This is a genomic window from Niveispirillum sp. BGYR6 (genome assembly GCF_027568365.1).
Lineage (GTDB): Bacteria > Pseudomonadota > Alphaproteobacteria > Azospirillales > Azospirillaceae > Niveispirillum.
The window spans coordinates 230,687-288,357 of record NZ_JANLNL010000006.1 but is presented as its reverse complement, the minus strand read 5'-3'; the positions used below and the strand labels follow the sequence as shown (position 1 = coordinate 288,357).

Sequence of the window (57,671 nt, the reverse complement as noted above, 5' to 3'; positions counted from 1 at the left end):
GGGCGACGTGCTGGCGGTGATGATCGACAATGAGCCGGCCTTGTTCCCGCTGGCCTGGGCGGCGCAGCGCACGGGGCTGTATTTGACCAGCATCTCCACCAAATCCAGCGTCGCGGACCTCGCCTATATCTTGGGCGATTGCGGCGCCAAGGTTCTGGTCGTGTCTGACAGGCTGGCCCCGGTCGCGGCGGCGGCAGTCGAGGCCTTGCCGCAGGTGCAGGCCTTTGCGCTTACCGGTACGGCCGACCTGCCATCCTGGGGGGAGGCCTGCGCTGCCCTGCCCGTGACCCCCGTCAAGGATGAAAGTCCGGGCACGGAAATGCTCTATTCATCGGGCACCACCGGACGGCCCAAAGGCGTGAAGCCGACGCTGCCCGCCGGTGCCATTGACCAGCCCACGCCGCTGGTCAGCATGGGACGCGCCCTTTATGGCATGGGCGCGGATATGGTGTATCTCTCCACCTCGCCGCTCTACCATGCTGCGCCCCTGCGCTGGGCAATGAGTGTTCACCGGTTCGGCGGCACCGTGGTGATCATGGAGAGGTTCGATGCAGAGGAAGCGCTTGCCCTGATCGAGCGATACCGCATCACCCATTCCACCTGGGTACCGACGCATTTCGTGCGGCTGCTGCGCCTGCCGGAGGAGGTGCGGGCGCGGTATGATCATTCCTCAATGCGGGCCGCGATCCACGCGGCCGCCCCCTGTCCCGTGCCGGTCAAGCAGGCGATGATCGATTGGTGGGGGGCTGTCATCTACGAATATTATTCAGGGACCGAGACATGTGGCATCACTGCCCTGTCGGCCCATGAATGGCTGGCAAAGCCAGGCTCTGTCGGCAAGGCGATCCTGGGGACGGTGAAGATCGTCGATGATGACGGCAATGAACTGCCCGTCGGGCAAGTTGGTAACGTCTATTTCGCCGACGGTCCCCGGTTCGAATATCACAATGATCCGGTCAAGACTGCCGCTGCCTATAATCATCGCGGCTGGGCGACGCTGGGCGATATCGGGCGGCTGGACGAGGATGGCTATCTCTACCTGACAGACCGCAAGAATTTCATGATCATTTCCGGCGGGGTGAATATCTATCCCCAGGAGATCGAAAACTGCCTGATCGAACATCCATCCGTTGCCGATTGCGCCGTGTTCGGCATGCCGGACCTGGAAATGGGGCAGGTGGTGGTGGCCGTGGTGCAGCCATCGGAAGGGACGGCGGATGAAAAGGCGTCGGCTGCAACTCTGTCGGCCTTCCTGCGGGAACGGCTGGGCGGGGTCAAAGTGCCCCGCATCTTCCATTTCCGCCCAATCCTTCCGCGTGAACCGACGGGTAAATTACTGAAGCACAAGCTTGTCCGCGAATATCTGGACATGGCCGAAAAGGCGGGGGTGTGAGATGACCGCACAGAACGACGCAGTTATCATTGTCGGGGCCGGTCAGGCCGGGGCACAGGCGGCGCAATCGCTGCGCCAGGGCGGCTATGCGGGGCCGATCACCATGGTGGGGGAGGAAGCTTTCCTTCCCTATGAACGTCCGCCGCTGTCCAAGGATTATCTGGCCGGCAAGCGCGATGCGGAAAGACTGTTCCTGCGCAAGGCCGATTTCTGGACATCACGCGGGGTGGAGGTGCTGACCGGCCGGCGGGTGGTCGCGGTGGATCGTCCGGCTGGTGCCGTCATGCTGGATAATGGCGCCTGTCTGTCCTATGGGCATCTGGTCTGGACAGCGGGGGGGCGTCCGCGCCGGTTAACCTGTGACGGATGCGGGCTGGAAGGCATCCATTACATTCGCTCCATCGCCGATATCGATCGGCTGAAGGCGGAAGTGGATGGTGGGGCACGTCGTGTCGTTGTGATTGGCGGCGGCTATATCGGGTTGGAGATGGCGGCCGTCCTGCGCCTGTCCGGCCATGCGGTCACGGTGCTGGAGGCCCAGGATCGTCTGCTGGCCCGCGTCACATCCCCGCCGGTTTCAAGCTACTTCCTGGCGATGCACCGGGCGCGCGGTGTCGATGTTCATCTTAGTGCATCAGTCGCCGGCCTGGAAGAGGCCGGGGGCCGGGTTTGTGCCGTGCGGCTGGCCGGGGGCGAGGTATTTCCCACCGATCTGGTGATTGTTGGCATCGGCATCGTGCCGAACGTGCAGCCGCTCGCCGATGCCGGTCTGCACTGTCCTGACGGGGTTGCCGTTGACGAATACTGCCGGACGGATGACCCACGCATCCTGGCTGCTGGAGATTGCGCCCTTCACCATAACAGCTTTGCGGACCGACCGATCCGCCTTGAATCCGTACAGAACGCCATCGACCAGTCCAAGACCTTGGCCGCGACGATCCTGGGAAATCCGGTACCCTATCGGGCCGTCCCCTGGTTCTGGTCCCACCAGTATGAGGTCAAGATCCAATCGGTGGGATTGTCCGGCGGCCACGACCGTATGCTGCTGCGCGGGCGTCCGGAGGATGGTGCCTTCTCGGTTGCTTATCTCCGGGATGAAAGGCTTATCGCGCTCGACTGCATCGGTGTCACGCGCGATTTCATCCAGGGTAAGGCCATTGTTGCGGCGGGGGGAAGGGTAGACCCTGTCAGGCTTCCGGACCCAGCGACGGAGTTGAGGGACGCTGTGATCGATTAGGCCCTGTTGACAAAGGTCTTTCCAAACGTTCTGTGACGTGATTCAACGCTGACCTTTACCGGAGGTCAGTTGATGCGCGGTGACGCTACAGACGCGGAGTGGAAGATCATCGGTTCGCTGTTGCCGGCCGAACGGGGTCGGGGCTGCCGCCCCGCCCATGACAATCGTCGTTTCCTGAACGGGATGCTTTACGTTCTCCGGGTTGGCTGTCCATGGCGCGATATGCACGAGCGATATGGCAAATGGAACTCGGTCTATGTGCGGTTCCGACGGTGGGCGGAGCAAGGCGTGTGGGACGCCTTGCTCCAGACACTGGTCGATCTCGGCTTGACCGACGACTGGCAGCATATGATCGACAGCACCACCATCCGGGGGCACAGTCAGGCCGCCGGCGCAAAAGGGGGACTCATAAGGACGGCTTTGGTTGAAGCCGCGGCGGCTTTACGAGCAAAATCCACGCCCGTGCGGACGGTCAAGGACGTCCTCTCGGCTTTATCCTGACCGGAGGAAACGCGTCCGATTATGAGGCCGTCCCAGACCTGTTTGACCTGGATGTTCCCAAACCCAAGCTGATGTTGGCTGACAAGGGCTATGACGGTGACGACGTCAGGCAGAACCTGCTCATCCACGGCATCCTACCCGTTATCCCCTCAAGGGCGAACAGGCGTGAGCCCATCCCGCATGACGTCGAAAGCTACAAAGACCGAAATCTGGTCGAGCGCATGTTCAATCGCCTCAAGCAGTTCAGGCGTATTGCTACCAGATACGACAAAACCGCCATGTCATTTCTCGCCTTCCTTAACATCGCCGCCGCAAAACTATGGTTGCCATCTTTTGTCAACAGGACCTAGGGGGGCAGGTCATAGGCACCCCACAACATGCAAACCAAGCTGCGGTGGGTATGACCCACCGCAGCTTGGCATAACACTGACTCAGCGGATGTTTCAGAAGACGTTGACGACAACGATGGTCAGCAATGCCATGACCAGCCGGGACGTCGCATAGCCCGTTGCATAACCGACGACGGGCACATTGCTCTTGGACATTTCCTGCAACGCCCCCAGTGCGGCCGTGGTGGAGCGGGCACCCGCAACAGCACCGAGCATGATGCCGGGGTGGAACTTGAACACATAATGCCCCAGCAGGACGCCGACGATGATCGGCACCAGCGTGACCAGGGTACCGGCCAGGAACAGGGCAAAGCCGTAATTCTGGATACCACCGACGAAGCCCAGAGCGGCGTTGAGACCGATACAGGCGATGAAACCGTTCAGGCCGACATTGTTGAACACCCAGATGGCCGGGCCGGGAATATGCCCGAAGGTGCGCATGGTTGAGCGGAGATAACCGGAGATGATACCGGCGACGATAGCGCCGACAGCCGTGCCCAGCGACAGCGGGATGCCGCCAATGCGCAGGGTGAACGCACCGATCAGTGAGCCCAGTACGATACCGAAAGCCATGAAGGCCATGTCCGAACCTTCGACCGGACGGTCGGCATAACCCAGTTCCTTGGCAATCTTGGCCACGTCAGCCTTGGCACCCAGGATGGTCAGCACGTCACCGCGCTGGACCTTGATGTTTTCGTTCATGCTCATGACAACGTCAGAGCGGGTATATCGGGTCAGGAAGACGCCGCGACCGGGTTCGCCAAACAGGCTATGGATCAACTCGCCCAGCGTCTTGCCGGCATAGGCCTTGTTGGTGACGACAAGATCAAGCAACTCGGTCGAGAAGTCCAGCAGCGGGACATCCTTCAACTCGGGGCCGAATTCATGGGCATAGGCCAGCAGGGCCGACAGGCTGCCGGAAACGGCCAGGATAGCGTTCTCGGTGAGGATTGTATCACGCTGGCAATCGATGATCACACCGCCTTCCACCGACCGCATCCGGCGGATGAAGATCTCGTTACCGAACATCTTCTCCACCTGTTCAACCGTCTTGCCGATCAGTGCCTCGCTGACCAGACGGACGGCGCGGGCGGAATATTCACGATAGGCCGTGGTGCCAACCTTCTTGCCGCCATGGGCCGCTTCATATTCCTGGCAAACCTTGGCCAGATCGAAGCCCAGCAGCTTGGGCGCGAAATTGGCCAGCGCATAGGCTGAACCGATGGTGCCGAAGGGATAGGTGACGGCATAGGCAACCGGCAGCAGCGCCAGCGATGCCTTCAGATCGACATCCGGCAGGCCCGACTGGTTGATCAGATCGGTGGCCACACCCAGCACCGTCGAATTGGTGTAGCCGCCGGAAAGCAGGCCGGCCGTCAGGGCTCCATTATAGCCCAGCAGCTTGCCCAGCGCGATCGCCGTGCCGGTACCGACCAGGCAGATGATGATCGCAAAGACAACCTGCGGCAGACCATCACTGCGCAGCGCACGGATGAATTGCGGCCCGACCGAATAGCCAACCGAGAACAGGAACATGGCAAAGAAGGTGGATTGCAGGACGCCGGGCAGCTTGATCCCGACCTGTCCGACCAGCAGGCCGGCCAGAAGCGTGCTGGTCACAACCCCAAGATTGAACTTGCCCATCTTGAAATTGCCGATCCAGAATCCGATGCCAATGGTCAGGAATAGGGCGATCTCCGGGTATTTTTGCAGTGTTTCGACGAAGTAGTGCATGACAAGATCTTTCCCGTTACCCGGCCGGGATGCTGATCGCGTCCCGGCCGGGGAAATGGCACCTCGGATCAGTAGGCCGGGTTGTAGAGCAGGCTCTCAATCCACGACCGGATCTCGGCAGGGCGCTCAACGGTGGCCAGACCGGCGTTGAACATGTATTCGACGATGCGGGTGGCGGTGGTGATCTCCGTTTCCAGGATATGATCCTGGCTGGGGAACAACATGCCCTTGGCCTGCATGGAGGGGCCGACCTGATCGGCCGTCGCATGGGCGGCCACGATGAAGCATTCGTCATTCAGGCGGGTCGGGCGGGCGGCATAGGTGGCAAGGCCGATGGCCGGATAGATGTAGAAATTATTGGCCTGGCCCGGGCGGTATGTCTTGCCTTCATAAGTCACTTCATCGAACTGCACGCCGGCGGCAAACAAGGCCTTGCCCTTGGACCAGGTATAGGCTTCCTCGGCCGTGCACTCGGCCTTGTGGGTCGGGTTGGAAAGGGCGAAGATGATCGGCCGTTCGTTCAACCGTGCCATGGCCTCGATCACCTCCTTGGTGAAGGCGCGGGCCTTGGTGGAAACACCGATCAGGATCGTCGGCTTGAACTGTTCGATCACCTCGACGAAATTCTTCGAGGGCTTCTCGTTCTGCGCCCACAGCTTCTGGGTTTCGGTCAGATCGGGGCGGGAGGATTCGATCAGGCCATTGACATCGAACAGGCGAACCCGCTTGCGCGCCTCATCGGCGGAAAGACCCAGCGTCTGCAATTCAGCAGCCACCAGCTTGGCGATGCCCAGACCGGCGGAGCCGGCCCCCAGGAACAGAATGCGCTGGTTGGCCAGCTTGCCGCCCGTCTGCTTCAGCCCGGCGGCGATCCCGGCCAGCGCAACCGAGGCTGTACCCTGGATATCGTCATTATAGCAGAGGATCTTGTCCTTATAGCGGTCCAGCATCCGGATGGCGTCGGTGCCCTTCCAATCCTCGAAATGGACGCAGCAGCCGGGGAACACTTCGGCGACGGCCTGCACAAATTCTTCCGTCAGTTCGTCCAGCTCAGCCTCTGTTACCGGGGCTTCGCGGGTGCCCAGATAATAGGGATCAGCGCGCAGATGCTCGTTCGTGGTGCCGATATCGAACAGGACGGGCAGCAGAACCTGCGGCGGAACGGCGGCGCAGGCAGTATAGAGCTGCAGCTTGCCGATCGGGATGCCCATGCCGTTGGCGCCGATATCGCCCAGGCCCAGAATACGCCCGCCGGTGGAGACGCAGACGAAGCGGATATCCTTTTCCGGCCAGTTGCGCAGCACCTGTGCCATCCGGCCCTTCATGTGGCGGGTGATATACATGCCGCGCGGACGGCGATAGAGATTGCCAAAGGCCTCGCAGGCATCCGCCACCGTGGGATCGTACAGGATGGGGATGAAGCGCTTGGGGTCCGACATGACGGTCTTGTAGAAGACCGTCTCGTTGCGGGCCTCCAGGTCCATCAGATAGCTGTATTGATCCAGATCTTCCTTCACATGGTCCAGGTGATCGAGAACCCGTTCGACCTGACGGTCCAAGGTTTCAATCGCGTGCGGCAGCAGACCTTCAAGACCATGTTGACGACGTTCATCACGGGTATAGGCCGTACCCTTGTTGCGGACCGGGTCATGCAGAAGATTAAGCCCGCTCAGGTTGCCCTTGGAGGCTTTTTCGACTTTGGTAACAATGTTGCTGGACATCTCGGTCTTCCTTCTCGGTGATCGCATCAGGCCGGTTGCCTTCAAGCAGTGCCCGGTCGGGTACCTGCATCGCAACGGGCGTGCCAAGCGAGGGGATGCGATTTAAATATTTGATATTATTAACTTATTTCTGTTTTCTACCCCACTTGGGCCCGCGCGATTCTCGGGAAACCGAAGAAGGGTTCGTGGGGCCGTACGGTCCACCGAACAAGCCGCCGTCAGCACGGGCCGTGAGAGGAAAAAATACGTTCGTAGGCAGGTAAGCCGCCCATTTTCCGGCCGTGATGGAGCGACGCTGAACCGTCTGCGACAGCCTGCCGCAGCAGCAGGCCGGTATAAGCGAAAAAGAAAAAGCCGCGCTGCGGATCAAGGCAGCGCGGCTTGTGTGCCACGTGGCACGGGCCAGCGGTCGCTGGCCTCCACCCCGCCTGAAGGGCAACCTTCAGGCGGGGTGGTATTACAGAGGGAGATGAGGCAGAAGACGTTCAGGCTTCGCGGACGCGAATCTCATACTTGCGGATCTTGTCAAACAAGGTGGTCTTGGCAATCGCCATGGCTTCCGCCGTCCGGGAGATATTGCCGTCATTACGCTTCAGCTCTTCCATGATGAGCCCGCGTTCAAAATGTTCGACGGCGGTTGACAGGGGCATACTCTCATTGCTCGCGTCATGGCCAGGGGCGCTCTTCAGGCCCAGCACATAGCGCTCTGCCTGGTTGCGCAATTCGCGCACATTGCCCGGCCAGTTATGCGCCATCAGTTCCCGAATGACGCCATCACGGATGAGCGGCGGCGTGCGGTTGAGACGCAAGGCGGCCTGACTGACGAAATAATCGAAAAGCAGCGGAATATCCTCCCGGCGATTGCGCAGGGCCGGCAGGTCGATGGTGACGATATTCAGGCGGAAATGCAGATCGCTGCGGAACTTTCCCTGTTCGGAAAGTTCCAGCAGGTCGGCCTTGGTGGCAGCGATGACACGGAAATCCACCGGGATCAGCTTGTTGGAGCCCAGGCGTTCAACCACGCGTTCCTGCAGCACACGCAGGAATTTCACCTGCATGGACATGGGCATGGACTCGATCTCATCCAGGAACAGGGTGCCGCCATTGGCATATTCGATCTTGCCGATCCGCTGCTTGGTCGCCCCGGAAAAGGCACCGGCCTCGTGCCCGAAAATCTCGCTTTCAAACAGCGTTTCCGGCAGTCCCCCGCAATTCAGGGCCACAAAGGGACCGGTGCGGCCGGAAAGATCATGCAGACAGCGGGCAATCAGCTCCTTGCCGGTGCCCGTTTCCCCCAGGATCATCACTTCCGAAGGGACAGCGCCGACAGCCTCAACCAGCTCCCGCAGTTCCACAACGGCGGGGGAACGGCCGACGATCCGGCTTTCCAGGCTGCCCTTTGTGGCAAGCTGCCGGCGCAGGGAGCGGGTTTCCATCACCAGCCGGCGCTTCTCCAGCGCCCGTTGCACAACGCCGACAAATTGCTGGGAGGCAAAGGGCTTCTGGATGAAATCATAGGCGCCGTCGCGCATGGCCTGCACGGCTGTCGCCACATCCCCATGACCGGTAATCATGATCACCGGCAGGTCTGGATCGGCCTCGGTCAGTTTGGAGAGATAGGAGATGCCATCCATGCCCGGCAGACGGATATCAGAGACAATGACGCCTGGATAATTCTTCGGGATGGTCCGCTTCGCCGTTTCGACGCTTTCAACGCCGATGGCCTTGATGCCCTCCAACCTCAGCGCCTGCAGGCAGCCCAGGCGCACATCCTCGTCATCCTCGATGACGATGACCTGGCTCTCATTCATGGGGAAACTCCTTGGTCGGGGCGGCCGGCAGCACAATGCGGAACATGGCCCCGCCGCAATCGCGGTTTGCCGCCGTCAGGTCGCCGCCGAAACCTCTGATGATGTCTTGTGAAATGGCCAGGCCGAGGCCAAGCCCGCTGGTTTTCTTGGTCGTGAAGAAAGGCTCGAAAAGCCTCGCCAGCACTTCCGCACTCAGACCATGGCCATTATCGGTCACCTCGATAATGGCGCGATCCCCCTCCTGGAAAAAGGCGATGCCGACCTTGGGTTCGCCATTACCGCTCAACGCATCCATGGCGTTGCTGATCAGGTTGACAAGCACCTGCTCCAGCCGCACGCCATCGGCCATGGCCTGCACGGGGTGCGCCGGCTTCAGCAGCGCGACCTGGACATTTTCCTTCTTCAGGCGGTGGCCGAGCAGGGCGATAGCGCTTTCGACCGATAATTCCAGATTGACCGGCTCCACCTCGCCATCGGTGCGACGGGCGAAGGACCGCAACTGCCCTGTCAGCACACCCATGCGGCGGACCAGATCGCAGATGCGGCCAAGATTATGCTTCACCGTGCCCGTATCATTCAGTTCCAGAAAGCGGATGGCATTTTCCGACAGGGTGGACAGGGCCGCCAGCGGCTGGTTGATCTCATGCGCCAAGCCGGCCGAGAGCTGGCCGATCACTGCCAGATTTTCCGTGCGGATCAATTCATCCTGAAAGCTCTGCAGCTTGCGCGCAGCAGCGATCCGTTCGGCCACTTCGCGGCGCAGCTCTTCATTCGCTGCGTTCAATTGCCGATTGCGATCCTCGAACCGGCCTTTAAGGTGTTCGTAAGCCTCTTGCAGCACCTTGCGGGCCAGCAGGCGTTCCTGGATCGTCAGCCGGCGCTGATTGGCAAAGCGCATGATCAAGGCGGCGACCAGGATCAGCAGGGCAACGGTCACCGCCGCTTCCGCCGCCCGGTATTTCACACTGGAATAATCGACCAGCACGGTCAGATCCATGCCAACCGGCGGCACATAGAGCGTATCGGCAAGATAGGATCGTGTTTCCTGCCCGTCCCCCACCGTCACGAACAGGGTGCCATCGGCGTGGGGGGCCTGTGCCTGCCAGTCAAGGGCATCCATCACGTGGCTGTTATATTGCTGCGTCTGGTTCAGTTCAGCGATCTTGGCGGCATCCAGCGGACCCAGGCTGTGATATTTCCATGCCGCCCGCGATGACAGGACGATGACGCGGTTCGCATCCGTCATGAACATCAACTGGTCCATGCCGTTCAGCCAGTCATGCTCCAACTGTTCCAGATCGAGTTTGACCGCGACCGTCCCGATCCGGACACCATCGCGTTCCACCGCCGTGGCCAAAAAGTAGCCCGGCGTATTGGCCGTGGTGCCGATGCCATAATATCCGGTGACGGAACCGGCCTTCGCATTCTGCACATAGGGTCGGTAGGAGATATTGCGGCCGACAAAGCTGCTTGAATCCGCCCAGTTGCTGGAGGCGATCACCGTGCCGCCAGCATCAACCAGATAGACCTGCAATGTTCCCGCCGCCATGTTCAGCGTAGCGAGGTACTGATTGATTTCGCTGACCTGCGCGCCCCGGTCGGCAGCGGCCAGGAAGGAACCCACCCGCTGATCCATGGCCACGGTCAGCGGCAGGATGCCAAGTTTGTCAATCTCACGTTCAAATTTGGCAAAGGCGCGGTGCAACTGATCATTGCTGGCCGCCATCAGATCATGGCGGCCGTCATGCTCGGCCCACAAATAGGTGGCGAAGAACCCCAGCAACATGGACAGCGCCACAGCCGCCACAAACAGCAGAAAGCTGCGGCGACGCTCCATGCGCGTACAGTCCATATCGGTGAAAATATCGGGATCGAACATCCTGTCGCCTGCATGTCGACATGCGCCCTGGCATCGCCCCGCATAACGGCACGGCACCTCACGCAGCAAAAAGCCGCTATCGCCAGCGTTCAAAGCAACCACGGCGCCAATCACCCCTCAATATCCCGTCAGAGTAAACTAGCATTTCGCCAAAGCTTGACCTTGACGTAGATCATGCGCCGGTCGGTTTGATGCGCTAACGTTGCACTTAACAAGCAACGCACAAAGCAAATGGCGGGCCAATGGACCTGTTTGTCCAAGGCTTCTGATTTCATTGCTCTTTTTCTCCATTGGCCCGCAGCCGCATTCGGAAAACCGATGGGTGATGCAAGGCGCGTTCGGAAAACCGAACGCGCACCCGCCCCCAGGGCCAGCGATCGCGGGCGTCGGATATCCGAACAGGGATCAGGGAAATGCGCGGGGAAGCGAACAGCGGCTTGTCCATGCCCCGGGCCGGGCTGGCAGAAAACCCCGCAAATTCAAGCAGATCATCGTCTCCCCCTTTCCCTGGCACGCCCCTTGCGCAGGAACTGACAGCAGCACAGGGCGGCAGAGGAGAGACGCCGATGGGTGAGATCATTCATTTGAGGATTGATGGGCGGGATGTGGCTGTGGAAGCCCCCGCTTCCATCCTGCAGGCGGCGCTGGCCGATGGTGCAGCCTTGACCGCCAATGTCGGCTGCATGGGACAGGGTGTCTGTGGGGCCTGCCGCTGCCTGGTCCGCCGTGACGGCGAACGGCAGATCGCCACGGCCCTTGCCTGCGAAACCAGGGCGGAGGCCGCCATGCAGGTCAGCTTCATCGATTATTTCACCCCCGATAGACCCCATCGCTATGACATCGCGGCCATCCGCGATCTCTGGCAATTGTCGGATGCGGTGGATACCTATTTCCCCGAAGCCGCCCATTGTCGCCATTGCAGCGGTTGCGACCGCGCCTGCCCGAAAGGGCTGTCGGTACAGCAGGGGGTGGCGCTGTCGGTCGCGGGGGATTTCGCGGCCGCCGCCGCCATCTTCGAGCAATGCGTCATGTGCAATCTGTGCACCCTCGCCTGCCCGGAACGGATCTGGCCCAACCATCTGGGGCTGATGGTGCGCCGGGCCATCGCGGCGCTGACCCTGCGCCCCTCCGACCTGATCCGGCGCCTGAACGAAATCGAGCGCGATGTGATGACACCCGACCAAACGGAAAGGGCGTGATGGCCATGAACACGGACCCAATGACGGCCATTCCTTTCAGCACCGCCCTTCAAGTCGGGCTAACCGCACCGGGGCAGCCGATGCGGCGGTCGGATTGCACCCCGCAGATGCTGCTGGAACGGTTCCATCCCGATTATGGTGCGCAGGCCACCTGTCGCCTGACGGTGGGCCCCAGCAAGGGCGCGCGGTGCCATCCGGTGCTTGCCCGCATCATCCAGGGCAATGCGCTGATCGGCGATGTCGATCTGGCCGCCATTGCGCCGGTCACAACGGACATTCTCGTCATCGGTGGCGGCGGGGCCGGCGTTGCGGCAGCCCTTGCCGCCCGGGAAGCCGGTGCCGGCGTCATCCTGGCAGCCAAATTGCGGGTCGGTGACAGCAACACGGTAATGGCGGAGGGCGGCATACAGGCAGCCGTCGGTGACGATGACAGCCTGCAGCGGCATTATGACGACACCCTGAAGGGCGGCCACAATGCGGCCGATCCGGCGCTGGTGGAACGGCTGGTCGGCAAGGCACCGGCAATCATCCGTTGGCTCATCCAATTGGGGATGCATTTCGATCTGGCGGATGGCCCGACACCCGGCGCGCGGCTGCTGCGCAAGCGCGCCGGCGGCACCACGGCAGCCCGCATCCTCAGCTATCGGGACTTTACCGGCTTGGAAATGATGCGGGTGCTGCGCGAAGCGGTCGAGCTTGATCGCGGCGTGACCATTCTCAACCGTCACCCGGCGGTGGAACTGCTGTCCAACGACCATGGGCACTGTGCCGGTGCCGTGCTGTATGATCTTGAACATGCCACCTTGCGCATCATCCGCGCACGCGCCGTCATTCTGGCGACCGGCGGCGCCGGCCGCCTGCACCTGCAGGGCTTTGCCACCTCCAACCATTATGGTGCCACGGCGGATGGTCTGGCGCTGGCCTATCGGATCGGTGCCAGGGTGCGGGACATGGATTCCTTCCAGTTCCATCCGACCGGCATAGCCTGGCCGCAGCATCTGGCCGGCGGTTTGATTTCAGAGGCCGTCCGCTCCCTGGGGGCAAAGCTGATCAACGGTCTTGGGGAACGGTTCATTGATGAGCTGGCCCCCCGCGACGTGGTGACCGCCGCCATCCTGCGTGAATGTGCCGAAGGCCGGGGCGTGGAGCGCGACGGGCAGGTGGGCGTCCTGCTCGATACGCCCGGCCTGCTGGCCGAAAAGCCGGGCCTTCTGTCCCGGCAGCTTGTCTCCCTGGCGCATCTGGCCGATCGCTGCGGCATTGATCCACGGCGGGAGCCGTTGCTGATCCGCCCGACGCTGCATTACCAGAATGGCGGGGTGGAGATCGACCGGCACGGGGCGACGGCGGTGCCCGGTCTCTATTGCGCCGGCGAGGTGGCGGGCGGCATCCATGGCCGCAACCGGCTGATGGGCAATGCCCTGCTCGACATCCTGGTCTTCGGCCGGGAGGCGGGAAAGGCCGCCGCCACGCTGGCGGGAACGCCGCTCACCGGCAGGGTCGGGCTGGAACATGTGCGGGACTGGCAGCGGCAACTGACCTACGCCTGCATGATCGATGGGCCACGCTCGCCCCTGCTCTATCCGGCATACGGAAATTTCGACCTGCGGGCCCACATGGCCACGGCGCGGAAAGGCTGACCATCATGCAACCGGTAAATCATGTACTGCTGCATCCCGCAATCCAGGTGGGGGCCGATCTGAACCGCTGGCGCCATGCGGGCGGTGGCGTCGGCCTGATCAAGGCCGCTGGCCAGCCCGCCGCCATCATCCCCACACTGGAAGCAGCCGACCTGCGCGGCATGGGGGGCGCCGGCTTCCCGACCTGGCGAAAATGGGCGGCAGCCGCCGCCATGCAGGGCGAAACGAAATATGTCGTCTGCAACGGCAATGAGGATGAGCCCGGCACCTTCAAGGATCGCCACCTGTTGCGCTGGACCCCGCATCAGGTCATCGAAGGCGCGCTGATCGCCGCCATCGCCATCCAGGCCAGCCGCGTCATCTTCTATGTCAACCCGCACCAGACCGACAGCATCGCCGAAATGCGGACTGCCGTGGCGCAATGGCAGGACAGCGATCTTCTGACGGGCCTTGAACCGATCATCGGGCAGCCGGTCCGGCTGGAGGTGATCGCCAGTTCCGGCCGGTATATTGGTGGGGAGGAAACGGCGGTCGTATCCTGGTTGAACCAGCGCTTCCCCTTCCCCAGCCGCAAACCGCCCTTTCCCTTTGAAAAAGGGGTGGAGGGCCAGCCAACCCTGATCAACAACACCGAAACGCTGGCCAATGTGCCGCATATCCTGAACAACGGCGCGGACTGGTACCGCGCCCTGGGCCGGGGCGATGCGTGCGGGACCAAGCTTTATTCGCTTTCCGGCGATGTGTTGAATCCGGGGCTGTATGAATTGCCGATGGGAACCAGCCTGCGGGATCTGGTCTTCACCCATGGCGGCGGGATGCTGGATGGGCGTGCCTTCAAGGCCGTGTTCACCGGGGGCCCCTCCAACACGCTGCTGACGGCACGCGACCTTGATGTGGCGCTGGATTTCGATTCGGTGCGCGCGCGGCAATCCCGCCTTGGCACCGGCGCCATGATCGTGATGTCGGAAGGTACCAGCATCGTCCGCAAGGTCGCCGACTATGTCGAGTTCTTCGCCAATGGTTCCTGCGGCCAGTGCCCCTCCTGCACGTGCGGCACGTTCCAGATGGCCCGGCTGCTGGACCGGATCGCCACCGGCCGGGGCACCGCCGCCGATGTCGGCGCGCTTGATCATCTCTGCGCCATTCTGCCGGGTAGCGGCCGCTGCGCGTTGATTGACGGGGCGGTGACGGTCGTGAAAAGCGCGCTGCACAGCTTTCCCGAAGAATATCCCCAACCGGCAGCCGCAACAGCCGACCATTGATCATAATTGGTCCTACCAAATATGATCGCATCGTGATGGACGCCCAGATCATGGCTGATTATCGCGGAATATATTGCAAATTCCCCTGATTTTGGTATGACCAATATCAGGAGAAGCCCAATGCCCCCCCTGACAGATCAGATCAAGGCCCTTATTTCCGCCCGCCAACTGGCGCCGGGCGCACGCCTGCCGCCGGAACGGACGCTGGCGGCGGAGCTGGGTGTATCCCGGTCACGGCTGCGGGAAGCGATGCAGCAACTGATCAGCCGCGGCCTGATCGTCAGCCGCCGGGGCGGCGGGAATTTCGTCGCCCCGGGCAGCGCGGAACTGGCGCTGGAACAGGCGATGCAGCCGCTGCAGCCGCTCGCTCAGACAGAGGGCGGCTACTGGCAGGATGTCATGGAAATCCGCAAGTCGCTGGAGGCTGACGCCGCCTATCACGCGGCCCTGCGCGCCGATGATCTGGACAGGCAGCGCCTGACGGCGGCCCTGCTGGCGGTCTGTGCCGGTGCGGCCGATCCGGATACCCAATCACGCGCGGATGCCGCCTTTCACATGGCGATTGCCGAAGCGTCGCATAACCTTGTGCTACGGCAGGTGATTTCCGGGCTGTTCGACCTGATGCGGGTCAGCATCGCCGAGAGCCTCAGCAAGCTGCATCTGCTGCCCGATACGGCGGAAAAGCTGAACCACCAGCATCAGGCCATTGCCGCGGCGATCCTGGCCGGGCGGGCCGATGAGGCACGCCAGGCCGCGACGGATCATCTCTGCTTCGTGGAAGACAGCCTGCGTCGCATCGAAGAGGAAACCGCGCGGGCACGCCGGGCCGGGGCCTTGCGCAACAAGCCATCCCAGGGGGAGATGTCAGCATGATCATATCATCTTCAACCGATTACAGAGAGGCCGCCCGCCGTCGATTGCCGCCCTTTCTGTTCCATTATATCGATGGCGGGGCCAATGCCGAACGCACGCTGCGCAATAATGTGGAGGATCTTTCCGACCTTGCGCTGCGCCAGCGCGTGCTGAAAAGCGTTGGATCGGTGGATATCTCCACCCAGTTCTTTGACGAGAAGGTGGCCATGCCGGTGGCATTGGCCCCGGTCGGTCTGACCGGCATGTATGCGCGGCGCGGTGAGGTGCAGGCGGCACGCGCCGCCGCCAAGAAGGGCATTCCGCTGACGCTTTCCACCGTCTCCGTCTGTTCGATTGAGGAAGTGCAGGCGGCTGTGGAGCGGCCGATCTGGTTCCAGCTTTATGTGCTGCGGGATCGCGGCTTCATGAAGAATGCGCTGGAACGCGCCTGGGCGGCGGGTATCCGCAAACTGGTCTTCACTGTCGACATGCCGGTGCCCGGCAGCCGCTACCGCGATGCCCATTCCGGCATGTCGGGCCCCAATGCCCCCTTGCGGCGCATGGTCCAGGCGGTGATGCACCCCGCCTGGGCGATTGATGTCGGGCTGCTGGGCCGGCCGCATGATCTGGGCAATGTTTCCGCCTATCGGCAGCAGAAGACCAATCTGGCCGACTATGTCGGATGGCTCGGCCAGAATTTCGACCCTTCCATCGGCTGGCAGGATCTGGAATGGATTCGTGACTTCTGGAAGGGCCCGATGATCATCAAGGGCATTCTGGACCCCGACGATGCCCGCGACGCCGTTCGGTTCGGTGCTGACGGGATTGTGGTTTCCAATCATGGCGGGCGGCAGCTTGACGGCGTGCTCTCCTCCGCAAAGGCCCTGCCGGCCATTGCCGACGCGGTGAAGGGTGACCTGACCATTCTGGCGGATTCCGGCGTCCGCTCCGGGCTGGATGTGGTGCGGATGCTGGCTCAGGGCGCGGATGGCGTCATGATCGGCCGTGCCTTTGTTTATGCGCTGGCGGCGGCCGGTGCTGCCGGTGTCGAAAACCTGCTGGATCTGTTCGCCAAGGAAATGCAGGTGGCCATGACGCTGACGGGCGCGCGTTCCATCGCGGAGATTTCGGCCGACAGTCTGGTGAAGGCGGTGGTCGCCGCCTGATCCCGCCGGACAGGCTTTTTCGCCAGGGGCGCCGGGGGGCAGCATCCTTCCGGCGCCCCTGTTGCGTTCGGATAGCCGAACATCCATCAGGGCCAGCGGTCGGAAAGACGCACACAAACGCCGTCAGGTTTTAAAAAATCCTATAAAAACAGTCCATTACCGACGAACTCCGACTTGGCACGCCATGTGCGTCCAGCAAGCCATCAGCAGCCGATCCGCCGTGTCGGCATTTGGTTATCGGAGGAAAACATGGCCGGAAAAGAACATAACGGCGGCCCCGCCAGCGCAGCCCGACCGACGGGCCTTGCCGCCTGGAAATCCTGGCGGGTGGGGCCGATGCCCCTGCCGCTTTATCTTGCCATTGCCATCGTGGTTCTTGGCGCATCGGCGGCCGGGCGGTTGCCGGCCGACATGATCGGCGGCTTTGCCGCCATCATGCTGCTGGGGCTGCCCCTGGGGGAACTGGGTTCCCGCCTGCCGGTCCTGAAGCATATTGGTGGCTCGGCCATTCTCTGCCTGTTCGTGCCCTCGGCACTGCTGGCCTATCAGATCATGAACCCAGCGCTGCATCAGGCGATTGCCGCCGTGATGAAGACCTCGAATTTCCTCTATCTCTATATCGCCTGTCTGGTCACGGGATCGATGCTGGGGATGAACCGGCGGGTTCTGATCAAGGGCTTTCTCAAGATGTTTGTGCCGCTGGCCGTGGGCACGGCTGCCGCCATCATCGCCGGCTCCCTGGCCGGTCTCGCCTTCGGCTATGAGGTGAAATATACGTTCTTTTTCATCATCATGCCGATCATCGCCGGCGGGATTGGCGAAGGCATCCTGCCGCTGTCGCTGGCCTATGCGGAGATTACCGGCCAGGCCCAGCCCGCCCTGATCGCCACGCTGATCCCCGCAGCGCTGATCGGCAATGTGGTCGCCATCGTCAGCGCCGGGGTGCTGCGTCATATCGGGGAGATCAGGCCGCAACATTCCGGCAAGGGGCTGTTGGTACGCAGCGGTGAAGACAATGATCTTCTGGCCGAAATGGCCGTCGATCAGAAGATCGACCTTCCCCTGATGGGGGCAGGCCTGCTGTTATCCTGCTGCATGTTCATTCTGGGTGCCTTCCTCTCGCCCGATCTGGGCGTTCCCGGCCCCATTTTGATGATCATCGGGGCAGCCCTGCTGAAGATTTCCGGCGTCATTCCCAGCCGGGTGGAAACCGGCGCCCACCAGATGCATCGTTTCATGACGACGAACATGACCTTCCCGCTGCTGGTGGGGCTGGGCACGCTGTATGTGCCCTGGATTGACCTGCTGGCCGCCTTCCATCCCGCCTATTTCGTTATCTGCCTGTCAACGGTGCTGGGCATGGTCATGTCCGGCTGGTTCGTCGGCAAATGGCTTGGCATGTATGAGCTGGAGGCCGCCATCGTCACCTGCTGCCATTCCGGTCTGGGCGGCACGGGCGATGTTGCCATATTGTCTGCCGCCAACCGTATGGGCCTGATGCCCTTTGCCCAGATCTCCACCCGCATCGGCGGGGCCGGCATGGTGGTGCTGGCAGCGTTCCTGTTGAAGGCGCTGCAATAGACCGTCGGTGACGTCAGCGGGCGCGCCATTCAAACGGCGCGCCTTGCTGGCATCGACATCGGCAGAACAGGTCTGCCGATGTCTGAATCGAACCGGGATTGTCGGCGGTTCCGGCTTATCCAACGAAGGGGATTACCTTGTCATGGAGAACTTCCGCCGCCGTCACTGGGCTCCTAACATTACAGTTGCGGTTCAAAATATGGGCAACAGAGCGTTGGAAATGACCCCGCCTGAAGCAGGAAAATCACAGAAATCCTGACCTGCGGACAAGACCTCATTGAAGGGAAGAAACGAGAACAAATCTAACCGCAACTGTAATGCTAAGTGAGACCGTTAACATACCAAGCTTGCCGGAGCCGCAGTGATTCGATATGGGATGTTGCAATTAAATCAATGTGGTAAGTATACTATGCGGTGAAGAAGATGTGCTGGACAGGGCAGGCGTCGGGCATGGAAACCCTGATCCGCCGTAGCGAGGTGACCACCCGGGCACCGATTTTCAGCAGCTTCTGCCGGATGGTATGGGGGGCGGCCTTGGGGCAGGTCGGTGGCTTGCAACGCCATCAGCCGCAATTGCGTCATCAGCACATAGGCGAACCCGGCCAGGATCAGCCGGGTCTGGTTGGTTTTGAAGGCATGGGCCGGTCCGGATCAGCCGCGTCGCTAGGTTCCGGACCGCTTGAAACAGGGCATCAACGGATATTGAACAGCGTCTCCGCGTTGGTCTGGAAGAATTTCCGCTTCACCTCCAACGGCATGTCCATCGCGTCCAGCGCCGCGACCTCTTCCACTGGGCATTGATAGGGATAGTCCATGGCGTACAGCACGCGATCCACGCCCATCACCTTCTGGGTGAACTTGATGGCTTCCTCCCAGGCGACGCCGGAATTGGTGATGTGGAAATGCTCCCGCAGGTAGGTGGAGACCTTGCCCTTCTTCAGCGGCTTCATGCATTCATAGCGGCCGGTGCGCACGCCCGCACCATGCATGAAATCCAGCCGGTAGAGCCAGAAGGGCAGGGCCTCCCCCATATGGCCGATGATGATCTGTAATTTGGGGAAGCGGTCCAGCGTGCCCGACGTGATCAGGCGCAGCGCGTGCATCCCCGTCTCCACCCCGAAGCCGAAAAGCGCCCCATCCAGACCCGCTTCCAGCAGCGGGCCGATCATGGATGCTGGCGGCGTGTTGGGGTGGATATAGAGGGGGACATCCATCGCCTCGATGGCTTCCAGCACCTCATGGAATTTCGGATTGTCCAGATATTCACCCAGGATGTGGCTGTTGATCAGCACGCCGGACAGGCCCAGTTTGCCGATGGCGCGTTCCACCTCCCGCGCCGCCGCCGTGGGGTTCTGGGGCGCACAGGCGGCCATGCCGCTGAAGCGGGTGGGATATTTGGCGATGGCCTCCGCCAGCCGGTCATTGGCGGTTTCCGCCACCATGGTGGCGCGGTCGGCATTGCGGATGACGTTGGTGCCCGGTGCCGTCAGGCCCAGGATCTGGCGATCGATGCCGCGTTCATCCATATGCGCGATGCGCTGTTCACCCAGATCCATCAGGGCGTTGGCGACGAAGCGCGGCCGCTCGGCCGGATGATCCAGATAATAGCCGATCAGGCTGAGGAAGCCGGGATCGACATCCGGTGCCGCCAGTTCTTCGCGGAAAGCCGCGATCAGCTCGGGCGTGGTGAAGGCTTCCTCGGTTGCGATGCGCAGATAGCCTTGTGCGCCGCCGGTCTTTGGCATGGTCATGGGTCGCCTCCCTCTTTTCAATGTTGATGGATGGTCTTGGTGACAAGGCAGGCGGCAAGACCCTCCGGTCCATCCTCCGACCCGTGGCCGCTTTCCTTGACCCCGCCAAACGGCGCGTCGGCGGCGGCCAGTGCGGTGGTGTTGATGGCCACCATGCCCGCCTCGATGGCGTCACCGATCAGGTTGGCCCGGCGCGCATTTTCCGTGAAGGCGAACGACGCCAGGCCATAGGGCAGGCGGTTGGCCTGCTCCACCGCCTCATCCAGGGTGGCGAAGGGGGTGGCGACCACCACGGGGCCAAACGGCTCCTCATTCATGATGCGGGCCTTGTTGGGGACATCTGACAAAACCGTCGGCTGCCAGAAGAAGCCGTTGCCCTCAATCGCTTCGCCGCCCGTGCGGATGCGGGCGCCATGGCGGACGGCATCCTGCACAAGGTCGGTGATGGCGGCCGGGCGGCGCGGGTTGGCCATCGGCCCCATCTGGGTGTCGGGCGCCAGACCGTCGCCCACCTTCATCTGCGACAGGCGCTTGGCATAGGCTTCCACGAACCGGTCATAAATGCCCTGCTGGATATAGAACCGGGTGGGGGAGACGCAGACCTGTCCGGCATTGCGGACCTTGCTGTTGGCCAGCATCTCCAGTGTCCGGTCGAAATCGCAATCATCGAAGATGATCACGGGCGCGTGGCCGCCCAGCTCCAGGGTCGTCACCTTCATCGTGTCGGCGCACAGCCGCATCAGATGCTTGCCGACAACCGTTGATCCGGTGAAGCTCAGCTTGCGGATGATCGGGCTGGCCAGCAGATGGCGCGACACCTCGTCCGGCACGCCGAAGACAAGCTGCACGACATCGGACGGGCAGCCCGCATCGATCAGCGCCTGCACCACGGCCATGGCCGAGGCCGGGGCCTCTTCCGCCGGTTTCAGGATGACGGAGCAGCCGGCGGCGATGGGCGCGCCCAGCTTGCGGCCGGGATTATGGATGGGGAAGTTCCAGGGCGCGAAGGCCGCCACCGGCCCCACCGGCACCTTCATCACCAGTGACCGCTGGCCCGCCGGCCGCACCAGCACGCGGCCATAGACCCGGCGCGCTTCCTCCGCATAAAAATCAAACAGGCCGGCACAGGCGATGGTTTCGATCCGGGTTTCGGCCAGGGTCTTGCCTTCCTCCAGCGTAGCGTTGCGGGCGATCAGGTCGGCCCGTTCGCGCAGCAGGCGGGCAGCATCGCGCAGCACGCGGGCCCGTTCATCGACGGATGTCTTACTCCAGGTGCGGAAGCCACGGTCGGCGGCGGCCAGCGCCCGGTCCAGATCGGCGGCACCGGCCAGCGGCAGCTCGCCCAATGTCTCCCCATTGGCGGGATTGATGACGGTGTGTGTGCGGTCGGCCCGCATGATCCATTCGCCATCAATATACATGCCGAGTTTGGGATAGTCGGTGGAAGTCTGGTCAACCAAAATTGATCCTTTCGGTCGCACGAAGGGGGAAGGTCAGGCTTTGGTGATGGTCTGGGCCGGTGCCCAGTTGCCATGCAGTCCCTGACGGATGCGGAAGGGCAGGCCGATGGTGGCGATGGGACCGGCCGCCAGATTAAGGGCGTTGAACAGCAACAGGCGGGAGGCGTGCTCCACCAGCCGGTTCTCGATCACCACGATGTAGCCATCGCCTTCAGCATTGGAGCCGGGGCGCGGAATGAAGGCCGGTTCCTGGAAGGAGGAGGTGGAGCCGACCCAATAAGTATCGGTCTCCCCCGTTTCCAGGTCGATGCGGCCCAGCGTGTTCATCATCAGGCCCGACGCGCTGCGCCCGCCCGGCAGGTCCACGGGCTTGGTCATGTCCTGCACAAGCTGCCAGCCATAGCGGTTCTTCACCCCGGCGAACCGGTCATCGATGCGGGGGAACTCGCCGACCAGATTGGCCAGCGGCGCCATCTGGATGTCGTCGCTGTTGGCACTCATATCCACCGTCCAGCGCGTCATGGTCGCGGCAGCCTCATGCGGCTGGAACGGCGCCCCTTCGGTATCGGGGAAGAAGGGGAACATGTTGCCCTTCGCCATCGGCACATCGAAATGCACCTTGCTGCCGTCCTCATGCGCGTTCATGACGTGGCTGGCAAAGCAGGTGGGGGCGGAGAACCAGCGGATATCTTCCGCCCCGCCATTGCGCGGCAGCACGCCCAGATGCACCGGCCGCCCCCGGTCGAAGCCGAAATGCGGCAGGCCGGCCTTCAGCCGTTCCCAGGAACCGACAATGGGCACCACATGGAAGACGACATAATTCTCGGTAAAGCCGAAGTCGTGCATCATGCAGTAATAGGGGATCTCGAACCAGACCTCGTTCGTGATCTTCCCGTCGGCGCTGATCGTGTAATAGACCATGTCGCGGGTACACAGGCCCTTGGCGGCATAGCCGAAGCTCAACATCTCCCCCGTGCGCGGGTCGATCTTGGGATGGGCGGAGAAGGTCTGCGATGTCATGGCCCCGCCGAAATCATAGGTCGGGTCCAGCGTCGCCAGTGTTTCCGGGTCCATGATGACGGGCGGGCTGTCCTCCTTCAGGGCGAACAGCTTGCCGGCATGAACGATGACATTGGTGTTGGCGGTGCCGCGCACCTCCCCCTGCACGCTGTCATCATCGGTCAGCGGGTTGCGGTAGGCGCCGAACAGGGCGCGGCCGGCCTGACGTTCCAGGGTGAACTTGTCGGTACGGGCCCAGCGCTGCTGCAGGGCAACATTGCCGTCCTTGAAGCGGAACCGCGTCACCATGCCGTCGCCGTTGAACCAAATATCGTCACCGGCCAGCGGTGGGAATTGCGGGTCCGGCGCTACCCGGTAGAAGCTGCCATCCAGATCGGCGGGCACGGCGCCGTCCAGCACGGGCAGGTGATTAACATCCGCCTCCACGCCCGAGGGGGCGAAGAAACCGGTGAAGTTGGGCGTATTGGGAAATTTCATGATAGGCCCCTTGCACGGAAAATGTCAGGACGGATGGTCATGGGCGCTCTTCCGCCGCGATGGCGCGGGCGGCCAACCCGTAATGCAGCGCCGCCCAGGCATAGAGGCCGATGCTGGCCAGAAGCGCGCTGCGCACCCCGATGGCCGAGGCAGCGGCTGCGTCAGTGATGCCGGAGGCAGTGGCGAACAGATCGCTGAGCAGGCCCAGCAGCGGCGGGCCGAAACCCACCCCCACCATGGTGGAGACGAAGAAATAGACGAAAGCCGCCGTGGTGCGCTGCTGTGGTGCCACCATGTTTTGGAAGGCGACCAGCGTGGGCACCGAATGGAAGAACAGGAACACGCCGGCGAGGGTGATCAGGGTCACCGCCGCGACATGATTATCCAGCCCGTAACCGGCCAGATAGAGCGGCACACTGATGGCGATACCGCAGAAAGGCAGCAGCGCATACCAGCGCCGGCCGCGCCTGGCGATGAAATCAATACCGAAGCCCCCCAGGCTCATGCCCGCCGTCGATGCCGTGGTGCTGATGATCGCCACATAGAGGGCGGTCGTGGTCAGCGGCAATTCATGCACACGCATGAAAAAGGGGGCGGTGAAGGCGCCGCCCGCGAACAAAGCCATGCTGGCCAGCGCCAGTCCGGCCAGCATGTGGCGAAAGGCCGGGCGGCGGAACATCTGCGCGAACACCTCCCGCGTCCGAGGCGGGGTGGTGCCGGGACCGGATGCGGCGATACTGCCCCCGGCCAGCCCGTCGCTATGGCCGCGCGGCGGGTCGCGCAGCAGCAGGCGAAACAGCAGCGCCACCACCAGACCCGGCGCGCAGACCAGCATCAGGGCCACGCGCCAGCCATGATCCTGCGCCAGCCAGGCCGCCACAACGGAGCCCAGCAAGGCCCCCACCGGGGCGCCCAGCCGCATCACGGTCAGGGCAAAGCCCCGTCGGTGGGGCGGGAAATGGTCGCCGATCAGCGAGGTGCTGGGCGCCTGCACCCCAGCCTCCCCGATGCCGACACCGATACGGCACAGGAACAGTGCCCAGATATTGGTGGCCATGCCGCAGAGCAGGCTCATCACCGAAAACACGGCGACGGAAACAGAAATGATGGTGACGCGGTCACGCCGTTCGGCCAGCCGGGCGATGGGCAGGCCCAGCGTGGAATAAAGAATGGCGAAGGCCAGACCACCCAGCAGGCCGAACTGGAAATCGGTCAGCCCCAGATCCTTTTTGATCGGCTCCGCCAATGTCTGGATGATCACCCGGTCGACATAGGCGAAGGCCGACACCAGCAGGATCAGCACCAGCAAGGTCGCGCGGTAGCCACGTCCGAACAGAGGATCATCGGCGGCCGGCTTTACCGGAGAGGTCATATCGACCCTACTTTCTTGCCTGAAAGCGGGAGGGCCGCGCGGGCCCTCCCCTGATGGATCAGAAGGAGAAGCGGAAGCCGGCCTTGAAGGTGCGGCCGATGCTGTCATAGAGAACCGGGTTGTTCACACCGAAGCTGGACGGCAGATCGTTGGGCGGATCGCGGTCGAACAGGTTGTTCACGATGCCGAACAACTGCACCTTCCTGTCATTGATGGTCAGGTCATACTGGGCATTCAGGTTGAACAGCCAGTAATCATCGACCCGGTTGTCGCTGATGCTGTTGGCCAGCGTCGGGCTGTAGCCGGACTGATGCGGGCCAATCAACGTGGCATTATAGACCCCGCGAGAGATGTAGCGCGATTGCAGGGTGCCGGTGAAATCACCCAGGGCATAGGTGGCGCTGAGCGTGCCGGTGAAGGTCGGCAGGCCGGAGGGCTGGGAGGTGGGCGCTCCGTTCATCCCGGCCCGGTCCACCGAGGTGCCCGTGGCATCAATGGTGACCAGATCGAACAGATAGGTGCCGAGCGCGCGCAGGGTCAGGTCGCCATCCCCCAGGGCCAGCTTGTAGTGGGCCTCGATATCCACCCCGCGCGTCTTCAGCGTGTTCAGGTTCAGATTGGCATTGTTGACGCTGGTGATGGCACCGGCCGCATTGCGGGTGATCAGGGAACAGAGTTCCTTGGCTCCGGCAGCACAGCGATTGATGATGACCTGACCGCCCAGCGTGGTGATGGCGCCATCCAGGCTGATGTCGAAATAATCGGCGGAGAATTGCAGATCATCCACCGGGGTGACGACCGCACCCACCGTCCAGGTCTTGGCGATTTCCGGCTGCAGCTTGGTATTGCCGCTCAATGCAACAGAGGTGAGCGCGCTGCCACCGCTGTTGGGATCGGTCAGGAACTGGAAGCTGGTGCTGGCGGGGGCGTTGAGTTCGAAGAAGTTGGGCGCGCGGATATCGCGCGACCGGGTGCCGCGCAGCCGCAGGAAATCCGCAGGCTCCCAGGACAGGCCGGCCTTCCAGCTCCACACCGAACCGCTGGTGGAATAGTCGGTCAGGCGCACGCCGCCATTGACCGACAGGCTTTCAGCAAACGGGACCGATTTCAGCAGCGGCACGCCCAGTTCGGCATAGCCTTCCTTCACCTTGATATCGGGGCCGCTGATGGACTGGCCGGAACTGGTGATGAAACGCAGGGCGGATGAGACCGCATCGGTGCTGCCGGCCACACTTTCCACCCGGTATTCGGCACCGGTGGCGAAGGAGATCGGCCCGGCGGGCAGTTCCACGATCGTACCGGAGATATTGGCCGAGGCCACCTGCTGGATCAGGTGCGTCTTCTGCGCGGCCGTACCATAGGCATAGGCGACAGCCTCGGGAGAGAAGCGGTTTTCACCGAACAGGTTCAGCGGCTTGCACCCGGCCACCAGCGGGTTTGTCGGCGTGGTCAGGGTCGACCGGCAGACGATATTGCCATTGGCGACACCGTTCTGGAACAGACCCTGATCCACCGCATCCACCGCGCGGGCGAAATTATCGGTGATCTGGGTGTTGCGGGTTTCCTGTTCGTAATTGGTCCGGCCATACTGGTAATAGGCATCCCATTGCCAGTCATCGCCGAGATCGCCCTTGGCGCCGGTGACAAGGCGATAGGTCTCCCGCTCGACCTCCGCCACCGGCGGGCCGATATCATTGGAGACGCGGCCGAAGGAAAAACTGCTCTGACCGGCCGCCGCCAACTGCGCGCGCAGGGCCGCCGGCAGAAAGGCATTATCGCGCTGGATGGTGATATTGCCGGTATTGCGGGCCGATGCGCCGATGGTTTCCGCGTTCGTGCGGCCATAGGAAGCCTCCATGAACAGTTCGATACTGTCCGTGGCCTGATACTTGGCATGGACCAGGCCGGAATAGCGCTCAACCGGCGCCAGCAGCGGGAAGTTGTTGTAGAAACCATTGACCGGATCGGCACTGCCACCCGACTGGAACAGGCCGCCATTGGAGAAGGCGGGGCCGGTGGCATAATAGGTGCCATAATCATGGTTGAAATAGCTGCCGTCAGGCCGGAATTCGATACCGCGCAGCACACCCGATGTGATCAAACCGCCGAAGGAGGCCGTGGCCGTGCGGGCATTGGGCAGCAGAATCTGGCGCGCCAGCCCATTGGTCTGCGGGGTGGGGTTGGAAATCGTGTTGTAACTTTCGGCACACCAGTCACGGCTGTAACAGTCGCCCATGCCCTTGTTGTTGGAATATTCACCACCGATCACAATGTGACCACGGCCACCGGCAAAGTCCGTACCGCCGGCCAGGGTGGCATAGACTTCGCGATTGTCATCTTCCTGCGACAGACCATACTGCACGCTGCCGCGCACGCCTTGCAGATTGGTGTTCAAGATGAGGTTGACGACGCCGGCCACCGCATCGGAACCATAGGCGGCGGACGCGCCACCGGTCACCACTTCGCTGCGTTCAATCAGCACGGTGGGGATCAGGTTCAGGTCAACGGAACCCGATGGCGAATTGCCGCTGCCGGCGATGGTGCTGGCAACAAAGCGGCGGCCATTGACCAGCACCAGCGTGCGCTGTGCGCCCAAACCACGCAGATCGGCCAGATTGGCACCGGCATTGCTGGAAAAGATGCCGACGGTTGCCGGGGTCGATTGCGGGCGGAAGGACGGCAAGGTGTTCAGCAGGTCGGCGACATTGGACACGCCCTGGCGCTGCAACTCCACCTCGCCCATGACGGTCACGGGCGTTGGGGCGGCAAAACCCGTCATCTGCAAACGGGTACCGGTAACGACGATCTCGTCAAGCGAGTCAAGTGTCTGGTGCGCCGCACCAGTGGCGTCTTGCGCTGCGGCGGGATTGGCCAGGGCGACAAGGACGGCCAGGATGCTGGCGCCGGTCAGCCGGTGCGCCGGTGAGTGCCTCATGTGGATTTCCTCCCCCTGCGTTGCGCCCGACAGACCTGGGTATGGCGGCGCACGCATTTGTTGATTTTTCAATGATGTCATTGATAGCTCAATGATGTGGGTGTTGGCAAGGGATGATCGACCAAAAAGGATCCCCTGTTTCCATTTCCGCCGACAGGGGGCCGCACGGGGAGGGGCAATGAGACGGTCCGAGGGAATAATTTGAATCAATCAATTGATTTTGTTGTATATTTTTTTAAGGGCCGCGCGCTGACGCTGCCTTCAATGGTATGCGATCTGCCGCACACCCGCCACCCATTTCATCATCGGTCCGGCTTTCGATCTGCTGGTGTCTATCATCCGGTTCTTAAATGGAAATTGCCATGTTCGACCGGCTGATCCTGTCGCAGATGATCAGAAATTCCGCGCCTTGCCTATCGATGGGTGGTCGATAATATTGATTTATCAATAAAATATGATCCGGATTGGCGGCCCCTGCGGGGCAGTTGCCGCCAATCCGGGCACGTCACGCCGCGACGGGCTTCCCGGCCGGCGCACCCTCCCGCCGGATCGGCTTCAGCAGCAGCACCAGCAGGGCCACGGCGACCGGCGGTATGGCGATCATGGCCAGCGTGATCTCCAGCGTAAAGGATGACGCCAGCGCCATGCCGCCAAACAGCGGGGCGATGATGCCGCCAATGCGGCCGGCACCGCCGGCCCAACCCACACCCGTGCTGCGCAGGGCGGTCGGATAGATCTGGGTCATCAGCATGTTCAACCCAGCCTGACCACCCGATTGGCAGAAGCTCCAGCAGACCAGCAACAGCACGAAGCCCACGGTACCGAATGGCACATGGCCCATCAGGATCAGGGTCGCCGCGATCCCGATATAATAAAGCGGGATCAGCCGGGTGGCGCCGATCCGGTCCATCAGGAAACCAATGGTCACCGTGCCGACCATGCCGCCGATGAAGCCGGTCATGGACACGATGGCGAAACGCTGGATCGAAATGCCGCCCATTTCCTGGAAAAAGGTGGGCAGCCAGGCTGCCAGCAGCGCGATATTGCCCATGGACAGGACGCAGGCGGCAAACAGGATGGCGCTGGTGCGGGCACGCCCGTCCCGGAACACGTCGATGACATGCGCCTTCACCTTCTTCCCACCGGTTTCCGCTGTGACAAACTGTTCCTCCCCGGTCAGGAGCAGGCTGCGGTCCATCCAGCGGATGGTGCGGGCGATGGCGGGGTGGCTGGGGTCACGCCCCACGCGATAGGTCAGCGATTCCGGCAGGAACAGCACCAGCACCGGCGCCAGGGCCAGCGGCATCAACCCGCCCAGCCAGAACCCGCTTTCCCAGCCATAATGCGGCACCAGCAGGGCGACGGCGGCCCCGGCGGCACTGCCGGCGCTGTATCCCGCGATGCCCATGGCGATAAACAGCGACCGCCAGCGCTTGGGTGTGAATTCCGCCAGCAGCGCCATGGTGGTGGGCACCACGCTGGCCAGGAACAGGCCCGACAGGCCGCGCAGGATGGCCACCATCATCAGCGAGGTGGAAAAGACGGTGATGATGGTCAGCAGACCGAAAATGATGAAGGCAATGACCAGCATCCGCTTGCGGCCGTAATAGTCCGACAGCGGGCTGATGACGAAGGCGCCGATGGCCAGCCCGGTCTGCTGCAGCACGAACACGATGGTCATGCTGGCGGGTGTCGTGCCAAAATCACCGGCGATGGCGGGTGCGATCTTGCCGACCATGAAGATATCGAACCCGTCGATGAACATGGCCAGCGTGGTCAACAGCAGCACAAGACATTGCGGCAGGCCGATCTTGCGCTGGTCGATAAAGCTCTGCACGTCGAACGCGGACATGAAGCAGCACTCCCTCCCTGAAGGGTGCCGGGTGGTTTCCGGCTATGTCATTGTGTTTGAAATGCTGGCCTGTTGACGAATGGCCGAAGGCCGCCCGTGCCGACCAGTCTTTGAGGAATCAATATTATTCCCTGTTCCCGTTCAGCGCCAGCCCCCTTGACCCTGGTTGTGAAAAATATCGGCCACCCCATCCCGTCGGGAAGGTTGGCCACCAGAACGCTGGAATAACATTGAATGATCAACTAACAATGGGATCGGATCAGCCGTTGCTGACACTCAACGGGGGAAAGGCGACTTATGAAAAGGCAGTCCAGAACGGATGCGAGCTTGGGCCGCAGCACGGTGGAGACCGAAGCGGCGGACCCGGACAAGGGGGGGCCGGCCCGCACGCCGCTTGAACTGCCGGGATGGAATGTCCCGAACCTGCAATTCTCCACCTTCCGGGTGACGCTGCTGGCCAAGGTGATTGACCGGCTGACGATCCGGCGGCTGGCGGAGCGGGGGGAACTCACCTATGCCGAATGGCGGGTGCTGGCCCGGCTGGGCACCATGCCCGAGGGGGGAACCGTGGGCCAGGTTGCCGACCTGGCCTGGGTCGACCGGGCCGAGGTCAGCCGGGCTGCCCGCTCGCTGGAGGAACGCGGATATACAAGGCGCCGCGAAAACCCCAACGATCTGCGCACACCCATCCTGTTTCTCACCAAAGCCGGGGAGAAACTGTACAAGGCGACGCTGAAGGAACGCGTCGCCTTCCATGAATCGCTGTTGGTCGACCTGTCGCCGGAGGAGCGGGTGGTGCTGGACGAGCTGTTGTCCCGCATCGGCGACCGGCTGGCGCATCTGGTGAAAATCTAGCCCTTTGTCAGCGACCGATTTCAAATATTGTTGATCTATCAATATAAAAGTTCATTGAATTATCAATGAATTGATGCTACGCCTGATCCCGTTCCGCCCGGCGTCGCGCTGGCACGCGCGGGCCATTTCCGGAAGAGGGATCGATGGCAGAGGTCTGCTGGCCGGACGGTGTTCCGGCGGTGATGCCGGCTGAGGATCGGGCCGAAATCACCGAACTTTTCGCCCGCTATGCCTGGGGGCTGGACTTGGCCGATGAGGAACAGGTGCTGGATACCTTTGCCGAGGATGGGGAGTTCGACCATCTCTGGCAGGGCAAGGCGCAGGGCCGCGCGGCGATCCGCGCCCATCTGCGCAGCCTCTGGTATGATCGGCAGCATTGGTGGTTCGGTCGTCAGCATCTGTTCAACCATTTCATCATGGACCCGCGTCCGGAAGGGGCGCGGGTGCGCTGCTTTTTCCAGATCATCCAGTTCAATGCCGATTACGGCAGCAATTTCATCTTCGGCATCGGCACGCGCGACGACCGGCTGGTGAAACGCCATGGTCGCTGGAAGTTCCACCGCCTGTTCGTCAATGCCTGGACGAAGGCCGATCAGGTGCCCTGGAAGGGCGAACGCACCATGGTATCGCGCCCCTTCAACGCGCCGCCCCCGGCCGATTGCCGGCCGTTCAGTGTGCAGTCGCAGGACCCTTGGTGATGGGGCGATGGTGCCGCTCCATGACCATATCGGGGCATTGGGCACGGCATTCTCGGCCGCGCAGGTACAGGCTTCCATGGCGCTGTTCCGACCATTGCAGCCGGCCGTTGACGCGGCCCGATGGTTCAGCCCTTCATATCCAGGAAGGGGCCCCCGCCGGCCAGCCGTCTGTGCAATCTTGAAGGTGGTGTTGTCGGTGATGTTGCCACCCGGTCGATGCGGGCTCCCTGTGGTGGGCCGGCTAGAACGATATCAGGCAGGATCGCCGCGTCGTTTCCAGACCCGGCGGAACACAGCGGCGCGAATGCGGCTGAAATGGTTGTGGTCAATATCGTAGAAGGCGAAGCTGTTAATATACATCCGGTCGCCCCGCCGCAGCGGGCCGGAGGTGAAATCCGGCACGTCCGTGACGGCCAGAAATTCCGATTCCAGTTCGGCGGCCAGCCGCGTCTCGCTGGCGAAGCAGTCCAGTACCGTGATGGTCCGCCGGGTCACGCGGCGAATGCCGGTATAGAAGCGGACGATTTCTTCCCGTCCCTGCAACACCCGCCCATTGCCGATGGTCAGGCGGATATTGTCGGCATAATAGGAACAGGCGGTGGCAAAATCGCCGTCATTGAAGGCGGCGATATAGCGGGTGAAGGCGGCGGTGGCATCCGGCGCAAAGCGGCTGGGCTGGGTCATGGGGTTGCCTTGCAGGGGGCGGCACGGATGCGTGTGAAGCGGCCGTCGGCAATATCGCAGATCACAAAGCTGACCATGGCCCTCCGCTCCCCTGCGGCAAGGGGGGCTTCGGGGAAATCCGGCACATCGCACAGCGCCTCCAGCACCGTGCTGATTTCCGCCGCAATCCGCCCCGGCCGGTCGACATAGCCCAGCAGCGCCAGCGTCCGCCGCACCCGGCCCTGCCATTGCCGGTGGAAGCCCATCACCGCTGCGGCGGAGCCATGCTCCACCGCCCCGTCCGTCATATTCAGGTCCGGGGCATAAAACGGGGCCACCCGTGCCAAATCATCGCGGTTCAGGGCGTCGATATAATCATCGAACCATTGTCGCTGGTCGAACGCGGCCATGGCTCACAGCACCGCGTAATAGCGGAACAGCGAATGATCGGGCTCATCCTCCGGCGTCACCTTCGGCCGGCGCTGCCCCACGCCCACAATGACCGTGCGGTTCAGCCATTCATGCGGCCCGTCCGGGGCCCGGAAATAGGGGGTGCAGCGGAAATAAGGCGTCAGCGGCGGATAACCCGGCCTTTGCAGGGGGCCATGCACATAGCCCAGATTGCGGATATAGATCAGCGCCCCGTCATCGGCCTGGATCATGTAATGGGCATTCAGTTCGACCACGCCGTCGGCGCGGACCACGGGCCAGTCAGCACCGCTGTGATCCACCAGCGTGCCGTTCAGGCGGGGGCCGCTGACTTTGCAGCCCTCCCCAATGGACGTGTAGCCGTGGTTGGGACCGCCCTGGTGAATCGCCCCTGTCATCCAGCGGCGGTCGAAATTGATGCGGATGTCGAAAACATGCTCATACCGCAGGGCCAGCGGATCATTGTCCGTCATGTGATATCCTCCCGTCACTCGTTGAGAAATCAATATTATCATCGATCCGCCCTTGCAAGGGGGTGATTTTCAATTATGATGATTAATCAATAAATGACGAGTGGCGGCCATGGCCCCCGCCCGAACAAAGCCAAAAGAACAAGGGACGGAGACGGAGATGCCCGATGCGGTGGAACTGAAGATGCTTGCCGGCCGTGACCCGGCCGCAAATCCCTATAAGCCGCCCCTGCCGCCGAAGGATTATGCGCGGATCGTCGAAGATGGCCTGGTGTTTGACCGCAACCTGCCGGTCAGAATGCGCGACGGCGTGACGATCTATGTGGATCTGTATCGCCCGGCGGGGGAGGCGGGGGAGCGCGATCTGCCGGTGCTGCTGGCCTGGAGCCCCTATGGCAAGCATGGCAAGGCGGCCAATCTCTGGCCGCCGGCGGGGATTGAGGCGGGTTGGAATTCCCGCCACACGGCGTTTGAGGCGCCGGACCCGGCCCATTGGTGCCGTCACGGCTATGCCATCTGCTATCCCGATCCGCGCGGTGCCTGGCTTTCCGAAGGGGAATTGCGGCACAATGGCATTGGCGAAGCCGAAGATTGTTACGATCTGATCGAATGGCTGGGGGTACAGCCCTGGTGCAACGGCAAGGTCGGGATGACAGGCGTATCCTATCTGGCCTGCATCCAATATCTGGTGGCACCGCTGAAGCCGCCGCATCTGGCCGCGCTGAACCCCTGGGAAGGCTTTTCCGACTGGTATCGGGAATTCGCCTATCATGGTGGCATCCGCGAGACGAACTTCGTCGAGCGCGCCACCCTGAGCCTGAACTGGTCCACCACCCGCACGGAGGACACGGCCGGCAATGTGAAGGCCCATCCGCTGATCGATGCCTATTGGCAGAGCAAGGCGCTGGACCTGGAGGCCATTGATCTGCCCACCTTCATCGTGGCCAGCTGGTCCGATCATGGCCTGCATACGCGCGGCACGTTGGAGGCCTATAAAAGGATGGCGTCCCACCAGACATGGCTGCTGGTGCATGGCCAGAAGAAATGGCGGCAATATTACATGCCGGAAAATGTGGCCCTGCAGCAGCAGTTCTTTGATCAGTTTCTGAAGGGGAAAGATACGGGCGTGCTGCACTGGCCGCCGGTGCGCCTTCAGGTGCGGGACAGGGGCAGCGATGGCCCCTTCCGGGAGGAGGCGGCGTGGCCGCTGGCACGCACCCTGTATCAACCGCTCTATCTGGATGCAGCCACCGGCAAGCTTGCCCCTGCCCCCGTGGTGGGGGAGGGGGAAGCGCGCTATGATGCCCAAACGGGACAAGCCCGCTTCGACATTGTTTTTGACCGGGAAACCGAACTGACCGGCCATTTCAAGCTGCGCCTGTGGGTGCAGGCGGACGGGGCCGACGACATGGACCTGTTCGTCGGGCTGGACAAGATCGACCGGTCAGGCGACCGGGTGCCTTTCACCTTCTATGCGCTTTACGATGACGGGCCATTGGCCCTGGGCTGGCTGCGGGCGTCGCACCGGGAACTGGACGAGGACAGGTCCAGCCCCTGGCAGCCCGTTCACCGCCATGAAAGGGAAATACACTTGCCGCCCGGCACCCCCGTCCCCGTGGAGATCGAGATCTGGCCGACATCCGTGCATTTTGCCGCGGGTGAAGGGCTGCGCCTGACGGTGCAGGGACGCGACATTTATGACGATGACCGCTATGGCCTGGCCTTCGCGCGACATGATGATCTGCGCAACCAGGGTGTTCATCTGATCAAGACGGGCGGTGTGCATGATTCACACCTGCTGGTGCCCGTGATCCCCGCCGATTGACTGCATTCTCTGCCGCGCCTTTGGTGCCTTTCCGTCAGAAGAGGAAATGAAAGTGACCGATCCCCATCCCTTTGCCCCGCGTTTCGAATTCGCCTTTTCCATTGGCATCACGCTGACCAAACCCCATTGGCTGCGGCCCACGACCATGGGGGCGACGCGTGCCGCCATCTATGCCGCTGAGGGAACCGTGGAAGGGCCGGGGATCAACGGGCGCGTCGTGCCGATGAGCGGCGGTGACTGGCCGCTGCTGCGTCCCGACGGCGTGATTGATTTCGATGCGCGTTATCTGCTGGAACTGGATGATGGCACGATCATCTATCTCCAGAACCGGGGCTATCGCTGGGCTTATACACCGGAGGTGGCGGAACGGATGTCGCGCAATGAACCGGTGGACCCGTCCGATTATTACATGCGCGTCTCCCCAAAATTTGATGTGCCGGCGGGCCCTTATGACTGGCTGGCCAAGCATATCTTTGTTGGCGTGGCCGAGAAGATCCCCGGTGCCAACCGCATCCATTATTTCAAGATCCTGTAATCCTTGCCGATGGCCGGCAACAACCGGGTCGCCAGCCTGATTTAAGGCCACCTGACCGGCGGATGCTATGATTATTTTGTCGCGCATATGGCCAGCACTGCCGCAGCATCCGGCAAAAAAAGGGAAGTCCAGTCGATGATGAAAGCCACATAGACAAAGCCGCTCCAAGCGGACACATACATGAAATCAGAAAGCCACAGCTGATCGGGCATGGTCTGTCCGGATCTCCCGCCGCCGACAATCCAGGGAAGGTTCAGAGCTACCATATAGCTACCATATTAAAGTGAAAATGAGTATATATGGCGATATGCAGGAGGAAGTTGAATAAAAAAATAACCAAACCACCCAAGTGTGGTATTTAATTCAGGTTTTCACAAGAAAATGGCTTTTCTTTTGCGCTGACATCTCAGATTGTGATCTAACGCTTCCCTATGGAATCCCGTTCGATCAGTTCATGTGCAAACAGGACGTTCATCGATGATTTTTCGCCGGCACTTGCCTTGATCAGCGCCTCGGTCGCCGCGAAACCCATGGCCATGATCGGCTGGCGAACCGTTGTCAGGGGCGGGGTGGCGATCCGGGAGGAGGGGGTGTCGTCAATGCCGGCGACAGACACATCGTTGGGGATGTGGAGATTGAGCCGATGGGCCGCACTATAGACACCCAGGGCCATCATGTCGTTCAGCGCAAAAATCGCTGTCGGGCGTTCAGGAAGGGTCAGCAGGTCCAGGCCGGCCGCAAGGCCGGAATCCCAGCCATAATCGCCATATCGCACCATCGACGCTGCAAAGCAGCCCGCCCCCTCCAGTACATTCTTGAATCCACGAAAGCGGTCGGCGGCCGACGCGTGATCCACAGGCCCGCCAATGAAGCCGATCCGCCGGTGCCCCATGTCCAGTAGATGGCCGGTCATGTCGTATGCGGCCTGGTAATCGTCAATTCCGACATGCAGCGGAAGATCCGCCAGCGCCTGCGATGGACTGATCCGCACGCAATTGGCACCACGCTTTATCAGCATGTCGATGATGACGGGGTGGTCACAGAGCGGGGGCATGATGATGAAACCGTCCATGACCGGCATGTTCAGCAGCGTCGATGCACGGGTTTCGAAATCCGGCGCGGTCAGGTCCAGCGGCTCCATCATCAGGTGATAGCCGTTGGCCCGGCAGGCATTGATGGCACCGATCTGAATGGCGCTGACATATTCATGCTGAAGAGCGATGGCCGTTTCATCGGCACCGGCATGGAAAACCAATCCAAGGATATAGTTGCGGGCACCCGACAGGCTGCGCGCCGACAGGTTCAGCGAATAGCCCAGTTGCCGGACCGCTGCCATCACCCGCTCGCGGGTCGCCGGCTTGACCTTGTCCTCTCCGTTCAGGACGCGGGACACTGTCTTGATGGAAACGTCCGCCAGGGCCGCAACATCGTGGATGGTGGGATTGCTCATCGGGCGATTCTGCTTTTCGGGGCTCTATATCCAGGATTTCGGCGGGGTCAGACCCATCTTAAAGGGCGGTGCGCGTGAACAGGAATTATAAATGACAACGTCGGACATTTCTGGGTTGACCATGGATCGGATTCTGTGGGAAAACCAAAATGTGGATGCGTATCCCGGAAAATGAAATCCGGCAATAAACATGTAAGACGCACCTTTAGGGAGAACAGAATGGCCAGCGGGACACAAGGAAGCGCCGGTTCCTGATACCGGCCCGACATCCAACATACCAGGGACTTTGAGCGGGCGGCCGTGAAGCCGCCGCCGCATCGGTTCCTTACATCCAGAACAAAGCCGGCGCGACCGATCAAGGTTTGCGTCAAGGCTGAATGCATGCCTGGAAAAGGCCGAGCCACAGGGAGAGAGACATGTCCAAGAAAAATTTCTTGCAGCGTAGTCTGCTGGCTGGTGTTGCCGGCAGCGTGGTACTGGCCGGAACAGCTGTCGCACAGGAGGCGGCGATGCTGGATGAGATCGTTGTCACGGCGACTAAACGCCAGGAGCGTATGCAGGACGTTCCGCAATCAATTAATGTGGTTGGCGGCGAACAACTCCAGGAACTGAGCATCCTGACCTTCCAGGATATCAAGCAACTGACGCCTGGCCTCAATCTCAGCCGTAACAGTGGGGACGAGCAATCCGTTTCCCTGCGCGGCGTCAAGATGCCCAATGGCAACAGTTCCAACGCGACCAACACGGTCGATGTCTATTTCAATGAGGTTCCGCAATCGGTTTTCTCCTCCTTCAGCTCCCTTTACGATGTGGGACAGATTGAGGTGCTGCGCGGCCCGCAGGGCACGCTGCGGGGGCGGACGTCGCCATCGGGCTCCGTGCTGGTCACCACGCGCCGTCCTGGCTTCGATGTCTGGGAAGGCGACCTTCAGGCAACCGTGGGCACGGGGGGCGTCGCCAATATCCAGGGCGGTGTGGGCGGTCCCGTGTCGGAGACTTTCGCGCTGCGGGTAGCCGGCGTTTACGATGAGAATGATGGCAACCGCGTGAAAAACATCACCCTGGATGAGGGGTCGCATCAGGAAACCAAAAGCGCCCGCCTGACGGCAGAATGGCGGCCCGTGGAGGAGCTGGAACTTTCCTTGATCCATCAGCGGCTGGAGAGCAACCAACGCTTCTACCGCTCCGCCGAAGGGACAGGTGCCTTCAGCCTGAATGGCGGCCAGACCTACCGCCTGAAGGATCGGGTGGCCATTGACCCCAATCCTAACCGTACGCGAAATGAATTTGCCGTGACGGTGCTTAACGCGCGTTACGATCTGGGTTCACATGCCATCAGCTACATTGGCGGCTATCAGGACAGCCGTTTCGACAATGCCCTGAACATCAATCTGGGCAATGCGCCGGTCGCCATCCCCTACGCCACCGGCGGCAAGAATGACAGCGACCTGCTGACCCAGGAAGTCCGGTTTGAAAGCCTGGACAACCCTTTCTGGAATTATATGGTCGGTGCCTATTATGAGCGTTCCCAGCGGGACACGCTGACCAGTGTGAAGCCCTTCTTTACCGACGCGCCTTCCTTTGGCGACAGCACGACCCGCGGCCTGTTCACCACCCAGCGCTTCGCCCTCTCCGACGCGGACAAGCTGGAACTGGGTCTGCGCTATACGGATATCGACATCAAGGCCAGTGCCATGCAGCGTGGCTATGACGCCGTGACCGGGAATGTCAGCTATACGCACCGTTTCAGCCCGGACCTGATGGTCTATGCCAGCTATGGCACCAGTTACCGGCCTGGCGGCTACACGGACAATGTGACGGGCGCCCCGGTTCCCGCGCACTATTTCGTTTATGATGACGAGAAATCGCAATCGGCGGAACTGGGGCTGAAAAGCAACTGGCTGGACGGGCGCCTGGAACTGAATGCCAATGTCTTCCACCAGAAGTTTGATGGTTATATCGGCCAGTTCTTCCTGGCTGCGTGTACGGGCGCACCCAACGCCAATGGCCTTGCCTATGCCACCAACGAGGGGACATTGGGGGGGGCTGCCTGTACAATCCAGTCGTCTGCCTTCAACGGCGATGCGCTCAGCACGGGTGCCGAACTGGAGGCGCGCGCGCTGATCACCGATGACTGGTCGGTCAACCTGACCCTGGCCTATGCCGACGCCCGTTACGACAAGGCGACCATCCCTTGTAACGATTATAATGGCGATGGCACACCGGACGCGGAGGGTGTGCCGCGCGTCCAGCAGGGACGGTATGTAAGCCAATGCGTGAGCAACAGCGCCTTAGGCCAGTTGCCGAAATTCTCCGCCACACTGGGCAGCAATTATGAGTTTCCGCTGGGCAGCTATACAGGCTTTGCCCGTGGCCTCGTCAGCTACCAAAGTAAAGCCTACTTCCCCCAGACGGCCTGGACGCAGCGGACCCAGACATTGGCGGATCTGTATCTTGGCTTCCGTGCCCCCTCTGAGAGCTGGGAACTGACCGCCTATGCCAAGAACCTGTTCGATAACGAGCAGCAGGATACGGAAGGCGGGCAGGCGTTCAGCGTGGGTCGGGACACGGGCTTCCATGTCGGCAGCGTCCTGAAGGGGCGGGAGCTTGGCTTGACCCTTCGTTACCGCTTCGGCAGCTGAACCGGGGGTAATCATGCTGATTGCCTTGCCGCCGGACATTGCCAATTCCCTCTCCCCCGCCGCTGCCGGCTGCTGACCGGTTTCATTTCCATCCCCGCGATCCGGAGTTGCCGCTGATGCCGTTGATCAATCGTCGCCTGTTCCTGGGCACATCCGCCGCCGGCCTGACCGCAGGCACGCTGTCAGGCTGTGGTTACAGCCGTGGTAACGGTCGCCATGGTGGGCTCTCCGTCGTCGGCCTGCGGGCGGCGCAATTGTCCAATCCTTTGGGCTTGGCGGAGCTGACGCCCGCCTTGTCCTGGCAGATATCGGGCAGCCGGCGGAATATCCGCCAGGTGGCGTATCGTGTCCGCGTCGCCTCCACAGAGGCGGGGTTGCGGGCCGGACAGGCTGATTGTTGGGACAGCGGCCGTGTCCCGTCTGGTCGATCGACGGGCATCCCCTACGGCGGGACCCGCCTGTCCTCACGCCAGCGTGTCTGGTGGACGGTGACAATCTGGGATGACCAGGGCAATGAGGTAACGGCCAGCGAGGCGGCCTGGTGGGAGATGGGGCTGCTGGCGCCTGCCGACTGGCGGGCGGACTGGCTGGCCGTGGAAACGGCGGTGGATCGGGCGGACCGGGAGGCGGGTATGCCCGCCTTCGTGGCGCCGGTTCCGGCAGAGGGGAAACAGCGTTATTTCCGTCTTGCCTTCGAGGCGGCGGCCGATGGCGATATGGTGCTGACATTGTTCAGCTCTGGCTTTCTGCATGATGTGACGCTGGATGGCAGGCCGATCACTCTCTCCGATCATCCCTATCTGTCGTTCGGTGGCCCGCCTGCGGAACGCTTCATTCTGCCCATTACCAAAGGGCGGCATGTGCTGGCGGCAGGTGTGACGCCGCCACGCAGTTTCATCCCCGCCACGGAGGTTTCCGTGGCGGCCCAACTCCGGCTGCCGCAACCGGGCGGTGGCGTGAAGCGCATCGTTGAGGGGTGGCAGACCAGCCTGGCGGAGACGCCGGGCTGGCGTATGCCCGGGGCGACGCTCAAGGGATGGGAGGCCCCGGCGTTGCAGAAGCCGCAGCCCCATGCCCCCTGGCCGGCCAGTGCGGCCCATGCCCTGCGACACAGCTTTGACCTGACGGCAGCACCCAGGCGCGCCCGCCTTTATATCGCGGCTCTGGGCGCGCATGATATGCGGCTGAATGGAAGGCCGGTCAGCGATGAAAGGCTGCAATCGGAAAGCACCGATTTCCGCAAGACCATCCTCTACCGCACCTATGATGTGACCGGCCTGTTGCGCGCCGGCCCGAACGTGCTTGCCGGGCTGGTCGGTGACGGCTGGTATGCCAGCTATATGGCGCCAGTGGGGCGGTACCCGTTTGGCCCGGCACCCCGCCGCCTGCTGGCACAGTTGGAGATCGAGGAACCAGACGGCGCCATTCGGGTTGTCACCACGGGCCCAGGCTGGCGGATGACACCGTCCCCCATTGTGCGGTCCGAGCTTTATAATGGCGAGACTTATGACGCACGGCTGGAACAGCCGGGCTGGGACGCGCCCGGCTATGATGACGCAAGCTGGACGCCATGCTGGCTGGCTGAAAAGCCATTGGGGCAACTGGTGTCGCAGGTAAGCCCCCCCATCCGGGTCACCCGCACGCTGAAGCCGAAAAGCATCGCTACCCCCCGGCCGGGCTGCGCCGTGGTGGATTTTGGTCAGAACTTTGCCGGCCTAGCCAAGCTGTTTGTCAAAGGCCCCCGCGGGGCGACGGTGACCATGCGCTTCGCCGAAATATTGAATAGCGACGGCATGGTGGACCAAAGCAATCTTCGCGCCGCACGGGCGACGGATACCTATATCCTGCGGGGTGACCCGGCAGGGGAAACCTATCTGCCTTTCTTCACCTTTCATGGTTTCCGATATCTGGAGATTACCGGGCTGCCCGGTCCTGAATGGTCGGTGGAGGGCCATGTCATCGGCACCGACCTGCCGGAAACCGGGATGTTGCGCATCGACAGCCCGACGGTGCAGCAATTATGGCTGAACACGCTGTGGAGCCAGCGATCCAATTTCCTGGCCATTCCCACCGATTGTCCCCAGCGTGATGAACGGTTGGGCTGGACGGGCGATGCCCAGGTCTTCTGGGATGCGGCGGCCTTCAACATGGATGTTGGGGCCTTTACCCGGCGCTGGCTGCGCGATCTGCGGGATGCACAGACCTTCAAGGGCGCCTATCCCATCTTCGCCCCCACCGTGGACTCCCCGCCCGGCGCCTCGCCGGGCTGGTCGGATGCCGGCATCATGTTGCCTTGGATTTGCTGGCGCCGATATGGCGATACCGCTCTGGTGGTGGAGCATTGGGACAGCATGGTCCGGCAGATCGACGGTATTCTGGCCGACAACCCTGATCTGATCTGGCGCGTCGTGATGGGGGCTAATTTCGGGGATTGGCTGGCGCTGGACGCAAAAAACCCGATGGATGAGACGACGCCAAAGGCTCTTGTGGCGACGGCGATGCTGAAACGTTCGCTCGACCAGATTGCCGATCTGGGGGAAGCGATTGGCAAGAATGAGGAAGCCGCTCGCTTCCGCCGCCTTTCCACCGATGTTGCTGCGGCATTCCGGCGGGAATTCGTGGCGGCGGACGGGACGGTCGGCAATGGCAGCCATACATCCTACATTCTGGCCATCCGCCTGGGATTGCTGACCGATCCGCAAAAGGCGGTGGCGGGCCGGTTGCTGGCTGCTGATATCCGGCGGCGCGGGACCTTGCTGTCCACGGGCTTTCTGGGCACCCCCCTCAGTCTGGATGCATTGGCGGATGTCGGGGAGGGGGCCCTGGTCTATGATCTTCTGCTTCGGACGGATTTCCCGTCCTGGGGCTATATGGTGGCGCGCGGCGCGACCACTATTTGGGAGCGCTGGAACGGCGACACGGGCGACGTCGCCATGAACAGTTTCAACCACTATGCCTTGGGTGCCGTGGTGGGGTTCCTCTACCGTCGTATTGCCGGGATCGAAGAGATGGAGCCGGGGTTCGCACGGTTCCGCATCGCGCCACTGTTCGATCCCCGCGTCCTGTCCGCCTCGGCCGACTATGACAGCATACGCGGGCGGATCAGCGTACAATGGCGCTTTGACCCGCGCGGCGCCCTGACGCTGGAAGCAAGCGTGCCAGCCAATACGGAGGCGGAAATCATTCTACCGGTTCCTGATGGCAAGCGGTTGGTGGCCACAGAAGGTTCCCGTCCGCTGTCGGGTACCAAGGGTGTCGCCCGACACATCGTTGGCGGTGGTACCTGGACCTTCACGGTGCGATGATATACTCAGGTGCCGAATAATACCAATCTCCCTGGATCGTCACCGCTCCAGGGAGATTTCGTTTTCCCTCACGCGCCGGGCTGGCGGTCGCCAGCCTCCAACCCGCCAAGAGTCAAACCCTCGGCGGGTTGGTATAAATCATTCAAATTGGTGATTTGTTGAATTTAATCATTCAATTTCAAACTTGCATCCCGCCATGTTGATGTTGCCCCAACACAAACCCTGGAAATCGGGGAAAATGGGGAGGTTAATGTGAGCTTGGGAAGGCACGGATACGCCCGTGCCCTGAGCCTTTGACACCCCCCACCTTGTGAAAACGATCCCGAATGCGCGCCCGCTGGCTGGTGCGCGCCGGGACAGTCTGCCCGCGTCGCGGGTCGATATGGGAGGCGGCTATGCGACACCTGTTTCATAATCTGTGGATTTTCGACGGTACCGGTGCCCCGCGCTTTCAAGGTGAAGTGCTGGTGGAGGGCGATCGGATCGCCGCGGTGGCGCGGCTGGGCACCGACCCGGCCCTGCCGCGCGACGGGGCCATTCTGGTGGATGGCGGCGGTGACACCCTGATGCCGGGGCTGGTGGAAGCGCATGGTCACCTGACCTGGCCATCCTCCACCGAGCGCATCATCCATCATTTCGAATTGCCGCCGGAAGAAATGATGCTGGCGGCTGCGCGCAATGCGCGGGTGGTGCTGGATCATGGCTTCACCAGCGTCTATTCCGCCGGCGCCTTGGGTGAGCGAGTGGAAGTGGTGCTGCGGGATGAGATCAAGGGCGGCCACCTGCCGGGGCCGCGCCTGCGCGCCTCCACCATCGAACGCAGCCCGCCGGGTGCCGACGGGGTGGAAACCGGCCATGTTGACCATGGGCGCGGGCCCGAGGCGATGCGTGGCTTCATCGACCATTGCAAAGGGCTGGGCATCGACAGTGTGAAGCTGCTGCTGTCCGGCGAGGATGCGCTGCTGCCCGGTTCGTCGCAGCAGATCCTTTATACGGATGCCGAGGTGCAGGCCGCCTGTCAGCGCGCCCGTGAACAAGGCCTGTGGGTCAATGCCCATACCCAGGCATCGGACGCGGTGAAGATGGGCCTGCGCCATGGGGTGCGGGTGCTGTACCACTGCACCTATGCCGATGATGAGGCAGTCGACATGGCAGAGGCGGCCAAGGCCGACATCTTCATGGCACCCGCCATCGGCATCATCGTGGCGACGCTGGAGGCCAAGCCCCCGCCGCATATCGACATGAGTTCGATGAAGGAAAGTGCGAAACCGGTGATCGAACGGGCCACCCGTCTGATCCCGGAATTGAAAAAGCGCGGGGTGCGGGTGCTGCCGGGGGGGGATTATGGTTTCCCCTTCAACCCCAATGGCCGCAACGGGCGCGATCTGGAACATTTCGTCACTCTGTTCGGCTATAGCCCGGCAGAGGCGCTGGCCGCCGCGACCGGGCTGGGCGGTCAGATCATGGATATGGAATTGGGGCTGGTGCGTGCCGGCTATCTGGCGGACCTGCTGCTGGTGACGGGTGACCCGACGCAGGATGTGCGCCTGTTGCAGGATAAGAACAATCTGGCCGCCATCATGCTGGGCGGGCGGTTCCACAAACAGCCGGCCGCATTGCGCGCGGTGGCGGCATGAGTGGGGAGTTGCTGACCTTCGGCCAGCATCCCGGCGGGCCGCTGACCGGGCTGCTGTGGCGACCGGCGACGCCGGGCCCGCATCCGGTGGTGCTGGCCGTGCCCGGCGGTGCCTGGCTGCGCGGGGACAAGGCAGCGCTTGCCGGTTGGGGCCGCTGGCTGGCGGGGCAGGGGATCGCCCTGTTTGCCGTGGATTACCGGCGGGCCACCCATGGCCCCGTCTTCCCCGGCAATGCGCAGGATGTGCGGGCGGCGTTGCTGTTCCTGGCGGATCAGGCGGGTTCCCTGGGGCTGGATGCCGGCCGCATCGCCATCCTGGGCGCGTCCGCCGGGGCGCATCTGGCGGCGCTGGTGGCGCTGGCCGGTGACCGGGAGCCGTTGCGCGGGGCAGGGGAGCCGGCCTTGCCACGGCTGCGCGCCCTGGTCGGCATCTATGGCGTCTATGACCTGTTCAGCCATTGGCAGGCCGATCTGGCCTTCAATGCCGGGACCGGGCGGGATGCGGCCACCCGGATGCTGGGCGTTGATCCGTTTGACGATCCGCCGCTTTATGCCGCCGCCTCACCGTTGCGGCAGATCCGGCGGTTGGGCAATGGGCTGCCGGTTCTGCTGTCCTGGGGCACGCATGATGCCGATGTGCTGCCGGCGCAGAGCGAGGCTATGGCGCTGGCGCTGAAACAGGCCGGTTTCCATGTTCGCCAGCGCCCGGTGCTGGGGGCCACCCATTATTGGTTCAGCGATCAGGACCCCACAGAGCCCGGCAGCTTCAGCGCCGAACTGGCCCCGGACCTGCTGCGCTTCCTGCGGCTGCATTTATACCAATCCGCCGAATGATTGACCTATGGTCAACCCTTCGGCGGCCTCAGGCGCCGGTGCCAACATCCGTTGGCTTGGCTAACGCGGCACGAGCCGCGCGGCGGCAGTCGCCGCCGATACCAATCCACCATGAGTCAAGCTCAAGGCGGATTGATATTACGCGGGGGAGAAGCATGACACAGCATTATGATGTCGCCATTGTCGGCTGCGGCCCGGTGGGCGCGCTGGCGGCCAATTTCCTGGGCCGGGCCGGTATCCGCACCCTGGTGATGGATCAGGCCGCCAGCCTGCACCCGCTGCCCCGCGCCGTGCATATTGATCATGAGATGATCCGCCTGTTCCAGGATGTGGGTCTGACCGACAGCATCCTGCCGCTGATGCGCGATACGGATGGGCATCTGCATGTCGGGGCCGATGGCGGGGTGATCCGCTATATGGGCACGGCGGGGCAGGCGCGGCGGTTCGGCTGGTCCAACGATTATTTCTTCTATCAGCCGGAACTGGAAGCCGCCCTGCGGGCCGGCTTTGCCCGTTTCCCGTCGGTTGAACTGCGGCTTGGCTGTCGCCTGACCGGGCTTTCCCAGGAAACGGTGCAGGCCCGACTGACGCTGGCCACCGATACCGGCGAACAGATTGCGACCGCCCGTTACGTCATTGCCTGCGATGGGGCCAGCAGCCCCGTTCGCAAGCTGCTGGGCGTGCGGCTGGATGACCTGGATTTTGAGGAACCCTGGCTGGTGGTGGATGCGGAGGTCGATGGCCCTTTGTCCTTCCGGCCGATTGCCGGATTGCCGCCCCAGGCCGACCTGCAGCGCCTGTCAGTAATGATGTGCGACCCCAAGCGGCCCGCCACCATTGTGCCGGGGCCGCGCAACCTGCGCCGCTGGGAATTCATGCTGCTGCCGGGCGAGGATGATCAGGCGATGATGCAGCCCGATCAGGTGGCCAAACTGCTGGCCCCCTGGGTGCAGGGGGTGCCGCATCGCATTGTGCGCGGGGCCACATATCGCTTCCATGGGCTGGTGGCGGAACGTTGGCGCGTCGGCAATGTGTTCCTGGCCGGTGATGCCGCGCACCAGACGCCGCCCTTCTTCGGGCAGGGCATGTGCCATGGTTTCCGCGACGTCGCCAACTTGGTGTGGAAGCTGGATCTGGTGCTGCGCGGGCTGGCACCTGACCGGTTGCTGGACCTGTACCAGCCGGAACGCGAACCGCATGTGCGCGGTGTCATCGGTGCTGCCGTGGCGGCAGGCCGCTATATCTGCGTGCTGGACCCGGCGGAAGCGGCGGCGCGCGACTGGGAAATGCGGGCGCGCATGGCCGACGGCCCACCCAGCACGGCGGCGGACCTGATCCCGGCAGTGGAAAGCGGCATTGTGCGGCCCGGTGCCGGGCAACGCTTCATCCAGCCGCGTGTCGGCCTGCCGGACGGCGCTACCGCGCTGCTGGATGACCTGACCGGTGCCGGCTGGCGGCTGATCCTGCGGCGCGATGTGGCCCTTCCCGATCTGCCGACCTCATGGGCCACCCTGGGCGGGCGGGTCTGGGTGGAAGGGCAGGGCGGCACGACCGACCCGGATGGGCATCTGCGCGACTGGTTTGCCGCCAGTGGGGCGGTTGCCGTGCTGCTGCGGCCGGATTTCTACATCTATGGCACGGTCAGCCATGCCGGCGATATCGCCCCGCTGTTAGCGGCGCTGGCGGCGGACCTGGGATTGGTCGCAGCGGAGGGGACGACATGGGCAGCGTGACCGGTACGGCGGCGGCCTTGGGGCTGGCACAGGCGGAAATCATCATCCGCGTGGCCCTGGATCATGCGGCGGCGCAGGACCTGGCCCCGCTGGCCGTGATCGTGCTGGATGCCGGCGGCCATCCGCTGGCCCTGGCGCGCCAGGATGGGGCCAGCCCCTTCCGCGTGGATATCGCAAGAGCCAAGGCGATGGGGGCCATCGGCATGGGCGTGGGGTCGCGCACGCTGGCCACCCGCGCCAGCCGCAACCCCACCTTCTTTGCGGCCTTGGGCCCGGTTCTGTCGGGCCAGTTGGTGCCGGCGGCGGGCGGTGTGCTGATCCGCACCGCCGATGGCGCGCTGTTGGGGGCCGTTGGGGTTTCCGGTGATACGTCCGATCTGGATGAAGCCTGTGCGCTGGCGGGGATCGCGGCGGCTGGCCTGTTGGCCGATCCCGGCGCTTGAATTTGATCAGGGGGCAAGACCCATGGAATTGCGCAGCATCGAACTGGAACTGCCGGACCCTGCCGGGGCGGCGGATTTCCTGACCGGGATCTGGGGATTGGGGGCGGTGGAAAGCGATGATGCCGACCGCCGCTATCTCCGGGGATCGGGGGATCAACCCTATCTGGTGGGGCTGTATCGGGCCGACCATACGCTGGTGCGGTCCGTTACCTTCCTGGCCGATGAAGCTGAACTGGCCGCCGTGGCCGCACGGGCGGCGGCACATGATATCGCGGTGACACAGGTTGCCAGTGATGATCCCGGCGCGGGCGAAGGCCTGCTGGTCACGCTGCCCGATGGGGCGGTGATCCGGGTGCTGGCGGGGGCGACGCGGGTGGCCCCGGTTGTCGGCGTGCCCGACCGCGCCGTGCGCCTGACCCATGTGGTGCTGAACGCGGTGGATGCGGAAGTAACGGCCCGCTTTGCGGAGGATATTCTGGGCTTTAAAGTGTCCGACCGGACCAAGGGCATGGTGTTTGTGCGCTGCAACCGCTCCCACCATTCCATTGCCTTTGCCCGCGCCGGCTTTGCCTCCCTGAACCATATCGCCTTCGAAATGACCGATATAGACGCGGTGATGCGGGGCATCGGGCGGCTGCGCGATGTCGGCATGGTGCCGGCCTGGGGGCCGGGGCGGCACGGGCCGGGGGCCAATGTCTTCGCCTATTTCATCGCCCCGTTCGGTGCGGTGGTGGAATTCTCCACGGCGGTGGAAGTGGTAGGCGATGATTATCCCACGGGCGAACCCGATGATTGGACCTGGCCGCCCAACCGCATCGACCAATGGGGCATTTCCGGCAAGGACATGGCGGGACTGGGCGAGGCGGAACGTACCTTCCGCTTCCGCCGCGCCTGATATTTTAAAAGGAAAATTCCAATGCGTTTGATCAGTTTTCTTTACGACGGCACCCAGCACTTTGGTGCCCTGGTTGGCGACAAGGTGGCGGATTTCACCGCCCTGGCCCCGGCGGGCGTGGTTGACCTGAAATCGGCCATTGCCGCTGGTGTTCTGGCCGAGTTGGCGGCGAAGGCAACGCCATCGCTGCCGCTGGCGGAGGTGACGCTCCTGCCCGTGATCCCCAATCCGGGCAAGATCCTGTGCGTCGGGCACAATTACGAAAATCATCGCCAGGAAACCGGCCGGGCCAAGGTGGCCAACCCGTCCATCTTCACCCGCTTTGCCGATACGCTGGTGGCCGCCGGTCACCCCATCCTGCGGCCCCGCCATTCCACGCATCTGGATTTTGAGGGCGAGCTGGCGGTGGTCATTGGCAAGGGCGGGCGCGACATCCCGCCGGAACAGGCGCTGGGCCATGTGGCGGGCTATGCCTGTTTCAACGATGCCTCTGTGCGTGACTGGCAATGGCATACGCAGCAATTCACGCCGGGGAAGAATTTCCCTGCCACCGGCGGTTTCGGCCCCGCCCTGGTGACGCCGGACGAGGTGGGCGATTACCGCGACACGTCCGTCACGACACGCCTGAACGGTCAGGTGGTGCAGAGCCAGCCGACGGCGGACATGATTTTCCCCATCGCCACCATCATCGCCTATGTCTCCGCCTTCACGCCGCTGTCGCCGGGCGATGTCATCGCCACCGGCACGCCGGGCGGCGTAGGGGCAAAGCGCGAACCCCCGCTGTGGATGAAGCCGGGTGATGTGGTGGAGGTGGATATCCCCGGTATCGGCCTGCTGCGCAACACCATCGCCGACGCCGCTTAAAAATATAAAAGGACGGACGGGAGGAAAACATGAACAGGAAAGAGGTGCATCGCCGCACCCTGCTGGCCGCTGTACCGGCGGCCATGGCGCTGGCCGGGTTGCCCGGGCGCGGGCTTGCCGCATCGGCGGGCAACCCGTTTCCCAAAGGTTTCCTCTGGGGGGCGGCGATATCCGGCCATCAGACGGAAGGCAATAACAGCAACAGCGATACCTGGCTGCTGGAACAGTTGCAGCCCGGCCCCTTCCGGGAGAAATCCGGCATCGCCTGCGATTTTTTCAACCGTTATGCGGAGGATCTCTCCCTGGCGGCGCAACTCGGCTTCAATGCTTTTCGCTTCTCCCTGGAATGGGCGCGGATCGAGCCGGAGGAGGGGCGTTTCGATGAGAAAGCCCTGGACCATTACCGCCGCGTCGCTGCCACCTGTCGGGAAAAGGGCCTGACACCGGCCATCACCTTCAACCATTTCTCAACGCCCATCTGGTTTGCCAAGCGCGGCGGATGGGAGGTGGCGGGTTCCGCCGACAGTTTTGCGCGCTTCTGTGAACGGGCGGTGAAGGCGGTTGGTGACCTTACCGGGATCGCCGTCACGCTGAATGAACCCAATCTGGGCCGGCTGCTGCATGTCATTCTGCCGCCGCCCATCCTGGCAGAGATGCCCAAGGCCATGCAGGGGGCGGCGGCATTGGCTGGGTCAAGCCGCTTTTCCGCCGCCCAGTTCGGTGATCAGGATGCCATGTTGCCCAACCTGCTGGAAGGGCACCGCAGGGCGGTGGTCGCCATCAAGGCAGGGCCGGGTGATTTCCCGGTCGGTGTCTCCCTGGCCCTGGTCGATGATCAGGCCGTGGGGGCAGATTCTGTCCGCGACAAGGTGCGCGATTATCTGAACGCCGCCTGGCTGGAGGCGGCCAAGGCGGATGATTTCATCGGCGTGCAGACCTATGGCCGCAACCGCTTCGACGCCAAGGGCCTGATGCACCCGCCGGAAGGCGCGGAACTGACCCAGATGGGGGAGGAATTCTATCCCCAGGCATTGGGTGCCACCATCCGCTATGCCCATGCGGCCACGGGGCGGCCCGTCTATGTCACGGAAAACGGCATCGCCACTGCGGACGATACCCGCCGCGTCGCCTATATCGATGGGGCCTTGGCGTCCGTAAAGGCCTGTCTGGCCGATGGCATTCCGGTGAAGGGCTATCTGCATTGGTCCTTCATGGATAATTTTGAATGGATTGCCGCCTATGGCCCGAAATTCGGGCTGGTTGCTGTGGACCGCCAGACGCTGAAGCGCACGCCAAAGCCCAGTGCCGCCCATCTGGGTTCCATCGCCAAGCGTAACGGGGCCGTGGCATGAGCCGGGGGCTGATCGCGCGCGAGACCGCGATCAGCATGGCCATCAACAGTGCCCTGAACTATGGCTTCAGCCTGCTTGCCTTTGGCGGCAAGGCAGAGGTTCCGGTTTGGGGCGTTGGTGGCCTGCTGTTCGATCTGGTGCCCACCTGTTTCATGATCAGCCTGATGGGGTCGGTGGTGCCCAGCCTGATCAAGCGGCGGCATCTATCGCCCACCCCCAGCACCCGTTTCATCCTGTTGCGCGGGCTGCTGCTGGCGCTGCTGGCTGTGCTGGTTCTGGTGCCGACGGTGGCGCTGCTGCTGCGTGGGACGGAGACACTGTCCCTGGCGGCTGTCCTCTGGCTGAAATTGCCGTTGGGGGCGGTCCTGGCCTGCTGCGTGACCCTATGGTCGCTGCGCGGCTTGCTTCATCGGGAGGTTTCCCATGCGTGATGGTCGGAAAATCAAGGGGATAGCCGCGGCGCTGCTGACGGCCTGCCTGCTCTCTGGCACCTCGGCCCTGGCGGCGGATGCGCTGCGTGACGGGTTCCAGGCCCCGCCGGCGGCAGCCAAGCCGCGCGTCTGGTGGCACTGGCTGGGCGGCAATGTCAGTGCCGATGGCATTGACAAGGATCTGGCCTGGATGAACCGCGTCGGCATTGGCGGTTTCCAGCTTTTCACCGGCAATCTGGAAACCCCGCTGCTGGTGGAAAGGCCGGTCACGGTCTTTTCCCCGGAATGGCGTTCCATGGTGCGGCGCGCGGCGGAACGGGCCGACGCGCTGGGGCTGGAAATGACCATGGCCGCCTCGGCAGGGTGGAGCGAGACGGGCGGCCCCTGGGTGAAGCCCGCCCAGGGCATGAAGAAACTGGTCTGGAGCGAGACGGTCGTTGAGGGGGGCAAGCCCTTCAAGGGCACCCTGGCAGCGCCACCGCGCAACAGTGGCCCGTTCCAGGACATGCCGCTGCCGCCGGAACTGCGCCTGCCGCCCCCGCCGCCGGTGCGCGGGGCCAAGCCACGCCCGGCCGCCGCGCCAGTGTCGACGCCCACCCATTATGCCGATGTGGCGGTGCTGGCCTATCGGCTGGCCGATGGGGTGACGCCGCTGACGGCCCTGAAGCCGCGGATCACCAGCAGCGCCGGGGATGCCGCCCTGCTGGCCGATGGGCGCTATGATCAGGTGCTGCATCTGGAACAGAAGGCGCCGGATGGCGGTTTGGCCTGGGTGGAATATGCCTTCGACAAGCCGGTCAGCCTGCCGGCGCTGACCCTGGCGTCGGCCATTGAAGATCCGCTGAATGCGCTGTCGCCCGCCGGCGTGGTGGAAATTGCCGATGAAACGGGCGCGTTCCGGGAACTGGTGCGCGTGCCCCCGCAGCAGGTGGTGGCCTTCCCCGCCTCAGCCCCTGTGCGCACCATTGCCCTGCCGGCAGCCAAGGCGCAGCGCTGGCGCTTCCGTTTTGATCCGCTGCCGCCGCAGACCCTGGCCCTGCCGGGCATTCCCCCGCAGACAATCCATGCCGCGACGGAAGTGCGGTTCGAGACGGAGGCTTTGCTGGACCGCTGGCAGGCCAAGGCCGCCTATGACACGATGCGGGATTACGATACGCCCACCCCGCAGGACCGCGCCGCGGTGCCGCGCGATCAGGTGATCGACCTGACGGCGAAGCTGCGACCTGACGGCACGCTGGACTGGACGCCGCCGCCCGGCCGCTGGCAGGTGCTGCGCCTGGGCTATTCCCTGACCGGCACGAAAAACCACCCCGCCGACCCGGAGGGCACGGGGCTGGAGGTGGACAAGCTGGATGGCGTCGCCGTGCGCGCCTATCTGGAGGGCTATTTCAATCAGGTTGATCAGGCGCTGGGCGACCTGCGCGGGGCCAAGGGGCTGAAAAACCTGCTGACCGACAGTTGGGAGGCGGGGCAGTCCAACTGGACCCCGGCCCTGCCGGCGGAATTCAAGCGTCGGCGTGGGTATGATCTGCTGCCCTGGCTGCCGGTGCTGACGGGCCGTATCGTCGGGTCGGTGGCGGATAGTGAGCGGTTCCTGTGGGATTTCCGCCGGACCATCGCCGACCTGCTGGCCGAGGCGCATTTCCGCACCATCCGCGATTTCGCCCATGAAAAGGGTCTGGGTTATTACGTGGAGGCAATGGGCACCCGTCTGCCCACCACAGGCGATGGGCTGCTGAACAAGCGCTTCACCGATATTCCCATGGGCGAATTCTGGCAGATGCCGCCGGGTGCGCCGTCTGACCCCGCCCATACGTCCGATATCGCGGAGGCGGCGTCAGCGGCGCATTTCTATGGACAGAATATCGTGGCGGCAGAGGCGTTAACCGCCTTGCCCTTCATCCCGCCCTTCACGGCGACGCCGGCAGCGCTGAAGCCCTTTGCCGATCGGTTCCTGGCGCGGGGGGTAAACCGCTTTGTCATTCATACGTCGCCGCATCAGCCGCTGGACGATCTGCGCCCCGGCATTACGCTGGGGCCGTTCGGGCAGTTTTTCACCCGGCATGAAACCTGGGCCGAACAGGCCGGACCGTGGATGCAGTATCTGGCCCGGTCGTCCTTCCTGCAGCTGCAGGGGCGCTATGTGGCGGATATCGCTTGGTTCTATGGGGAAGGGGCGGCGGTCGCCCCGCCGGACCCGGACCGGTTGCCGCTGGCCGTGCCCGCTGGCAACAAGCTGGACTTTGTGAGCCGGGATGCGGTGACGGAACTGCTGGCCGTGAAGGATGGGCAGTGGCTTGCCCCGTCGGGGGCCACATACCGGTTGCTGGTTATCCCGCCGGGTGGGGATGGGCGGCTGAAACTGTCCCTGCCGGTACTGACCCGGCTGCGTGACCTGCTGGGGCAGGGGGGCGCTGTGCTGTCCCCCCGGCCCATCGGCAGCCCCAGCCTGGGCGATGATGCGGCCAAGGTGGCCGCGCTGATCCAGGAAATCTGGGGACCGGAGGGTGCAAGCACGGCAGCGCGCCGGGTGGGGCAGGGGCGGCTTTATCGGGGCACGGACATTGCCGCCGCGCTGGCGGATCTGGCTGTGGGGCCCGATCTGACCGTCGATGGTGCCGCCGATACTGATATCGCCTGGTCGCACCGGCGGACGGCGGAGGCGGATATCTGGTTCATCGCCAACCAGAAGGACCGGGCCGAGACCGTTACCCTGTCCCTGCGCGGCGATGGCAAGGATGTCAGCCTGTGGCACGCCGACAGCGGCAAGGTGGAACCCGCCAGCTATCGCCAGCAGGATGGCCGCACGCTGGTGCCGCTGACCCTGTTGCCGCATCAGGCACTGTTCATCATACAGCGTGGTGCCGCCCCGGCCCCCGCCCGCACGGTGCCAACCCCGGTGGAGGTGGCAAGCCTGCCGCTGGCGGGTGGCTGGGGGCTGCGCTTCCCCGCCGGGCAGGGTACGCCGGATCGGGTGGCGCTTCCGGCACTGGGCCTGTGGACGGAACGGGCCGAACCGGCCATCCGCCATTTTGCCGGTACGGCCACTTATGAAACCACGGTGACGGTTCCCGCCGACTGGAAGGGCAAGCCCGTGGAACTGGACCTGGGCACGGTCAAGGAACTGGCCAGCGTCAGCATCAATGGCCAGCCGGTGGGGACTGCGTGGAAACCGCCCTTCCGCCTGGATGTGGGGGCGGCGTTGAAGCCGGGGGAAAACCGCGTCAGCATCGCCGTCAGCAACCTATGGCCCAACCGGATCGCCGGGGATGCGGCGGGGGTGGGGGTACCCGTCACGGCCAATACCCATCCGCTGTTGCACCCCGATCCCAAGGCCCCCCTGCTGCCGTCGGGTCTGGCGGGCCCTGTGCGTCTGGTTCGGATGGCGCCGCAGGGAGATCGCGGGTAGGGTAGCGCCATAAAAAACAAGACCCTAGGGATGGAAAATGCGCTTCAACCGGCTTGACCTGAATCTCCTTGTCATTCTGGACAAGCTGCTGGCGGAGGAAAGCGTCAGCAAGGTGGCGCAGCAGTTGAACATGACGCAATCCGCCGTCAGCAACGCGCTGCGCCGCCTGCGCGAATATTTCGAGGATGAGCTGTTCGTGCAGGTGGGCCGCCGCATGGTGCCCACCCCCTTTGCCGAAATGCTGGGCGCGCAGGTGCGCGATACGCTGGTGGAGTTGGAACGCATCTCCGCCAGCCGTGCCGGCTTCGACCCGGCGGGGGAGGAACGGACCTTCACCCTGATCACGTCTGACTATGCTTTCCTGGTGTTCGTGGCGGAGGTGGTGCGGCGGTTACGTGAACGCGCGCCGGGCATCCGTATTCGTACCGTGCTGACCACGGAAAACGCGGCCGAACATCTGCGCCAGGGGGTGGCCGATTTCCTGATCGTGCCGGAAAAACGCACGGTGGAGGAATATCCCCGCGAGCCCTTGTTCAAGGATGATTTTGTCTGTGTCTGCTGGCAGGACAACCCGCTGATCGGGGACAGCATTTCCCTGGAACAATATCTGAACCTGGAACATGTCGGCACCAGCATGGGGCCGACAAAGGTGCCGCATATTGATGATGAGCTGCTGGCCGCGCGCGGCTTCCGCCGCAACATCACCATCTATGCCCCCAATTTCACCCTGGTGGCCGATGCCGTGATGGGCACTGACCGGATTGCCACCATGCACCGCCGGTCTGCCAATATCTGGGCCCGGCGGCTGCCGCTGCGGCTGCTGGAACTGCCCATCCAGTTGGGCGGGTTCACGCAAATGCTGCAATGGCATAAGCACCGGTCCAGTGACCCCGGCATGGCCTGGATGCGCACCTTCATGCGCGATGTGGCTGCCGATATCAGCAGTTCCAGTAAATGAGATTTCGTCCCAAACCATCATTTTGCGAAATACACATGATGTTGAATGAAAATGAACGGTTGGGGGACGGCTCTGTTATTGATGAACAATGAAAAGGTTCGGTGACGGTGCTGTTCGGCGGAACAGCCGTCACCGCCGACAAGCCCGCAAAAAAGCGGGCGGACAGGGGGAAACATGATCCGGTTGTCACTCAGGGTACCGCGCGTCTGACGACGGTGGGCCTGTTCTAAAAAAGCCAGACGGCAAATGCGTCATGACCCGGCGGCCCGGTTGATCCAGGGCCGCAATGGGATTGGCTTGCCGCGCAACAAAATCGTTCTTGGGAGGGACAAGACCATGAAGAAGGTCGTTCAACACGGCTGCCTGCGCAGCTATGCCGCCGCCATCGCCCTGCTGGTCGGGCTGGCGCCGCCAGCCCTGGCCCAACAGTCCGACGCCATCCTGCTGGATGAGGTGGTCGTCACCGCATCCCGCCGGCAGGAAAAGCTGCAGGAGGTGCCGCTGGCCGTGACGGCGGTGAGTGCCGAGCAACTGGCCGCCACCGGCATCAAGGGCCTGACCGATATTCAATATACCACGCCGGGTGTGCAGTTCGGCTCCACCCCCAATGATGCCGGTTTCCGGCTGCGTGGTGTGGGCAATGCCGGCGGCTTTGCCAGTTCCTCTGAAAGCCCCGTCGGCGTGGTGGTGGATGGCGTCGTCGTCGGCTTTGGCAGCCCGGTGGAAAGCCTGGGCGATATTGAACGGCTGGAAGTGCTGAAAGGCCCCCAGGGCACCCAGTTCGGCAAGAACGCCTCTTCCGGGGTGATTTCCATCACCACGCGCCGGCCGGACATGAATGCCGTATCGGGTGATCTTTTCGCCTCCTACGCCTCGCTCAACGAAACGGATATTCATGGCAACCTGAATGTGCCCCTGGCCGAGAATGCGGCCATGGCCATCTATGCCTTTGACCGACGCTATGACGGGTTCGTCAAGAATGTGGTGCGGAACGAGGAATGGGGCGGTACGACCCGGCAGGGCGTGCGTGGCAAGCTGTTGCTGGAGGCGTCGGACAATTTCACCGCCTATCTGATCGCCGACTATTCCCGCCGCAAGCAGAAGGGGCCGGGCCAGCTCTGGACCTTGAACAAGGTGCCCACGGGTGACCCCCGTTTCAATCCGCCGGGTGTCAATCTCGCCTCGCTGGGTGTCACCCCGTCCTATGACAATGAGAGTTCGGTTGAAAACGGCGCTGGTAACGAGCGTGAGCGCAATTATGGCAGTTCACTGGAACTAAACTGGCTGCTGGGTGATTATGAACTGACGGCCCTGTCCGCTTGGCGCGGGCAGGATATGCGGCCCAGCTCCTATGCCATTGATGCCGGCCCGCTTCCCACCTTTGAGGCACGGCGCAAGAATACGGCGCGTTCCATGCTGTCGCAGGAAATCCGCCTGACCTCCCCCAAGAACGAGACGCTGGAATATGTGACGGGGATTTACCTGTCGCGCCAAAAGGTGGATCAAACGGGTGAAAGTGCCTTGCTGCGGCCGGCCTTGCCCTTTGCGCCCGTCGCGCTTTCCATCACCGCGGGTTTGAACAGCGGGGAAACGACGACGGACAGTGCGGCCCTGTTCGGTGATGGCAAGCTGCATCTGGGGGACCAGTTCAGCCTGTTGGGGGGCCTGCGTATCTCCAAGGATTGGGTGGAGGCCAGCAACTGGTCAGTGCGTGATCCCGAGCTGCCGGCCAATGTCACCCCCTACACGCCGCGCCCCCGCTCCACCGGCAAGGTGAATGACAGCAGCCTGTCGGGCCGCATCGGTGCTGAATATAAGCCGGTCGATGATGTGCTGCTCTATGGCACCTACGCCCATGGCTATCTGGGGCCGACGGTCACCTTCTCCGCGCTGAGCGGGACGCGCACCCTGGTCAACCCGCAGACCGTGGATGATTTCACCATCGGGGCCAAGACCACCTTGCTGGATGGGCGGTTGACGCTGAATGGCAACCTTTTCCATGACAAGTACAAGAACCTGCAAACGGCCGTACTGCGCGGTTCGGAATTCCTGACCGAAAACGCGGGCGGGCTGCGCAGCAAGGGGTTCGAGATTGAATCGAACCTGCAGGTGACCCATGAATTGCGGTTGAACGCCTCGCTTTCCTATTCTGATGCGGCCTTTACCGACTATCTCACGGCCTGCCCCAACAATATCCAGCAGCAGGGGGCGGCCGCCATTGCGGCACAGTGCAACGCCCCCGGTTCCACCAGCGCCAACCCGCTCTATCAGGCCAAGGGCGATCCGTTGGCCAATGCCCCCAAGGTCAGCTACACGCTGGGGGCCAGCTATGAGCGGGACATCTTCAATGGCCTGCTGTTCGATATGAATGTGAACTATGCTTGGCGGGACAAGACCTATAACGCCGTTGGCAACCCGGATACCCGGCACCCGGCCTATGGGGTGATGAATGTCTCCCTGGGACTGGGCGCGGAGGATGGGGCCTGGCGCGTCGGCCTGTTTGCCCGCAACCTGTTTGACGAGAATTTCAAGGCCGCTATCCTTGCCACGCCCTTTGCCAATGTCGGTAATTATGTGAACTGGAACGTGCGTGAAGGGCGGCGCACCTTGGGCGTTTCGTTGGAAACACGGTTTTAAGACGATCCCCTTTTATACCAGACGCCCTGGCTGCGGGACGGGCTTTAGCCCAAAACGTCGACGGTCTCCGTACGGTCTCCGTGCCGCCGAGCACGGGGGGATGGCCATCCCCCCGTGCTCATCCTGACGGACACAAAGACCATAACCTAATTTCAAGGCACGAGACGCCGGGCGCTGCCTCCGGCAGCTTGGCTTACGCGCCCATGGGGGTGCTGAGCCGGTGGTTGCCGGCTTCCAAGGGTCATGTCCCATCCCCCTTGGTGTATACTGAAAAGGGTCAAGCTTAACGCCGAACAAAAACTGTCCGGTCACGGGGACAGCTCTACGGGTCCACATTCTAAAATGGCCGATCAGACAGTGTAATTGCCATGAATC

Annotated in this window: 42 protein-coding genes (1 of these 42 cut by a window edge); 27 read left to right on the top strand and 15 right to left on the bottom strand. The window is 62.8% G+C overall.

Annotation, left to right across the window (positions count from 1 at the left end; translation table 11 throughout):
• The 3 genes from PCJ49_RS15090 to PCJ49_RS15080 all read left to right on the top strand — a co-directional run.
• A protein-coding gene (locus PCJ49_RS15090; RefSeq protein WP_269911638.1) for an acyl-CoA synthetase crosses the window boundary here: on the top strand, positions 1 to 1,393 show its 3' portion. The gene continues 143 nt to the left of window position 1, outside the view; only the last 1,393 of its 1,536 coding nucleotides appear in the window; its start codon lies off the left edge, out of view; it ends in the stop codon at positions 1,391 to 1,393.
• Position 1,394: 1 nt separating this feature from the next.
• Positions 1,395 to 2,630, top strand: coding sequence for an FAD-dependent oxidoreductase (locus PCJ49_RS15085; protein ID WP_269911637.1), 1,236 nt, complete (start codon positions 1,395 to 1,397; stop codon positions 2,628 to 2,630).
• Positions 2,631 to 2,702: 72 nt separating this feature from the next.
• Complete coding sequence (locus PCJ49_RS15080) at positions 2,703 to 3,131, top strand: IS5 family transposase (RefSeq protein WP_269911636.1); 429 nt, start codon at positions 2,703 to 2,705, stop codon at positions 3,129 to 3,131.
• 443 nt (positions 3,132 to 3,574) lie between these two features.
• Here PCJ49_RS15080 and PCJ49_RS15075 read toward each other — a convergent pair whose 3' ends face one another.
• The 4 genes from PCJ49_RS15075 to PCJ49_RS15060 form a co-directional block, all read right to left on the bottom strand.
• Positions 3,575 to 5,254: a TrkA C-terminal domain-containing protein gene (locus PCJ49_RS15075; RefSeq protein WP_269911635.1), complete on the bottom strand. Its 1,680-nt coding sequence runs from the start codon at positions 5,252 to 5,254 to the stop codon at positions 3,575 to 3,577.
• A gap of 68 nt (positions 5,255 to 5,322) precedes the next feature.
• Positions 5,323 to 6,975 carry an NAD-dependent malic enzyme gene (locus PCJ49_RS15070; protein WP_269911634.1) on the bottom strand — a complete coding sequence of 551 codons (1,653 nt, stop codon included), beginning with the start codon at positions 6,973 to 6,975 and terminating at the stop codon, positions 5,323 to 5,325.
• 485 nt (positions 6,976 to 7,460) lie between these two features.
• Complete coding sequence (locus tag PCJ49_RS15065) at positions 7,461 to 8,786, bottom strand: sigma-54 dependent transcriptional regulator (protein ID WP_269911633.1); 1,326 nt, start codon at positions 8,784 to 8,786, stop codon at positions 7,461 to 7,463.
• Positions 8,779 to 10,665, bottom strand: coding sequence for an ATP-binding protein (locus PCJ49_RS15060; RefSeq protein ID WP_269911632.1), 1,887 nt, complete (start codon positions 10,663 to 10,665; stop codon positions 8,779 to 8,781). Before PCJ49_RS15060 ends, PCJ49_RS15065 begins: the two co-directional genes overlap by 8 nt.
• Positions 10,666 to 11,231: 566 nt before the next feature.
• Here PCJ49_RS15060 and PCJ49_RS15055 point away from each other — a divergent pair.
• The 6 genes from PCJ49_RS15055 to PCJ49_RS15030 all read left to right on the top strand — a co-directional run bounded on the left by PCJ49_RS15055 (position 11,232) and on the right by PCJ49_RS15030 (position 18,365).
• Positions 11,232 to 11,864: a 4Fe-4S dicluster domain-containing protein gene (locus PCJ49_RS15055; RefSeq protein ID WP_269911631.1), complete on the top strand. Its 633-nt coding sequence runs from the start codon at positions 11,232 to 11,234 to the stop codon at positions 11,862 to 11,864.
• The gene (locus PCJ49_RS15050) at positions 11,864 to 13,504 is read left to right on the top strand and encodes an FAD-binding protein (RefSeq protein WP_269911630.1); all 1,641 of its coding nucleotides are present in this window, start codon (positions 11,864 to 11,866) and stop codon (positions 13,502 to 13,504) included. Before PCJ49_RS15055 ends, PCJ49_RS15050 begins: the two co-directional genes overlap by 1 nt.
• Before the next feature lie 5 nt (positions 13,505 to 13,509).
• Entirely contained in the window at positions 13,510 to 14,766 is a 1,257-nt protein-coding gene (locus tag PCJ49_RS15045; RefSeq protein ID WP_269911629.1) for an NADH-ubiquinone oxidoreductase-F iron-sulfur binding region domain-containing protein, read from the top strand.
• A 120-nt stretch (positions 14,767 to 14,886) separates the two neighbouring features.
• Positions 14,887 to 15,639: an FCD domain-containing protein gene (locus PCJ49_RS15040; RefSeq protein ID WP_269911628.1), complete on the top strand. Its 753-nt coding sequence runs from the start codon at positions 14,887 to 14,889 to the stop codon at positions 15,637 to 15,639.
• Positions 15,636 to 16,784: an FMN-dependent L-lactate dehydrogenase LldD gene (lldD, locus tag PCJ49_RS15035; protein ID WP_269911627.1), complete on the top strand. Its 1,149-nt coding sequence runs from the start codon at positions 15,636 to 15,638 to the stop codon at positions 16,782 to 16,784. The genes PCJ49_RS15040 and lldD overlap by 4 nt, the downstream gene beginning before the upstream one ends.
• A gap of 249 nt (positions 16,785 to 17,033) precedes the next feature.
• Complete coding sequence (locus PCJ49_RS15030) at positions 17,034 to 18,365, top strand: 2-hydroxycarboxylate transporter family protein (protein WP_269911626.1); 1,332 nt, start codon at positions 17,034 to 17,036, stop codon at positions 18,363 to 18,365.
• 692 nt (positions 18,366 to 19,057) lie between these two features.
• Here the strand turns inward: PCJ49_RS15030 and PCJ49_RS15025 are convergent.
• The 6 genes from PCJ49_RS15025 to PCJ49_RS15000 all read right to left on the bottom strand — a co-directional run bounded on the left by PCJ49_RS15025 (position 19,058) and on the right by PCJ49_RS15000 (position 29,232).
• Entirely contained in the window at positions 19,058 to 20,116 is a 1,059-nt protein-coding gene (locus tag PCJ49_RS15025; protein WP_269911625.1) for an amidohydrolase family protein, read from the bottom strand.
• A 17-nt stretch (positions 20,117 to 20,133) separates the two neighbouring features.
• The gene (locus PCJ49_RS15020) at positions 20,134 to 21,576 is read right to left on the bottom strand and encodes an NAD-dependent succinate-semialdehyde dehydrogenase (protein ID WP_269911624.1); all 1,443 of its coding nucleotides are present in this window, start codon (positions 21,574 to 21,576) and stop codon (positions 20,134 to 20,136) included.
• Between the two features lie 33 nt (positions 21,577 to 21,609).
• Positions 21,610 to 23,073, bottom strand: coding sequence for a carotenoid oxygenase family protein (locus tag PCJ49_RS15015; RefSeq protein ID WP_269911623.1), 1,464 nt, complete (start codon positions 23,071 to 23,073; stop codon positions 21,610 to 21,612).
• A gap of 37 nt (positions 23,074 to 23,110) precedes the next feature.
• On the bottom strand, positions 23,111 to 24,445 hold the full coding sequence (locus PCJ49_RS15010) for an MFS transporter (RefSeq protein ID WP_269911622.1): 1,335 nt from the start codon (positions 24,443 to 24,445) through the stop codon (positions 23,111 to 23,113).
• A 58-nt stretch (positions 24,446 to 24,503) separates the two neighbouring features.
• Positions 24,504 to 27,380: a TonB-dependent receptor gene (locus PCJ49_RS15005; protein ID WP_269911621.1), complete on the bottom strand. Its 2,877-nt coding sequence runs from the start codon at positions 27,378 to 27,380 to the stop codon at positions 24,504 to 24,506.
• Between the two features lie 505 nt (positions 27,381 to 27,885).
• Positions 27,886 to 29,232 carry an MFS transporter gene (locus PCJ49_RS15000; protein WP_269911620.1) on the bottom strand — a complete coding sequence of 449 codons (1,347 nt, stop codon included), beginning with the start codon at positions 29,230 to 29,232 and terminating at the stop codon, positions 27,886 to 27,888.
• A gap of 327 nt (positions 29,233 to 29,559) precedes the next feature.
• Between PCJ49_RS15000 and PCJ49_RS14995 the strand changes: the two genes are divergently transcribed.
• Together PCJ49_RS14995 and PCJ49_RS14990 are read left to right on the top strand one after the other, a co-directional pair.
• Complete coding sequence (locus PCJ49_RS14995; RefSeq protein ID WP_269911619.1) at positions 29,560 to 30,087, top strand: MarR family transcriptional regulator; 528 nt, start codon at positions 29,560 to 29,562, stop codon at positions 30,085 to 30,087.
• A 143-nt stretch (positions 30,088 to 30,230) separates the two neighbouring features.
• Entirely contained in the window at positions 30,231 to 30,785 is a 555-nt protein-coding gene (locus PCJ49_RS14990) for a nuclear transport factor 2 family protein (RefSeq protein ID WP_269911618.1), read from the top strand.
• A 252-nt stretch (positions 30,786 to 31,037) separates the two neighbouring features.
• Here PCJ49_RS14990 and PCJ49_RS14985 read toward each other — a convergent pair whose 3' ends face one another.
• Genes PCJ49_RS14985 through PCJ49_RS14975 form a run of 3 tightly spaced genes read right to left on the bottom strand, consistent with a single transcriptional unit; the run spans position 31,038 to position 32,350 of the window.
• Entirely contained in the window at positions 31,038 to 31,469 is a 432-nt protein-coding gene (locus PCJ49_RS14985) for a nuclear transport factor 2 family protein (protein ID WP_269911617.1), read from the bottom strand.
• On the bottom strand, positions 31,466 to 31,858 hold the full coding sequence (locus PCJ49_RS14980; protein ID WP_269911616.1) for a hypothetical protein: 393 nt from the start codon (positions 31,856 to 31,858) through the stop codon (positions 31,466 to 31,468). The genes PCJ49_RS14985 and PCJ49_RS14980 overlap by 4 nt, the downstream gene beginning before the upstream one ends.
• Before the next feature lie 3 nt (positions 31,859 to 31,861).
• Entirely contained in the window at positions 31,862 to 32,350 is a 489-nt protein-coding gene (locus PCJ49_RS14975) for a DUF3237 domain-containing protein (protein ID WP_269911615.1), read from the bottom strand.
• A 157-nt stretch (positions 32,351 to 32,507) separates the two neighbouring features.
• Here PCJ49_RS14975 and PCJ49_RS14970 point away from each other — a divergent pair, with 157 nt between their 5' ends.
• Positions 32,508 to 34,172, top strand: a complete 1,665-nt coding sequence (locus PCJ49_RS14970) for a CocE/NonD family hydrolase (protein ID WP_269911614.1) — start codon at positions 32,508 to 32,510, stop codon at positions 34,170 to 34,172.
• A 52-nt stretch (positions 34,173 to 34,224) separates the two neighbouring features.
• A complete protein-coding gene (locus PCJ49_RS14965; RefSeq protein ID WP_160106162.1) occupies positions 34,225 to 34,707 on the top strand; it encodes a DUF3237 family protein in 483 nt (160 codons plus the stop codon).
• Between the two features lie 71 nt (positions 34,708 to 34,778).
• On the opposite strand, the gene PCJ49_RS14960 is transcribed toward PCJ49_RS14965, so the two are convergent.
• Positions 34,779 to 34,919, bottom strand: a complete 141-nt coding sequence (locus PCJ49_RS14960; protein WP_269911662.1) for a hypothetical protein — start codon at positions 34,917 to 34,919, stop codon at positions 34,779 to 34,781.
• Between the two features lie 206 nt (positions 34,920 to 35,125).
• Positions 35,126 to 36,157 carry a LacI family DNA-binding transcriptional regulator gene (locus tag PCJ49_RS14955; RefSeq protein ID WP_269911613.1) on the bottom strand — a complete coding sequence of 344 codons (1,032 nt, stop codon included), beginning with the start codon at positions 36,155 to 36,157 and terminating at the stop codon, positions 35,126 to 35,128.
• A gap of 416 nt (positions 36,158 to 36,573) precedes the next feature.
• On the opposite strand from PCJ49_RS14955, the gene PCJ49_RS14950 reads away from it, so the two are divergent.
• The 14 genes from PCJ49_RS14950 to PCJ49_RS14885 all read left to right on the top strand — a co-directional run bounded on the left by PCJ49_RS14950 (position 36,574) and on the right by PCJ49_RS14885 (position 57,296).
• A complete protein-coding gene (locus PCJ49_RS14950) occupies positions 36,574 to 38,799 on the top strand; it encodes a TonB-dependent receptor (protein ID WP_269911612.1) in 2,226 nt (741 codons plus the stop codon).
• Positions 38,800 to 38,915: 116 nt separating this feature from the next.
• Positions 38,916 to 42,104 carry an alpha-L-rhamnosidase gene (locus tag PCJ49_RS14945; RefSeq protein WP_269911611.1) on the top strand — a complete coding sequence of 1,063 codons (3,189 nt, stop codon included), beginning with the start codon at positions 38,916 to 38,918 and terminating at the stop codon, positions 42,102 to 42,104.
• 395 nt (positions 42,105 to 42,499) lie between these two features.
• Positions 42,500 to 43,741: an amidohydrolase family protein gene (locus PCJ49_RS14940; protein WP_269911610.1), complete on the top strand. Its 1,242-nt coding sequence runs from the start codon at positions 42,500 to 42,502 to the stop codon at positions 43,739 to 43,741.
• Entirely contained in the window at positions 43,738 to 44,574 is an 837-nt protein-coding gene (locus PCJ49_RS14935) for an alpha/beta hydrolase (protein ID WP_269911609.1), read from the top strand. The genes PCJ49_RS14940 and PCJ49_RS14935 overlap by 4 nt, the downstream gene beginning before the upstream one ends.
• A 155-nt stretch (positions 44,575 to 44,729) precedes the next feature.
• Positions 44,730 to 46,307: a bifunctional 3-(3-hydroxy-phenyl)propionate/3-hydroxycinnamic acid hydroxylase gene (locus PCJ49_RS14930; protein ID WP_269911608.1), complete on the top strand. Its 1,578-nt coding sequence runs from the start codon at positions 44,730 to 44,732 to the stop codon at positions 46,305 to 46,307.
• Positions 46,295 to 46,750, top strand: coding sequence for a heme-binding protein (locus PCJ49_RS14925; RefSeq protein WP_269911607.1), 456 nt, complete (start codon positions 46,295 to 46,297; stop codon positions 46,748 to 46,750). Before PCJ49_RS14930 ends, PCJ49_RS14925 begins: the two co-directional genes overlap by 13 nt.
• 22 nt (positions 46,751 to 46,772) lie before the next feature.
• A complete protein-coding gene (locus tag PCJ49_RS14920) occupies positions 46,773 to 47,645 on the top strand; it encodes a VOC family protein (protein ID WP_269911606.1) in 873 nt (290 codons plus the stop codon).
• A 21-nt stretch (positions 47,646 to 47,666) separates the two neighbouring features.
• A complete protein-coding gene (locus PCJ49_RS14915) occupies positions 47,667 to 48,509 on the top strand; it encodes a fumarylacetoacetate hydrolase family protein (RefSeq protein WP_269911605.1) in 843 nt (280 codons plus the stop codon).
• 29 nt (positions 48,510 to 48,538) lie between these two features.
• On the top strand, positions 48,539 to 49,861 hold the full coding sequence (locus PCJ49_RS14910; RefSeq protein ID WP_269911604.1) for a family 1 glycosylhydrolase: 1,323 nt from the start codon (positions 48,539 to 48,541) through the stop codon (positions 49,859 to 49,861).
• Positions 49,858 to 50,292 (top strand): hypothetical protein, encoded by a 435-nt coding sequence (locus PCJ49_RS14905; protein WP_269911603.1) that lies wholly within the window; start codon positions 49,858 to 49,860, stop codon positions 50,290 to 50,292. The genes PCJ49_RS14910 and PCJ49_RS14905 overlap by 4 nt, the downstream gene beginning before the upstream one ends.
• A complete protein-coding gene (locus PCJ49_RS14900; protein WP_269911602.1) occupies positions 50,285 to 53,701 on the top strand; it encodes a glycosyl hydrolase in 3,417 nt (1,138 codons plus the stop codon). Before PCJ49_RS14905 ends, PCJ49_RS14900 begins: the two co-directional genes overlap by 8 nt.
• Before the next feature lie 37 nt (positions 53,702 to 53,738).
• Entirely contained in the window at positions 53,739 to 54,659 is a 921-nt protein-coding gene (locus tag PCJ49_RS14895; protein ID WP_089290378.1) for a LysR family transcriptional regulator, read from the top strand.
• A gap of 101 nt (positions 54,660 to 54,760) precedes the next feature.
• Positions 54,761 to 54,889: a hypothetical protein gene (locus tag PCJ49_RS14890; RefSeq protein ID WP_269911601.1), complete on the top strand. Its 129-nt coding sequence runs from the start codon at positions 54,761 to 54,763 to the stop codon at positions 54,887 to 54,889.
• A 106-nt stretch (positions 54,890 to 54,995) separates the two neighbouring features.
• Entirely contained in the window at positions 54,996 to 57,296 is a 2,301-nt protein-coding gene (locus PCJ49_RS14885) for a TonB-dependent receptor (protein WP_269911600.1), read from the top strand.
• Positions 57,297 to 57,671: the final 375 nt, after the last annotated feature.

Excerpts from the sequence above, each read along its gene's own strand:
- PCJ49_RS15085 (WP_269911637.1), top strand. The coding sequence starts at position 1,395 with ATGACCGCACAGAACGACGCAGTTATCATTGTCGGGGCCGGTCAGGCC.
- PCJ49_RS15080 (WP_269911636.1), top strand. The coding sequence starts at position 2,703 with ATGCGCGGTGACGCTACAGACGCGGAGTGGAAGATCATCGGTTCGCTG.
- PCJ49_RS15075 (WP_269911635.1), bottom strand. The coding sequence starts at position 5,254 with ATGCACTACTTCGTCGAAACACTGCAAAAATACCCGGAGATCGCCCTA.
- PCJ49_RS15070 (WP_269911634.1), bottom strand. The coding sequence starts at position 6,975 with ATGTCCAGCAACATTGTTACCAAAGTCGAAAAAGCCTCCAAGGGCAAC.
- PCJ49_RS15065 (WP_269911633.1), bottom strand. The coding sequence starts at position 8,786 with ATGAATGAGAGCCAGGTCATCGTCATCGAGGATGACGAGGATGTGCGC.
- PCJ49_RS15060 (WP_269911632.1), bottom strand. The coding sequence starts at position 10,665 with ATGTTCGATCCCGATATTTTCACCGATATGGACTGTACGCGCATGGAG.
- PCJ49_RS15055 (WP_269911631.1), top strand. The coding sequence starts at position 11,232 with ATGGGTGAGATCATTCATTTGAGGATTGATGGGCGGGATGTGGCTGTG.
- PCJ49_RS15050 (WP_269911630.1), top strand. The coding sequence starts at position 11,864 with ATGGCCATGAACACGGACCCAATGACGGCCATTCCTTTCAGCACCGCC.
- PCJ49_RS15045 (WP_269911629.1), top strand. The coding sequence starts at position 13,510 with ATGCAACCGGTAAATCATGTACTGCTGCATCCCGCAATCCAGGTGGGG.
- PCJ49_RS15040 (WP_269911628.1), top strand. The coding sequence starts at position 14,887 with ATGCCCCCCCTGACAGATCAGATCAAGGCCCTTATTTCCGCCCGCCAA.
- lldD (WP_269911627.1), top strand. The coding sequence starts at position 15,636 with ATGATCATATCATCTTCAACCGATTACAGAGAGGCCGCCCGCCGTCGA.
- PCJ49_RS15030 (WP_269911626.1), top strand. The coding sequence starts at position 17,034 with ATGGCCGGAAAAGAACATAACGGCGGCCCCGCCAGCGCAGCCCGACCG.
- PCJ49_RS15025 (WP_269911625.1), bottom strand. The coding sequence starts at position 20,116 with ATGACCATGCCAAAGACCGGCGGCGCACAAGGCTATCTGCGCATCGCA.
- PCJ49_RS15015 (WP_269911623.1), bottom strand. The coding sequence starts at position 23,073 with ATGAAATTTCCCAATACGCCCAACTTCACCGGTTTCTTCGCCCCCTCG.
- PCJ49_RS15010 (WP_269911622.1), bottom strand. The coding sequence starts at position 24,445 with ATGACCTCTCCGGTAAAGCCGGCCGCCGATGATCCTCTGTTCGGACGT.
- PCJ49_RS15005 (WP_269911621.1), bottom strand. The coding sequence starts at position 27,380 with ATGAGGCACTCACCGGCGCACCGGCTGACCGGCGCCAGCATCCTGGCC.
- PCJ49_RS15000 (WP_269911620.1), bottom strand. The coding sequence starts at position 29,232 with ATGTCCGCGTTCGACGTGCAGAGCTTTATCGACCAGCGCAAGATCGGC.
- PCJ49_RS14990 (WP_269911618.1), top strand. The coding sequence starts at position 30,231 with ATGGCAGAGGTCTGCTGGCCGGACGGTGTTCCGGCGGTGATGCCGGCT.
- PCJ49_RS14985 (WP_269911617.1), bottom strand. The coding sequence starts at position 31,469 with ATGACCCAGCCCAGCCGCTTTGCGCCGGATGCCACCGCCGCCTTCACC.
- PCJ49_RS14980 (WP_269911616.1), bottom strand. The coding sequence starts at position 31,858 with ATGGCCGCGTTCGACCAGCGACAATGGTTCGATGATTATATCGACGCC.
- PCJ49_RS14975 (WP_269911615.1), bottom strand. The coding sequence starts at position 32,350 with ATGACGGACAATGATCCGCTGGCCCTGCGGTATGAGCATGTTTTCGAC.
- PCJ49_RS14970 (WP_269911614.1), top strand. The coding sequence starts at position 32,508 with ATGCCCGATGCGGTGGAACTGAAGATGCTTGCCGGCCGTGACCCGGCC.
- PCJ49_RS14960 (WP_269911662.1), bottom strand. The coding sequence starts at position 34,919 with ATGCCCGATCAGCTGTGGCTTTCTGATTTCATGTATGTGTCCGCTTGG.
- PCJ49_RS14955 (WP_269911613.1), bottom strand. The coding sequence starts at position 36,157 with ATGAGCAATCCCACCATCCACGATGTTGCGGCCCTGGCGGACGTTTCC.
- PCJ49_RS14950 (WP_269911612.1), top strand. The coding sequence starts at position 36,574 with ATGTCCAAGAAAAATTTCTTGCAGCGTAGTCTGCTGGCTGGTGTTGCC.
- PCJ49_RS14945 (WP_269911611.1), top strand. The coding sequence starts at position 38,916 with ATGCCGTTGATCAATCGTCGCCTGTTCCTGGGCACATCCGCCGCCGGC.
- PCJ49_RS14940 (WP_269911610.1), top strand. The coding sequence starts at position 42,500 with ATGCGACACCTGTTTCATAATCTGTGGATTTTCGACGGTACCGGTGCC.
- PCJ49_RS14935 (WP_269911609.1), top strand. The coding sequence starts at position 43,738 with ATGAGTGGGGAGTTGCTGACCTTCGGCCAGCATCCCGGCGGGCCGCTG.
- PCJ49_RS14930 (WP_269911608.1), top strand. The coding sequence starts at position 44,730 with ATGACACAGCATTATGATGTCGCCATTGTCGGCTGCGGCCCGGTGGGC.
- PCJ49_RS14925 (WP_269911607.1), top strand. The coding sequence starts at position 46,295 with ATGGGCAGCGTGACCGGTACGGCGGCGGCCTTGGGGCTGGCACAGGCG.
- PCJ49_RS14920 (WP_269911606.1), top strand. The coding sequence starts at position 46,773 with ATGGAATTGCGCAGCATCGAACTGGAACTGCCGGACCCTGCCGGGGCG.
- PCJ49_RS14915 (WP_269911605.1), top strand. The coding sequence starts at position 47,667 with ATGCGTTTGATCAGTTTTCTTTACGACGGCACCCAGCACTTTGGTGCC.
- PCJ49_RS14910 (WP_269911604.1), top strand. The coding sequence starts at position 48,539 with ATGAACAGGAAAGAGGTGCATCGCCGCACCCTGCTGGCCGCTGTACCG.
- PCJ49_RS14905 (WP_269911603.1), top strand. The coding sequence starts at position 49,858 with ATGAGCCGGGGGCTGATCGCGCGCGAGACCGCGATCAGCATGGCCATC.
- PCJ49_RS14900 (WP_269911602.1), top strand. The coding sequence starts at position 50,285 with ATGCGTGATGGTCGGAAAATCAAGGGGATAGCCGCGGCGCTGCTGACG.
- PCJ49_RS14895 (WP_089290378.1), top strand. The coding sequence starts at position 53,739 with ATGCGCTTCAACCGGCTTGACCTGAATCTCCTTGTCATTCTGGACAAG.
- PCJ49_RS14885 (WP_269911600.1), top strand. The coding sequence starts at position 54,996 with ATGAAGAAGGTCGTTCAACACGGCTGCCTGCGCAGCTATGCCGCCGCC.